A 57,671-nucleotide genomic window follows, 5' to 3' on the forward strand; every position below is an offset into this window, starting at 1 on the left:
AATCATTCCCAGTGTTGTCCCTATAAATGTTAATATAGGCTCATTTCCTTTTGCAGATATAGTTATTGTCATAAGTTGAGTTTTATCTCCCATTTCTGCTAAAAAGAAAGCTATAATAACTGTGACAATCGGTCCAAATCTGCTCCTATTACTACTTTCTCCATCAATCTTATCTCCCCTTAAAGTCCAGAGGCCAAAAATCAAAAAAGATATTGCAGCTGCTATATTTACTATCTTCATAGATATGAGAGAACTCAAATAACTTCCTACTGCTACTGCTAGTCCATGGTTAAAAATAGTAGCTATAAGTACTCCTGATAACACCTCCTTTATTTTGTACTTACTTGCCATGGCCATAGCGAGTAATTGAGTTTTATCTCCCATTTCTGCAATAACCACAAGCAGCAGTGCTTGTATAAATGTATCCATTAAATCTACCTCCTAAAATATAAAAGAGACTTTTAGCACAATGAAATTTATTACATTTAAAATTTTTCAACATAAATCATTTATACTAAAAAATTTTAAATATATAAATAACACTGTGTTAAAAGTCTCACTTGACTGATATCAGCCATGATAAAGCCAGACCAAAAATAAGGTCAGTATGTTGACTCTATCTCCACTATAGGGCAGTTACTCCCTTTTAACATCTGAATTTATAATCTTTTCTTTAATGATTCTATCATAGTTTTTAAACGTAGTAAACTATATTTTAGACATTAATTTTTAAGGAATTTTTACTATGTTTTTTCACCAGATAAAATAACCACTGTCGTTATAATACATATTGCTCCTATCCATTCCATTATTCCAAAGCTTATATGGAGCCACAAAACAGATAAAAACACCGAGGATAAAGGTTCAACACAGGCCAACACATTTGTCTCTGAAGGTTTTATATGTTTTGTGCTTTCCATGTAGCACCAAAAAGGAATTAACGTTCCAAATATCACCACAAAAATAACTCCAGATATGGAAGCTCCAGACCATTGTCCTGTAAAATCCCAGGGGTGATAAAACAAACTGAATGTTAGTCCTCCAATAAGCATACCCCATCCAACTACAACAATAGAATCCCACTTACTCAAGAGAGAACAAGGCTGTAATGTATAAAAAGCCAATGCAAAAGCAGAACTAAGACCCCAAAATAACCCCAGCTTAGAAATAGACAAGGCATGAACATTTCCATGGGTAATTATAAAAAAAGTGCCTACTATAGCTAAAATAATAGCCACTGCTTGTCTCAAACCCGGAATCTTTTTTAAAAATACAGCTAGATAACAAGTAATTATAACCATTGATAAGTACTGAAGTATAGTTGCTGTGGCAGCATTTGAATATTTAATAGCAGCAAAATATGTATATTGTACTCCCAGCATACCTATGATACTAAATAAGATAAGGTTAAATCTGTGATGTCTATATTTCCATATGTCCCATATATCTTTCTTTAATTTGAAAAAAGCATAGCATAATAAAATTATTCCTGATAGTAATAACCTAATTACCACAAGCCATTCTGGAGTAAATCTTTTTTGGAATAGATACTGGGCAACGGTACCCGATACTCCCCACAGCACAGCTGCAAATATTACAAGTACTATTCCTTTTGTTCGTGATTGAACCTTTGCTGCACCCTCAACAAGCATATATCCTTACCTACCTTCTTTATAACAATTAACAAAAATTATAAATATACACGCTCCCATTAACTATTTCTCTTAAAAGAATTCCATGATTTCATCATAGGAGTAAAAATTTCAAGTAAATCAATTTTACTTGTACTATTAATTATTTTATCAATAAATTTATCTAATAATTTATTATCCAAATTTTTAATTATGAAATCCAGGTTATGATTATTCAGATTCTCTAAAAATCTTCTTAAGGCTAGTGAATTATTGTAATTTCGAAATAAAGGTTTTACAAGCTCTTCATACTTACCTAAATTACACAAATCATAAGCTGAATAGATTCCTGTCAATATGGAAGTAAATTGCCCGAATCCAAGTCCCGGAGACATTGCTCCAAAACAATTCCCTACAAAATATGTATTCTCAATTTTAGGTTTACAGCATATACCCATCATATATCTCGCGATTTGAAATCCATCAGTTATTTTAAAGTCTTGCTTTAAATCTTTACAGGCCATACTATAAAATTCATTCCATATGTCATTTATATCCAATTTTATATTATTAGGGAATTCTGGATAAGCAATAACTAAATTGGCCTCCTTTTCAGAAAAAGGCAGCAGCCATGCATATCCCATTGGTATTATATCATAATTAAACCACACATGGGGGATATTTGTACAAAACTCTCCCTCAACTGTGACCCCCTTTATACTACAAGTAAGATCACATCTATAATTTCCAAGCTTTACAGCATAATCTCCATCTCCAGGTGCTAAAATTACATATTCAAATTCTTTACATAATTGCTCATATTCATAAGTAGAATTAAAATTTATTTTGGAATTTACCTGTTTTGCCAATTGACACTCATAGGAATTATCATGTCTTCCTCTAATATTCAAATAACCTAAAGCTCCCTCAATATTTCCTTTTTCATTTTTAGAATGAAAAATCAACTTTTCAACTCTGTCTGTAGGTTTTAAATATATATGATGACTATCTTTCAAGTATCTTAGTTCATCTTTAATGGGCCTGTTCAATATGCTAAAAGTAGCTTCTCCATTGACAAATCTATCTCCCACCCTGTTCCGTTTTTCAAAAATAATTGGCTTCATTCCATTTTTTTCTAACGTTATAGCACAGGATAATCCCGACATTCCAGCACCCATAATTGCAATTTCCAAATTGAACACCTCTTAAATTTATATATTTATATTTGTTATACCCATTTAATATATATCATATTCTTATATGAATTTTTGCCACAAAATTTATTTTAAGTTCATATTTTTATTTATGCTATCTATTTGATTTAAAAAAATTAAATAAATGCTAAGGTTAGTTTTTCCACATATATAATTTATATTTTATACATAAGTGCAATTGCAAACAGAAAAAATAATCATATATATTTAGAATTTGGAGGGATTTATATTGGAAAATACACATGATTTTCATTCACCCGCAACAAATCTCATTGGCATTGGAGCCATTAAAGATTTAACATTAGAATTGATGCCTTATAAATTGAGCAAGGCTTTAATTGTTACAGACAAGAATATAATAAAACTGGGTTATGTTGAAACAATAGAAAAAATATTAAAAAGTTTATTTATCTCTTACGATATATTTGATGGTATTTTGCATCCAAATTGTACTATTTCATTTGTGGAAGATGCCCTTGCCTATTTTAAAAAGGGATTAAATATATTAAAACGAAACTACCACATCATAATATCTATAGGAGGTGGAACTAATCATGATTGTGCAAAAGCTGTAGCTATTATGGCAACAAATGGCGGCTCTATAGAGGATTATGAAGGATATGAAAAAATGAAAAATCCTGCTCTGCCAGTAATATCAATAAACACTACCTCTGGTTCAGGATCTGAAATATCCAATTTTGCAATTATAGAGGATGAAAGTAGAAAGGTAAAAATGACTATAGGAGATTCTAAAATGATGCCTATTATATCTGTAAATGATCCTATGTTTATGCAAACTATGCCTCCAGATGTGACCGCAAGCTCAGGTATTGACGTTCTAACTCATTCAATAGAAGGATTTGTATCTACTGAGGCTTCACCTATTACAGATAGCCTGGCATTGAAATCTATGAAATTAGTTTTTAAGTATTTAAAAAGAGCCTATGAAAATGGAAATGACCTAGAAGCTAGAGAACAAATGATGTTTGCTAGTGTCATGGCGGGAATGGTTTTTAATAATGCAGGACTTGGATATGTTCATTCCATGTCCCACCAATTAGGAGCACTTTATAATGAAATTCACGGAACTTGTAACGGAATTTTGCTGCCTCATGTATTTGAATTTAATTCTCCATCAATACCTGATGAAAGAATCTTTAATATCAACGAGATGATAGGATTAGAAGCAGAAACAAAAAAAGATGCAGTTAACAATATTAAGCATAGTATTCAAAATCTCTGTGAAGATATTAAACTTCCAGAGCACCTGAGCTCTGTTGGATTCAATGAAAACGACTTAGAATTCATATCCAAAAATGCTCTAAAAGATATATGTTCCCTTACAAATCCAAGAAAAGGAACTCTTACAGATATAATGAATATTTTTAAAGCTGCTATTTAAAATTAATTAAAAGCTTAAACATAGATACCCTATAAGAAAAAGGGCGTTTTCAGCCCTAATTCTTTTACTTTAATTCAAATTATTCCCTTAAAATTTCAAAAAGTTCCTCTTTTTTTAGGTATACATAATATCATAGTAAAAATACTAAATATAAACTTTTCCATAGGATTACTACTTCTTAATTGGGATGTATAGGCCAATTCGTCTATGGAAATCATAATTCATCTTCTTCCACTTTCTTAGACTTGCCTTTTGAGTATCCCAGATAATAACATACTACTCCTGAACCAATGGCCGCCTGCAATGCAAATAAAAGACTTTCTATTTCACCACTTGGGGGCTCCCATACTGAGGAAAACCAGGGCTTATAACTTTTATCAATTTGAGTGATTGCCTTTTCTGCTTTATCATCTGAGCCTGTAAATTCAGCATTTTTCATGAATACTAATGGAATAACTGCTATTAATATCACAAGAAAAGCCAATAGTAAATTTTTCTTAAATATATTATTAGTTTTATTTTCTACACTCATTTTATTATGCCTCCTCTGATATAACATTCAGCTGTACAAGTTCTTCTTTATTATGATTATTTAAAAGGTTAAAAACTATAACAGTTAATATTCCTTCACTTATTGCAAGGGGAATTTGAGTTACAGCAAATATACCAATAAACTTAGTCATAGAAACCAATACTCCTCCCGTTGCATCAGGAAATGCTAACGCAAGCTGAATTGAGGTTGTAACATAAGTCATTAAATCTCCCAGCATGGCAGCTACAAACACGGCTATTGAGGATGATACATTCATTTTTTTCAGTAACTTGTACAAAAAATATGATACCAATGGTCCAACCACAGCCATGGAAAAAGTATTAGCTCCAAGGGTAGTCAATCCTCCATGTGCAAGAAGCAGTGCTTGAAATATAAGAACTATAACACCCAAAACACTCATAACTGCAGGCCCAAAAAGTACAGCTCCAAGTCCTACCCCGGTTGGATGAGAACAACTTCCTGTAACTGATGGAATTTTCAGTGCAGATAAAACAAATGCAAACGCACCTGCCATAGCTATTAACATTTTTATTTTAGGATTTACTCTTATCTTCTGTTTTATAGAAAATAATCCTACTACAACAAAAGGTATGCATATAACACCCCATGCTACACACCACTTTGCAGGAAGAAAACCTTCCATAATATGCATGGCATATACACCTTCAGGTATAAATAGTAATGCAAGAAAAATTCCCAATGAAATTTGATATTTTTTTGACATAGATGAAGTCCTCCTAATTCTAAAATTTAATATTATTGCACAAAAATAAATAATCCTTCTAACAAAAGCATTAAAAGGACAAGACAAAAATTATACTCATTCATAAGGAACTTAATAAGTACATTTCATTTTTTGACACCCCCTATCACTCGTAGAGACCATGGTCAAAAATATAGGCAGGTCTTCTGACTCAAGAATCATCACTTAAATACCCCCTTCCCTGTTTCCAAGTGGTTTCTAATGTATTTAAATTCATCTAATACAGCTACGGGATAGCCCAGGAATTTCACCTGATTCCCTTTTAATTAATCAATTAATTGATTAAACCTATATTTTATTATTAAATTTTACCATTATTGTATATACACTACACTATAAGCATATCATTATTAATCCATAAAATCAACGAATATGGTTATACTACAAAATACTCCATAAAAAATTTTTAGTGGATATTTAGACAAAATAATACAAATTAATAATACAAAACAAATATTTTGTTCTATTTTATTATAATACATTTTGTAAAAACATGCAAACATTGCATAAAATATTTATAATATTAGGTCTATTTGTAGATTTTTCATATTAATATAATATAGTTATTGCATAAATATCATCATAAATTTAATTATATTCAAGATATATTGCCGTAATAATACAAAATATTTGTTTTGTTCTAATAAAATATGATAATAGTTAAAACATAAATTTTATTATGGAGGTTTTATGAATATATTTATAGCTAGACAACCTATCTTGGATAAATACAATAAAATTTATGGATATGAGCTTTTATTTAGAAATGACATAAAAAAAAATAAATATAGTGAAAATGATGGAGATAAGGCCACTATGGAAATTATAATAAATAGTTTCTTTTATATGGATATAAATAAAATGACCCAAAATAAGATGGCTTTCATCAATTTTACTGAGAATATTTTAACTTCACAAATATTTCAAATAATTTCACCTAAAACTATTGTAATTGAAATTTTAGAAAATATAAGACCATCTAATAAAATAATAAATGCATGCAAAATTTTAAAACAATATGGTTTTACATTGGCTTTAGACGACTTTAGCTTTAGTTATGAATATGAACAGCTTATTAAATTAGTAGACATAATAAAAGTAGATTTTAATATAACTAAAGGTTATGAACGAAAAAATATAGTCAAGTTAATTAATACTATAAAGCCCAAAAATATAAAATTTCTTGCAGAAAAGATTGAAACACTTTATGACTTTAATGAAGCTATAAAATATGGTTATACATATTTTCAAGGATATTATTTTAGCAAACCTACAATTATATCAGGTAAAAAAATACCTGAAAATGAACTTATATATGTAAAGATATTAAATGAAGTAAATTCAGAGGAAATCTCTATAACTAAGATTGAAAACTTAATTAAAAATGATGTTTCACTTTCCTATAACTTATTAAAGATAATAAACTCTGCTGAATTCTGCTTAAAAACTAGAATAGAATCAGTTAAACAGGCTCTTATTTATTTTGGTGAAGACAGAATAAAAAAATGGATAAATTTAACCTGCTTAAAATTGATTTCTCATGATAAACCTGAAATATTCATGATAAATACACTAGTTAGAGCCCATTTTGCTGAATTGATATTTATTAAATTGGGACTAGCAAGAGACTCCTTCAATGCATTTTTAACAGGAATGCTATCCTTAATAGACATAATACTTGAAAGACCTTTAAAGGAAATATTAGAAGAATTGAACATATCAGATGAAGTTAAAAGTGGCTTACTGGGAGAAAAAAATAATTATTATAAAATATTGAAACTAATTATTGCATATGAAAATGAACAATGGGATAAAGTAAAATTGCTGAACTTAGATTTTGGCCTAGATGATACAGATTTAATAAATACTTATTTTGAATCCATATATCAGGTAAATTTATATTTATAATTTATCTTATCCCTTTATTCTTTTTAGTTAACTACAAAAATCATACAAGAACTTATCCAAGGGCATAGGACAGTACTATTCCCCACTTTTGAAAAACCGGGAGTACCAGCTAATTGCAATCTGCAGATAAAAAATTGCACCATTAGTCTACTCCTAATTATATTTAAATTCATTGGAGGTATTATAAAAACATGGCTAAAAATACTATTAGCAATCATATTCATGATGATATAAGTTCACTTAAAATAGAGAATGTAATAGATATTAACCTACTTCAAAAATTTCAGGATAACTTTGCGGAAAGCCTGAATATTGCCAGTGTAACTGTAGATATGGACGGAAACCCTGTAACGAATCCAAGTTCTTACACAAATTTTTGTTTGAGCCTTACTCAGTCTACTGATATGGGTACAAGACGGTGTGCTGAGTCCCATAAAAAAGGAGGTATAGAAGCGGCAAGAACAGGAAAACCTTATGTTTATACCTGTCATGCAGGATTAATAGATTTTGCTGTTCCTATATTAATAGAAGATATACAGATAGGTTCTATTTTAGGAGGTCAGATCTTAACTTCTCCTCCCAAAGAATCAATATATAAAAATACTGCAAAAGAAATAGGAGTTGATGAAACCAGATATTTACAAGCTGTGAATGAAGTAAATATTATTACTGAAAAAAATATACAGGCAGCTGCAGAGGTACTATATGTTATTTCAAATGCACTATCTAAAATTGGTTATCAGGAATTAAGACTTAAAAATACCTCTGAAATACTTTTTGATAATTTAAATCAGGTTTCCGCAATTATGGAAGAGTTATCTGCATCTTCAATCAATGTTACAGATAACCAACACGCATTAAATAAAGAGATTATTAATATTAAAGATATATCCTCGGAAATAAACTCTATATTGGATGGAATAAAATCCATAGCTGATCAGACTAAAATGCTTGGACTAAATGCTGCAATAGAAGCAGCAAGAGCAGGTGATTCTGGAAGAGGTTTTGGAGTAGTTGCCACAGAAATAAGAAAATTGTCTCAGAACTCAAAGGATACAGCTATGAAAATATCAGAACTTACTAAAAAGATTCAAGACTCTGTAGAAAAAACCGTAGAATCATCAAATTCTACCCTACATACTACACAGCAGCAGACTTCTGCCATCCAGGAAACCAATGCAAATCTACAGGAGATTACATCCATTGCAGATCACTTGAATAAATTAACATCTTAATCCATGAAAACCTTTGAGTACTCAAATTAGAGAAACTCCCTTTGAACTATATAAAATGGCATCAAAATCTTTTTATTATTATAAAAATAGCTTTAAAAAAGGAGCTCTGCTCTGAGCTCCTATAATTTAATCTTCTATGTCAACTTCAAGTATTTCACCATTATTAGCATTTATCTTAACTTCATGTATTAAGCCACTATCAGATTTAATCCCTATTTCATAAGTTAAAAACTGCATTTTATTATATTCATAAACGGATGTTGATGTATTTAATATTCATATACCCCATACAAGATAACTTACAAATATTTAATTTACACCAACGTGACTACATTTAAAATACTTTTGCATTATAATTTTCACCTCTAAAATTTAGTTTTCAACATATTCTTCTAGACTTTTATTTTATTTAACTTCTGATAATTTCTTATTTACATCTTCCCAATTAATTAAATTCCACCAATTGTTAACGAAATCTGCTCTTTTATTTTGATACTTCAAATAATATGCATGCTCCCATACATCAACTACAAGTATAGGTGTACTGCCCCATTGAGTTAAATTTTGATGTTTTTCAATTTGCAATATTTCCAGCTTATTAAATATATTATTCCATACAAGAGCACACCATCCTGAGCCTTCTACTGCAATAGCTGCTTTTGTAAATTGATCTTTAAATGCTTCAAAACTTCCAAAAAATTCATTAATTTTTCCAGATACTTCACCTGAAGGAGCGCCTCCACCATTTGGCTTCATATTTTCCCAAAAAATCTTATGTAGTATATGACCGCTGCCGTGGAAAGCCAATTCTTTTTCCCAATGCTTAACAAGTGAGTAATCTCCACTTTCTCTTGCTTCTTTAAGCTTAGTCTCAGCTGTATTCAGACCATCTACATATCCTTTATGATGTATGTCATGATGTAACTTCACAGTTTGCTCATCATAATATGGTTCCAATGCATTATAATCATAAGGTAGTTCTGGTAAAACGTGACTCATTTCAATTTCCCCTTTCTATGTTAAAGTATTATTTTATAATAATATTTTATACCAACTAAAGATTATTGTCAACGCTATATACATAATTAGCCAAAACAAATATATAAAATTTATATATTCCTGATTTAAAATACTTTTAAAATTTAATAAATATACATCAAAACTCCAGCTTAAAATCTAAGCTGGAGTTTCTATTATCAATAATAGTTTTTATGATCTTCCAAATAAAATATGAATCTTAAAGATTTCATATTATTTTAAGCCCTGTTCATAAGCTTCAACCATTTTCTTAACCATATTTCCACCTATAGAACCTGCTTCCCTTGAAGTAAGATCTCCATTGTAACCATTTTTTAAATTTACTCCTACTTCCTTGGCCGATTCCATTTTAAACTGATTTAAAGCTTCTCTTGCTTCTGGTACTACTAATTTATTACTGTTATATGCCACAACAAACACTCCTTTTTATAGTAATATTTACTGCTTACATTTAAAGTTTGTACATTTCTACAAAAAATACTCTAGGTAATTGGATGAATATTTGGAACAGCCAGGATTATGTACCATATTGCAAGATTAATGGGCATGCATATTGTTTAACAAACCTTTATTTATCTTCTAATTGTCCCCTACATTTTTTACACTTCCCATAGAATTTGAAGCACCGATTTTTACATAAAAATCATGTTTACTGTAAATTTCATTTACATGTTGAACTTCATCTTTCATAAAAGCAACTCTCCGAAAAAAGTATAATCGATACTGCATGTCATTATCACTTATACTTTAAGGCTTTATATAAATCAATATTCTATACTTTAAATGCTCCTTATGGAAATAATTTTATATATTATATCAGACTTTAAATTTATTTACTTTTAACAAGGTATTTTCTAGAACTTCAGTTAACAGTTCAGCACTAGTGGCTACACCATTAGAAGAGGTGCTCATTTCATCACTGGAAATTGCTATTTGTTCTGCAAAAATTCTATTTTCTTCAGATATATCAAAAGCATTTTTTACCTTCTTTGTTATATTTCCTTTTTCTTTATCTATACCCGTTATTAACTTATTTATGTTGTCTATAAGAGGTATAATTTTGTCTACAGTTCCAATTATGCCTTTAAAAGAACTCATAGAATTTTCAACTATGTTTTCCTGATCCTTAAAAGCTTCACTAACCTTAGATGTACTATTTGTTACTTTTTTTGTTTCGCTTGATATAATGCTTAATATATCTGTTATATCACTAGAAGAATTTTTACTTTGCTCTGCAAGTTTTCCTATTTCCTCTGCTACTACAGCAAAACCTTTGCCCGCTTCACCTACTCTTGATGCTTCTATAGCTGCATTTAATGAAAGTAAGTTTGTCTGATCTGCTATGTCATTTATAATATTGATAATTTTATTTACATTATTTATACTATTTTCTAATTCGCTCGTAGAAGAAACCACACTTTCAAAATCCTTCTGAATTTCACTCAATGAATTTAGAAGTCTACTAAGTTCTAAGTTACTATCACTTGACATAACATTTACACTATTTGATTCATCCGCAACTTCCTTTACTGCAGAGACTATAGTATCTATTGAATTACCAAATTCGCCTACATAATTTTTAATTTCCATTAATTCATAAGCTTGTTTTTGAGATCCTTTTGAAACTTGTTGTATATCTTCTCTTACTTGGGAAGCTAAGGAAGACATTTCTTCTGATGCTGATGCCAGGGATACTGTTTCTTTATTAATCTGAAGAGTATTGTTTTTTACGTCTCTTATCATATAGATTATAGATTCTAATGTAATGGCTAGTTCTCTTTTCATCTCTCCAAATTCATTATTAGAACTTTTATCTATATGAATAGTAAAATCTCCATCTTCCAATCTCTTTAATATACTAAAAAAATTAATTATGGATCTTTTAATAAATATTTTTGTAAATATTGAAATAAAAATAATTGCTGCCATACTCACTATAGTTACAACTATGAGAATTAGAATAGAACTATTAAAATGTTTATTTGAAGAAATATATGTATTTTTTACCGTTTTTAAGATTTCATCATTTAACTGGGTCAATGTACTTGACATACTAGCTCCAATTTTTCCATATTCATCTGTAAATTTAGTATCTAAAATTTCTCCCCTGCTTCTCCTATCTATTATTTGCCGACCACCTTCTATATACTCATTATAATTTTCTCTGGCTTTATTAAGTAAATTTTTCTCCTTTTCAGAAAGTTTTATACTAGATAAATCATTTATAGTATTTTGTATTTCTTTGTCTTTACTATTAAATAAATCTACATTATTTTGATCGTAGGGCCTGTCTATAATTTTAGTTAAGGCATTTCTAAGTTGTCCCAATTCTCCATTTATGTAACCTGCCTCTTTTACCTTATATAACTGATTATTATATAGATTTTCTATATCACTATTTAGGTTATGCATGTTAAAATAAGCTATAAAACCTATAAACAGATTTGTTAATAATGCTATTATACTTAACAAAGTAAACATATGAATTATTTTTAAGTTGTTTTCATTGAATTTTAGAAATTTCATATTTATATACTCTCCTTATAATAAATTAAAACCTTCTAGGAATACTTTCCCTATTAACCTTTATCCACTAAAATAGAAAGAATTCGACAAAAACTTACTTTATACTATATAATAGCACTATAGATTGTGCCTATGCAAGGCTTCTATACACAGTTAACTTATAAATAACTTAAATAAATTTTCTCTACTCTCAAAGATATTATTATGCATTTTTTATACTTTGAAAATACTTATTTATATTTTACTTAATTAAAATTAATTCTTACTTTTTTTTATCAATAATCCTGGCTTAATTATAGAATCACCATATTTTTTACGTATGTTATCAATAGCATCCTCTATTTTGTCTATCTTGCGTACACTGCTTCTTTCATTATCCATTTCCAGCATATTAAACATAGATATCTGTTCATCTTCATTATATTTAGAAAATCCACTAAGACTTATACCCAGTAACCGTACCGGTAGTTGTTCATTCCAGTTTTTCTCCAGCATTTCAATTCCTGCAGAATAAATTTCTTTTACCAGATAAGTTTCCGTTATAGTTCTTTGCCTGGTAATGGATTGAAAATTGGAATATTTAATATTAATTTGTACTGTATGCCCTTTTTTATTATATTTACGAGCAGTCATTCCAACTTTATCTGAAAGTTCCATAAGAATAACTTTTGCACTTTCTATATCTGAAATATCATGAGCCAATGTGATTGATTTGCCAATAGACTTTACATCCTTATGTGAATGAGGTGTTACTGGTGAAACATCAATTCCATTGGCAAGTTGATGAATCTCAGCCCCTACTTTGCCAAATTTTTTTATGAGATATCTTCTGTCAAAGAGGGCAAGTTCTCCAATAGTTTTAATTTTCATTTCTCGGAGCTTTCGTGCAGTTTGCTCCCCTATACCATGCATAAATTCAACTGGCAGCGGCCATAATTTAAGTTCAATATCCTTTTTCCAAAGTTCTGTAATCCCCAGGGGTTTTTTCATTTCAGAAGCCATCTTTGCCAGAAATTTGTTTTCAGATATGCCTATAGAACAATCCAATCCCAGCTCACTATTAATATGTTTCATAATACATTCTGCTGTTTGATGGGGTTTTCCAAAGATTCTTTCACAGCCTGTCATATCAAGCCATGCTTCGTCAATACTATTTTTTTCAATAACAGGAGTGTATTTAGAAAGTATTCCCATAACTTCTTTGGACTTCTGCTTATAAAAACAATGATCAGGAGGAATAATTATTATATTAGGACAAAGTTTTAATACTCTATGTAAAACCATAGTTGTTTTAACTCCAAACTTTCGTGCTTCATAATTTGCAGTTAGAATAATACCTGACCGATTCTTGGGATCCCCTGCTACAGCAGCAGGTTTGCCAATAATTTCAGGATGTCTTGTTGATTCACAACTTATAAAAAAGGCATTCATATCTACAAGAAAAATTACTCTATGCATAATTACACCTACTTATTTTAAAATTAATTTTTACATGGTTATTCTAAATCATTGTAATTATCCTAATTTGTCACCCTTTTCAACAGTCCGCTTATGTAACAATATCCTAATTACAATTCTAATGGTTTAGCACACATTTTTCAATATAGTTACTTCCTTACTTACAAGATATAAATTTACGGTTCATTCAAATGATTTTAACTTTTGAGAAATATTTGTAAGTAATTTAAAGAATATTCACAAAATAACAATAATTTCATATTATATTATATGAAGAACTTAGTAGACTACTTTAAGTTCTTACTAAAAATACGAACACCACTGTAAACGTATGCTTAAATATTGAAATTGCTAAAGGGAGATTTTTATCTAGGTATAAAATCATCATAAAGGGGGCTATATATTTATGATAAACTTAGATTCTCTGGAAGAAAAATCAACAGAAAATAATCATAGCATAATACAACCAACTGAAGAGTTAGATAAAATTACTGACCCTGTACCAGAAGATGACATATCACCTATAGTATTAGTTTTATGTACAGCTATTCCTATGATTATATTAATTATATTATTTCTATAGAACCTTAGCAGGTTCTTTTTTCATGGATTCCAGACTGTCATTTGTTTTCGCTGCAAACAGCAGAATTTTAAAATATATTTTCTTGTATTCTATCTAATTTCATAGTGACCACACCTCTTTGCATTTGCTATCCCTATTTAAAATAAATATATACTTATTTTACAATATAAAATTTTGTGGTATAACTATTGAAATATGCAATGATAACGTTACAAATCCGTATTATTATAATATAATGGGTAAGGAAATTAAGCATTAATTATTTTTAGACAGGAGTAGATTAAGATGAAAGACAGTAAAAAAATAAGCGTAAGACTATATGCATTAATAGGATTTATTATGGCATTTACACTGATTATCAGCAGTTTGTCATGGATTACCTTTAAAAATTTTAATGAAAGACATAAAAACAGGTTACAAGTAACTGCTGAATATATCAATATGGTTGATACAGCAAGACAGGCCCAAGTTGATTTTAAAAAACAGGTACAAGAATGGAAAGATATCTTACTAAGAGGTTATGACCCTGAATCCTTCAAAAAGTATTACTCTCAGTTTTCACAGGAAAATGATAATGTTCAGTCACAGCTATTAAAACTTAAAGAGGATATGACAAAACAAGGTATGGATACCTCTTCAGTTAGTACATTATTAAACAATCATAAAGAACTCTATGATAAATATAATAAGGCAATTCAAAGCTATGACCAAAATAGTATAGAAAGCTACCGCATAGTAGATGGGTTGGTAAAAGGTATCGATAGAAAATCTACTGACGATATGGATTTATTAGTAAAACAAATACAAGATAAATTAAAGCTGGAAACGGAAAAAATGATGAAACAGTCTGATATTGATACAAGTAATTTTAATGGAAATTTGATTTCTATTTCAATTCTTGGCATCATTCTAATTATTTTCTTTACTATTTTGATTATTTTTACATATAAAGATATTACAAAGTTTATAGAACAATTTAAGATATTAATGGAACAAGCAGAAAATGGAGACCTTACCATTAGAGGTAAAATATATAAAAAAGATGAATTAGGTCAACTCACTGAAAGGTTTAATAGATTTATCGACAGAATTAGAAACTTAATTTATAAAGCTAAAGAGACAAGTATAACTGTAGCATCTTCATTCGACGTAATAACGAAAAGCACCGATGAAGTTAGCAAAACAGCTATAGAAATTTCAGACAATATTACCAATTTAGCTGAAAGTGTCTCAAAACAAACTGACTTAGCTGAACAAAGCAATAAATCTGTCAATGGTGTCGTAGAAGGGTTAAATCGTATAACTGAAAATACAATATATATTATGGAACTTGCAAGTAACGCAATAGAAACTGTAACCAATGGGACTGTAAATTTAAAACATCAAAGTGATAGAATGTCCAATACTAAAAAAGCTTCACAAAATGTAACAGATGTAATCTCTGGCCTATCTGCAAAATCGAGTGAAATTGGAACGGTTGTGGAATTCATTAATAACATTGCAGAGCAGATAAATCTATTATCTTTAAATGCCTCGATAGAGGCGGTCAGGGCTGGTGAGACTGGTAGAGGCTTTACTGTAGTAGCCAATGAAGTAAAAAAATTAGCAGAACTCTCAAAAAAGTCTGCACAAAAAATAAATAATTTAATATCAGAAGTACAAACAGATATTGAAAAAGCTGTTGATGAAGCAATTAATACAAAAGTTTCAATAGAAGAACAGGCAACTTCACTTAAACTGACAGGGGATTCGTTTAACCTTATAGAACACTCTGTTTTTGAAATGACTAATAGAATAAAAGAAATGACCAATGAAACAAAAGAAATTAATGAAAATGCCGCATTCGTGGAAAAGTCTGTAAAGAATATAGTAACATTAATAGTGCAAAACGCCGCTCATACGCAAGAAGTTGCTTCTGCAACTGAAGGACAGACAGCTTCTGTTGAAGAGGTAGCATCCTCTATTAATAATCTTGCAGAGATGTCAAATAGTTTACATAAGTCACTAAATAAATTTAAAGCATGAACAATAATTGTGTAAGCTTGTTTGGGGCACAACATTTAGATAAGTTGAAGCAGGTGTATATGTATAAAAAGAGAGGTATTCGCCTCTCCCTTGTTTATCTCTATTTAGTTTTTTACCTCAATTAAGCTTTTCTTTCAGAATTCCCCTTACCTTCATACCTCTTATTTCCATATTAATTCACAAGTTATCAACAACTTATCCACAGCTTATTCACATTATCCACAATACTCCATTAATTGAACCTTCAAAATGAAAATGAGCACCTAATAATGATAAGTGCTTATTTTCAATATTCTTTTATTTTAAGGGTGCAGTAATTTATATAAACCTATGATGGTTGCATTTAAACTTATAGTGTCCTGCAACCACAGACACTGGTCTAAATATTTTCAATGCTTTGGATATTATATACTTTACTATGTATTATATTTGCTAATTGTTATGATATCATTATGCGTATGTTAAAAGATATAAAAATAAGCACCTAAATGACGGTGCCTATTTTTAATAACATTATTTTAAAGGAGTCTAAACTTATACTATCCTGTGGCAGTTGCATTTGAGTTTTAAGTGCCCTGCAACTACAGACACCAGTTTATATTTACGCTTTAAGGGGGCATACTTTATAAACTACTTATTCAACATTGGTACTTGTCCACTGAATGTACTTATAATTATAAGTAGTATTTGTTACAACTTAATGGCATAATGATTAACTATCTGTGAACAAAAGGAAGCTGCCTAAAATCCCTTATATCCATATAGCCCATCTATCACCTCTATGTTTTCAAATAGCCTAAATACTAAGTAAATCTTATATTGTATCCCCATTGTACTACAATCAACATTTAACTACACTGTTCAAAATTAACATATATCTATTTTAAAACCATTAATTTTTTTCAATCCATAAATTATAAACAAAACTCCTAGAATGGTAAATGGAATACCGTTTAAGTGAACTACTCCAAATAATATAGATGAAATTATTATTGATTTTTTAACGGAATATGTTTTTAATAATCCACCTAAAATACCCCCCCTAAATACAAGCTCTTCCATAGCAGGCCCTATGATACATACATATGCTAAGAAAGGTACCTGAACAACTTCATTTAAAGCCTCCAGCATGGACTTTGTCATTAGTATTTTACTAAAAGGAGTTAATATAAAAACTACTAAATCATTAGAAATCACTCTAGAACCTAATATAACTATAGTCACATAAAGCAAATTCCTTATAGTAAATTTTTTAGAACTTTTCCCCGAAATATTTTTTCCTTTAATTCCATGTAACACATGAAATAAAATTGTAGTTATAATAAACATAACTATTGCTATAAGACTGTTAAACATAAACATTTTTAATAAAGAATTGCCGTTCTTTCTGAACAAAACTCCTGAAAAAACTAATATAATTATATAAATAAATATAGCTAATATGGCATCTTCGACATTTATCCGAAGGCTACCATTGCTAATACTCCTATCTTCTTCAAAGTGGGGGATAAGCACTGCTACACCCCTGGATAAGTTCTTCTAAAGTTCAGCTGGAGAAAGGTATTCCTTACAAGCAAACTCCACCTGAGCCTAAGAATCGCTTGATCTTTTTGAATTCTGTCATTTCATTTTCAATATTTGATATAATTTTAAACGGATTTAATTTATCCAATTTGCTGCCCCCCATAATATAAATAACTTTCATAGAAAAACTGCACTCAAATGTACATACATTTAATACTTCTCTAAAAAAACAAATAAATCCTCCCGAATATGTGCGAAATGTTTATAGTAGTCTTTACTGCTCTATCGTTTTTGATAGCTTTAGTAAATTTAATTATCGTACTTATAGATAAAATAAAAAAGTAGCCCACCCAATTGGCGAGGCTACTGAAAAACTATTATTTTTCAGTGACGTATTTTTAAATATTACTCAAATAGAACCAATAAAATTTATTTGAATTTTATTGGTTCTATTTTTAGAGAATATTAAGTTAATTTGAAGCCTATTTTTGCTCCATTAATTTTATTATCCTCTTCAAATTTACTGTAAATATAACTGTTGCTCCTTGCATTTGCATGCCAAAGAGACCTGAAGATGATGCAACATCATACCCATGCCTATGTTTTAACTCACTATTTTTTGCTTCAATTTTATAACGTTCCTTAGATTTTTCTTTGAAATATTCACTTTCCTGAAAATTCATCTGTTCTTTATGTATATCACTTTTTATTGTTACAGAATAAGTTTTGATTTTTGCACCTTCTTTATAGCAACCTTCCTTAAAAGAACAAGTTTTACATTTTTCTATATCAAAATAATATGTATCAGTTTGGTTTTTACTTACATTCTTCTTTCCTTGACGTGCTTTGCGAACGGCCATATGGCCTGATTTGCATACATAAAGTCCAGCATCTTTATTAAATTGAAATTCGTCTTCTCCTTTTCGGAATCCCTGTGTTACAGAAGGATTTAATTTTGCCACAAGTTTTATATCATTCTCATTGGCTAACTCTATATTACCCTTTTCTGAGTATGCAGAATCACCAATAATGGTGTCAATTTTAAATCCAGCTTCTTTAGTTTTTTTCACTAAAGTCTCTAGTTCTTTTCCATCATTTTTTTCACCAGTTGTGATAGTTGCTGCTGTAATAATTCTTTCTTCAGTCATTGCTATATGTGTCTTATATCCAAAGAATGATGAATCAGCAGTTTTATGTCCAATTTTAGCATCCGAATCTGATGAAATTTTAAGGTGTTCAATATCATCTTCCAAGGTTTCATTTAATAAATTTAATTTTTCTTTAACCTTAGGATATGATGCTATTTTCTCATTCTTTTCTATTACATCAATTAATTTTTGACAATATTGAATTTCATCTTCTAGTTTATCAACTGTATTTTTTGTAGGAAAAATATCTTTCATAGTTTCATCTATTTCATAAACTGATTTTCTTAATTTCTTAGAACGTTCCTGTAATATTTCACGAGGTGATTTTTGATTGTAACGAGACTTTGTATGAGTAGCATCAACAATAATCGAGCTTGATTTTATTATTCCTTTTTCAAGTGCAATTGCTACAGTTTTATTTATTAACATGTCTAAAAGATTTACATCTTTAAGTTTTAGTTTACGAAATTTTGTTAAAGAACTAGAATCTATAACTTCTTCTTCAGGTGCCATATCAAGAAAATATTTGAATGACATATCATATTTAGAGCGCTCAACGATATCTATATCTGATAAATCAAATATAGATTTTAATAAAAGATATTTAAACATACGTGTCGGATTGATTGCATTTCGTCCGTTATCTAAGCAATACTTGTCTAAAAGCTCATCGTAAACAAATGAAAAGTCAATTAATTCATTAATTTTCCTTAAAAGGTTATCCTTTGGAACTACTAAATCATATATACCTGCATAAACACTTAGAATCATAGTTTGTTGCTGCTTAATCATAAAATCACCTACTCAATTTGATATTAAAATTATATCATAAAAGCCATAAAATGTTGTTACCAACATTTCATGGCTAATTTATTAGAATATAAGGACTTTTTCAGTGGCCTCCCAATTGGCATAGCTACTTTTTTAAATATCAGCTTTACTAGTTGGCTAAGAACTGGAATAAGAAGCGTTCAGGGTTTTAACCAATACTTGCCTAAAAGAGGAACACTATCTAAACCAGCTATTCCTTTTTTTATATTATTATTTTAGAATATAGATGTAGAAGTGGTGTTTTATGTATCAAGATTCAATAAATCGTTTTAAAAGTAAAAATTTATTATAATTCTTTATAAATAGCTAATAGTCATATATGGTATTATAGGTAATTATTAAGTAATTTATCATTTATGTTAAATGCAAGTTAATAATTTACATTAATATATACAAATTACAAAAAAGTTGGTACACTTATGATTGTATATACAAACTATTATATAAGATCCTATATAAAATAAAAAGAAGGGGGGAATATAAATGAAAAAATTAATTAAAAAGGTACTCGGAATATCTATTATTACTGGTATATGTCTTGCTGCTACAGTTAGTCCTGCTTTTGCAAGCGTAAACTATTATAACGTTACTTATCATTTTGGTGGTTCATATATAAGTAATACAGCACATACTACTACAAATGATATATCAATGATATATCTTGCCTCAAGTAATCATTTTAGTAACGGACAAAGTTCTTATAATTCAATGAGTAGTAGTCAATTAAATTCATTCTTTAGTACACATCCCGGTGGTACTGCTGACTGCTCAAGTTATCTTAATTCTACTAGTTCTGTTTCTAGTGCTTATTCAGAGCATGAATGGTGCTATTCTGGAGATTATGATTCTTATAGAAAACTTACAATCAATGTTAATTAATCATTAAATTAATACTTTGGCAACAATAAAAGGACAACCTTTATTGTTGCCTTTAAGGAGGTCTAAATGTGGTCAATATTTAAAGATATTAAAAACAATAAAATAATATTTTTTTTATTGTTGATAGGATTTATCTTTTCAATATTTCCGGCTTCAATAGCTATTTCTACTAAAACAGTGTTTCTAGAAGAGGCTTTTCAGGATAGAAACGGAAGTTTTAAATACTACTATACGATTAAATTAAATAGTCCTAATAGTTTAAATATAAACTTTTTACAAGAGCTTTGCAAAACAAATTTTGTTAAATCAAGTGCGATTATTGAAAATATTGATGTTAATAAAGCAGGAATGCCTCCTTTTTCAATTGTAGCATTATTAAATGATACTAATTGGCATCCACCCTTAATTAAAGGGAGATATTTCAAAGAAAATGAAAAAAACTCATTGATCATGGGGAAAGATATTTATAGTGTTAATTCCTCAGATTTTTTTAAACTTTATAATAAAAATTATAAGATTATTGGTGTAAGTGGATTGAAAGACAAAACAGGCTATGATGAAAAGATTTTTATAAAATTAAATGACATGCCTAATGATATGCTTGAGATTTTAAAAAGTCAGCCATCTTTAAATATTTCTGTAAGAAGTAATTATAATGCTAAAACTGAGATAAATAACTTCGTTTCTAATCTAAATAAGGTTAATTTACAGCAAAAGGTTAAAATTGTTGATGAAAATAATAATAATAATATTTCGTATGAATCCTTACAAGAGCTTTTGGGCGCTCCTATAAGGCTAGTATTAATAGCAATGATTAACTTAGTAATAGTAAGCTATTTGTGGATTTATACTAAAAGAAAAGATATTTCTTTGAGAAAAGCTCTTGGTGCAAGTAATATAGATATTATTATGTATATATGGGGACAAATATTCATTTGTTCTTTAGTTTCAGCTTTAATGACTTTTTTAATTCAACATTTATTATATAAAGCAAACATAACAATACAAAATTTTGATGTTCAAATTAGTCCCCAAAATATTCTTATAGGATTGATTTTTTCATTATTATTATCAATAATTACATCTTCATTTCCTATAATTCATATTATAAAACTCCAGTCAGCTGAAATATTAAATGAAAAGGGGTAGTGAAATGATACGATTTAATAGTGCATTAAAAGAATTATGGAACCGAAAAATAATAACTGTTCTTATAGTTCTTCAGTTTACATTGGGCTTATTTCATTTTATAACATCAGTTAACATTTATTACTCCATGAATTATTTAAGTAATAATAACAATTGCTTATTAGATACAAATACTACATATTTTATGCGTACTCATAATATAAAACAATATAGAGATTTTAGCCAGGAAATGAAGGATAGTGTTGACCAAGTATACAAAGCACTTATTAGTAGTAAATCAATAGAAGGGTATGGTACTTATAACACATATATGCCATTGGAATTAAAGAACAGTTCAAAGCCAATTGCAGAAGAGTTGAAGAATAGTCTTATTAATCCTCAAATGCATGTTGATAAACCTACCATTGAAACAATTACAATTGATAAAGGCTACTATGATATGTTAAAAGAATCAATTTCTAAAGGGAAAGGATTTACTGCGGCAGATTTTAAAAAGAAACCTGAAGAGAAGCAAGGAGTAATATTAGGTTCTTTTTTGGAAAAGTATTTTGATATCGGAGATATTATAAATGATAAATTTATTGTTTATGGTTTTCTAAAAAAAGATAAATTTATTCCTATACAAAATGATGGTAATATATATGTAAAGCTTGATAAAAGAATGCTGCTGCCAAATACAAATGATACTATGAAAGATTCCGAAAGTAGATATTACGAATTAGTACAAGGAACCCTGTTAAAGCTGAAAAATAAAGAAGATGTTGATACCGTAAATAAACTGATGTTAAATAGAGGAAAAAATTTGCAATTTTATATAAAGAATTTAGGAGATGCCATAAATGATGAAAATGTAGCTATAAATAAAAACGAAAAACCCATAATAATAATGGAAATAATAATTGGAATTTTTTTTATTTTAGGAATAGTTGTTATTACATTAACTTCAATTCTTATTAGAAAAAGGGAATTTGGTATAAAACTAGCTTTTGGAGAAAGTTTAATAGGTATATTTTACCAGTTATTAATTGAGAATTTTATAACATTTTTCATAGGTTTTGTGTTATCTCTAATATATTTTCGTATAAAATATGCAGATGTTATTAGAAATGCCAACACAATGGGAATAGTCGGTGTTTTTGATGTTAAACTAAGCTTTCCTATTTTGGTTATAGTGTTTTTCATAACTTTTTCTATAGTTATAATTGCAAATATGATTATTCTAGAACTATTCTTAAAAAAACTTGAGCCAAAAGAGTTAATTGGAGGAATAGAGTGATGACTTTTATTAATCTTAAAAACATAAAAAAAATATATAGTAAAAAACAAAATAAAACCTTTGCGCTAAATGGAATTGATTTAACTATTGATGAAGGTGATATGGTGGCAATAATGGGACCATCCGGGTCAGGCAAAAGTACTCTTTTGAATATATTAGGCTTGATTGATGTCCCAAGTAGTGGAAACTACTCATTGGATGGATATGCCGTAGAAAAAATAAAAACTAGAAACATACACAAGTTCCGCAATAAATATATAGGTTTTATATTTCAATATTTCGCATTATTAAAGGATTATACAATGCTTGATAATGTTGTATTACCATTAACTTATAGAAGGATGCCGCACAAACAAAGGCTTAATAAAGCTAAGGAATATATTGAGAAGGTTGGAATTTCTGATTATATAGATAAAACTCCAGGTGAGTTATCAGGAGGTCAACAACAAAGGATAGCAATTGCAAGAGCTTTAGTTGGAGAACCAAGTTTAATATTAGCAGATGAACCTACTGGTAATCTTGATCAAAAAACTGGACAAGATATAATGAAACTTTTATGCCAAATAAATCGACAAAAAAAGACTATAATTATAGTAACTCATGATATCAATGTAGCTAAGAAGTGTCACAGAATTATAACTATAGTCGATGGTAAAATTTTAGAAACATAGAGAGGGATTTTTAATATGTGAGTATAGGCTTTCGTGTATATTTTTTATAAATCCAGTGAGTCTGTGGCTGCTTGGATGATATTTCTTCCAAAGAAAAAGGTTTTCGGATTGGCATAGATGAACTATTATGTATGTACCGACAAGAGTTGTATCTCGAACTGGAGAATTAGATAAACTTCCAGCAGTTGCATTTGAGTTTAACGTGCCCTGCAACCACAGACACAGGCTTAAACATGCATATACACAGGCTTAAACATGCATATGGTGGGAAACTAATTTATAAGCCATTCACAATACTTATTATACACAGTATTTGTTACAATCCAATGTCCTATGTAATAACTATTTGTAAATAATATAAGAAATAAGCACCCTAGATAAAGAGTGCTTATTTTCAATATTCTTTAGAACCCGGAAAAATAAAGGTATATTTTTTTATGTCTAAATCCCCGCAAAATTATATCTTAATAGAATTTTAAACTTTTCTATGCCAGTCATATCAATGGCGCACCCAGCAGACCTCGAACCTGCGGCCTCTGAATTCGATTCCTAATTATCATTAATTTTTATGTTTTTTTAAAATCGCTTAATATCAATGGATTGGGTGTTAATTTATATTATCTAAAGTTAATATTTTTTAGCTCTATTTAAAACTTTGGAGGGAAATTTATATATACATAACTGCTGTAATATCAATGCTTTTACCTGTATTAGAATTAATACAATAGGAAAGATATTCCGTTATTTAATCTATTATTTTAATTTTATAGTATATTCATCTAACTTGTATAATCAATATTTATATGTTTAAAGGTAGTAGAAGCTTGTACTCCATAATAATTACGTAGCTTTTAAGTGGCTCTATGCTGCATATAATCATAAGTAAAATTCCTGCTAATAAAACTCTAAAATAGAGGAAATATTTAATAATAAATAGTTGTAATAAATTACACAGAAAGTATTTCAACATGGTATAATGTAAAAATAAAAAGAACATGTTAACAGTTAAAGGCATAACAACCGATAAAAAATACTGGAGTGAAATTAATGTTTTTCATTGGAATTTTTGGAATTGAGAATAAAAATAAAAATATTTTAACAAATCGAAATAATATTTGTCCATTATGTAATGCTTATGGTAGTTATGATATTCTAAAGTCATATAACTATTTTCATATTTTCTTCATTCCTTTATGGAAATGGAATACACGTTATCTTATCAGGACCCATTGTTGTATGAAATTTTGTACACTTGACGATAATATCGGTCTTCGAATAGAAAATGGTGAAATGGTAGAAATCAAAAGGGAGTATATACATTGTGATAATAACCATAATCTCTGTCCCCACTGTTCTTCACAGATAGAGCCTGGATTTCATTACTGTCCACATTGTGGTAAAAGAATATAAAAAATATAAAACATGTACTTTGTAAAAACATCTGTACTGATACCCTGAAACCTTTGATATAAAATGTTTAAACGGAAAATGGGATATTTTGGGTTTATAGGATTTATGGGGTTTTATGCTTTGAAATATTTAACTACATATAATATTACAGATCTTTGTTGGATTGCTTACTTTGCATTTTTCGGGGCTTTTGGGATTGCTAAAATTAGTATTGATATTCCGGATGAACGATATTATAAAAATGCTACAATGGCAAAAGCTTTTTTAGGCAATATAGCTATATATAAAATGGCCATACTATTCATTAGCGGAGTTCTTTTCCCTGTTATTCGTGCATATATGATAGTATTTATTTCTATCTGCTTTGCCTCATTAGTGATTGCATATGCTATAAAATTTTACATTTTAGAAGAAGGATAAGGAGTATTATAGTGAATTTTATTTGTAATTTAAAAAAATACCGACAGTTAAAAGAACTAACACAGGAAGAATTGGCTAAAATAGTTGGAGTAAGAAGAGAAACAATTATGCGATTAGAAGCAGGGAAATATAACCCATCCTTAAAACTAGCAATAGACATATCAAGAGCTGTTGATGCACCCATCGAAGAAATATTTATTTTCGATTAAGATTCTTCTATACAAAGAATTATCGATAATTGGAATATTTATGATGCCAGCAATAAAATAAGGACCTATTATATTTAATTTTTATAACACGTCATATATTTATTTGGATGAATATAGACATGATTAAACCCTCCAGCTGAATTAGGTGAAGGGTTTTTGTGACCAGTTTTGGTTTGATTATGATTTCTACTGAAAATCAAAGACCTGACGGAAATAAAGGTTTAAAGTGTTAATACAATCCTTGTTAAGGTTCAACAATACAAATTCCTTTAGTAATACAGTACCATATTCATTTAAATACAACCCTTGTTACAGTTCATATTATAATTATAATACCACAGAAGTTTAATGTTTAAAGTTGGTTATAATGGTTAATACTATAAGAATACTTTAAAGTCACTCATTATGTTCTAATTAGTGAAAGCCCTGGGGTTGAAACCTAGGGCTTTTGTGTTTTAAGTTTATATTAACTCATAGTCTTTAATCATTTTCTTGTATTAATCATTCCTATCTCTTAGATCATATTTAATTTCTTTATCATCGCAAGAAATATCTTTTTCCAAATTTATTTGTCTTACTATTTATAAACTTCCCATTATATTTAAAAGTGACTGATAACTATCTACTTCATAGATACTTAATATGACTTGTAGATAATTCATTAAATAGTTTTTTTGCACATGTAATTTTAGCTTCTTCAATTTTTCCTAAATGCATACTTTTCATTCTTAACTTTTATTAATAACGTTCCGTTAAATAAAAATGTCTAAAGCCCTTTAAAACCAAGGCTATAGGCTTGCAACCTTTTGTTTGTTGTATTCTAAAAATCATTGCACTTTTTTGGAGTACTGGGTGCAATGTAACTTTTAATAATGTACTGTTCCAGTTTATATTTTTTAATCTTTCCATATATCTCTGGACCCTCATTAAGCTTTATGATTATATCATTCAACTTATATTGTATCATCCTTTTAGAATATCCTGTTTGTTGTACTATTTTCATTATTGGATATTTAAATATATATCTCATGTAAAATATATCTTTCTCCACGGTCTCCAGAGTATTATTTATTTCCATTGTAAATTCCAAGGTTTTAAAATATCTTTCCTCATATCCTCCGGTATTCTATTTAATGTCATAGTGGTCACTATCCTTTTTACGTTTAATTGTCTCGTAACGGGCATATACCCACTTTACAATATTAAGAACTATGCGAAGCAATATTTTCAAACTTAACACCTATTCGTGAAAAACATTCATAAGATACAATATCACATCCATCCACTTATTCAATATCATATATTATGAGGATATTCTAACAATTAACTTATACTTAAAAAATTCACAGTGCTATTAAATTGTATTATTAAAATTCTCTATAAGGGGGATCAATATATGAATTCAATATCAGATATTAATTTAAATAATGATTATAGACATAATTGTAAAATCAACGAACCAAACCTAGTTATCTTAAAATGTGGAGAAGCTGGTCAGATAATACTACCTGACACTACCCCAGGCGGAACTACTGCTACTATCGCTACTGTCACTATAGATACTTCTAAATTTTGTAATCCATGTACGAAGCTTGAATTTACAAGTAATATAATCGCAACACCTACTTCACCCACAGCACCTGTTGTAGGAACTTTAAATTTTCAAGTATTTAGATTTTGTAATGATCAACAACCCATACCTATTGGCGGACAATTTTCTCTTGCAGTAGCACAAGCAACAGCAGTCCCTGCTTCTACTATATTCACATTTTTTGTATGTGATTGTAACCAATGTTTAAACGGATGCTGCACTTATGCTATAACAGTGACAGCTGCTGGGACTATTATTACAGGCAATATTGGTGTTTTCGCTGCAAGACTAGCAGCAATTACTGTAGATAATCCAGAATAATACTATTGAATAAATAATTTTTAAGAAAATGGTATATTAACCATATAATCTTTTCTTGGTTGATTGGTACCATTTTCATTTCATCACCCCTTTAGACACAATAAGGGAAAATTATGTATTAAAATAAATGATAAACGTTTAAAAATTCGATTTTGACTTATCAAGTTTAAGTTGTTCTTCACCCCATATAGCTAATTCATTCAATGTAGGAAGTAACGCTTTACCTCTTTCTGTTAAAGAATATTCAACTTTAGGAGGAATCGTTTCATATTGGATCCTAACAATAAGTTTATGTTCTTCTAATTCTTTTAAGGATTTTGTAAGCATCATGTTAGTAATACCTTTAACTTTTCGTTTTAATTCATTATATCTAGTAGAGTCTTTAGTGGATAAACACCACATGATAGGCAATTTCCATTTTTGTCCTACAATATCAAGCGCATATATAACAGGACATTGTATATCATATATATTATCATTAGGAAATTCCTTATTACAATTCATAATTACAACTCCTTTAAATCTCAAGGTATATTTTTTATACTTACACAGAAAAAACTGCATACTTGTATATTTATACCCTTATGTTATATTAATTATAACATAAAAATAAAATATTAGAAATAGGAGTGTTACTATGAAAGTTTATGCTATTAATGGAAGTCCAAGAAAAAATAAAAATACAGCCACATTACTTCAAAAAACTTTAGATGGAGTAAAAGAAAATACAAAAGATAAAGAAATTGAGACTGAAATAATTAATTTATATGACTTAAACTATACTGGGTGTATAAGTTGCTTTGCCTGTAAAAGACTTGGAAGTAAAAGTTATGGAAAATGTGCATTAAAAGACGATATTCAAGAAGTTTTAGAAAAATTATCTCAAGCTGATGGGATTATTTTCGGATCTCCAGTATATATTGGTAATATAACAGGTCAATTAAAATCATTTTTAGAAAGACTATTATTTCCTTATTTAGTATATGATAAGAACCTTTCTTCAATTGCACCAAAAAAGATGCCAACAGCATTCATTTATACAATGGGTGCTCCAGAAGAATCTATGGAAAATTATAAAGCAATATTCAATAGCGTGGAATCTTCTATAGAACACATATTTACAAAACCAAAAGTAATGTATTGTAATGATACTTACCAGTTTGATGATTACTCAAAATATGAATCTACTCTTTTTTCTGAAGAAGCAAAAGCAACACATAGAAAAATTCAATTTCCTTTAGATTGTCAAAAAGCATTTGAATTAGGTGCTAGTTTAATAAAGTAGAATAAAATGAATGGCTATAAATGTAAAATATTTACACACTTATAGCCGTTTTCTGTTCCATTACTACACAAACCCCAACAACTAATAAAAAAGGAGTTTATATATGACTTTTCAAAGTAAATTCACATAGTTATAAGTGTTAATAGTTTTGAACTAAAAAATAAGGAAGTATCGCTCTAATTTACATTTGTACAATATATATTAGATTAATACTTCTCCAAAAAACAAATGAATCCTCTCAAGAAGGAGAAAAATTTAATAATTGTTCTCTCATGATAAGCAGCATCAAATACATAATAAATCTTTTCTCTAGTAAAATTTATACTACCCCTTATTAATCCAGTTCTCGCCTATTACGTAAAAGTAAGTTATTTTATGTTATAATTACAATGGATTTTTATTTTAATTATGTAAAATTATTAATAATGGAGGTTATAAAATGATTAAAAGCAAATTAATACTTATGCTGTGTGCTATGAGTATAACTTTTTCCATGGCAACTAAAGTAATGGCCGCAAATGACACTCAGCGTATCGGGGGTAGTGATAAGTATGATATCGCTATTGAAATTTCTAAAAGTGGCTGGGCTAATGGTTCAAAATATGCTGTATTAGCTAATGGTGAAAACTTTCCCGATGCTCTTAGTGCAGCTCCTCTTGCTAAAAAATATAATGCTCCTATTCTACTAAATTCGAGTACAACCCTAAACAATAGAGTTGAAGATGAGTTAAAGAGATTAGGGGTAAAGCAAACATTTATTATTGGTGGTTCATCAGTAATATCTGATAACGTTAAGAATAAACTTCAGGAACTTAATATTAAGACTACAAGACTTTGGGGACAAAATAGATATGAAACATCAGTTAAGATTGCAGAACAATTGGACTTTAATGGACAAGTTTCAGTAGCAAATGGAGAGAATTTTCCTGACGCTTTATCAATAGCACCTATTGCTGCAGAAAAATCTATGCAAGTTATACTTACACCGCCAAATACTTTACCTGAGTCTTTATCTAATTACATAAAGACTAACAAAATAACAAAAACATATATTATAGGAGAAAACGATGTAGTAAGTGACAATATTGCAAATAATTTTCCTAACAGCGAGAGGATATGGGGCAATAGCAAATATGACACTAATATTGCAGTGTTAAATAAATTTAAAAATGACTTGGACCTTAGAAATATTTATTTAGCCAATGGTGAAAATTTTCCTGATGCTTTAGCGGCAAAAAATTCTTCTGGTATTGTATTAATAAATGATGATATGGAACAAACTACAGGTGACTTTATATCTTCGAATATAACTTCAAAATCTAAAACTAATATACTTGGGGTACAGGAGTAATACCACCTGAGCTTATAAATAATATATTGTCTTTTTCCGGCAATACTAATGGTAACATATATTTTAATGGAATTTCAGCTAAACAAGATGAATGGATTTATTATACAGATGGAGGTACATGTTTATATAAGTGTAAGGAAGATGGAAATACAATTACAAAATTATTTGATACATTGCAGGGTGAGTCTAGCATAGAGTATGTGTATAATATAAATGCTGTAGGAGATTGGGTTTATTATTCCACAAGTACCGGAATATATAAGATAAAAACTGATGGTTCTAGTAAAACAAAAATATTTGATCATTCATGCAACACTATGATCGTAATTGGAGATATAATTTATTTTACAGCTACGTTTGTGGATGAGGTAGCTAATCGTTCTTTCTTTAAAATGAATACTGATGGCTCAGGAATAACTCTTATAAATCCAAGTGAATTTATACAAAACTTAAATATACTTGGAGACTGGGCTTATTATGTTAATTGCTCTGATAATAATAGAATATATAAGATTAAACTTGATGGTTCAAGTAAAACGAAAATAAAAGATGAGTGTGTATCACAAATGCTTATAGATAACGGTTATATGTATTATTCATCTCCTGGTGCAATTTATAAGACAAAGCTTAATAGTTCAGAAAGTTTATGTATTCTCAATGATTCTAATGTTGATGGGAACTTTAACGTTGCTAATGGTTGGATTTATTACACATCAAAAGATTGTGGATTGTATAAAATTAAAACAGATAGTAGTAGTAATGTTAAAATAATAGACAGTAACATTCTTAATCCTGGAATTTCCGGAAACCGCAAAATATATGGGCCTAACGTCGTAGACGACTGGGTTTATTATACTTGGTCTGTTTTTACTCCAGGGGAGGATATCGTTGAGTATGTATATAAAACTAAAATAGATGGTTCTGAAAATGACTATGTAGATTCTAGTATAAATAACACCAACTCGAATTAAGTTAAATAAAAAGTTGGAGTTCAATTCTCAGGACTCTTGGGTCTCAAAATTAGATGGTATCAAGGATTTTATCTACACTGTAAGTAACAATTTTAATCTTCTTAGCGATACCACAATCATAGTCAATAGTATGGAAAATATATCATTCCTCTTTTTATATTTATTAGAAACTTTTCTACAGGACACTCCTTTATAACTGTATCCCTTATAAAATCAGTATTTTTAATGTTTAGCAAACAATAATTCTTATAAATATTTTAAAGAAATGTCCTGTTTTGTACCATACAATAGCATTTTAATTGAAACTTTTCACCATGTAATAACGCCATTATATTTCACTATATAACCTAATCACATAAATATTTATAGGCAAAACTTATATTTTCTGTAGCTCCAGAAATACTATATTCCCCACCTTTAATCTTCTCAATATATAATTTCTCTGCTTTCCTAACTCCCCAGGGAGTACGCCTTATTTTATCCATAGCTCTATATTCAATATTCCTTGCCTTATTACCTGTAATAATTAAATACTTGTCCTACTTCCTCACAGCTCATGCATTTATTATTATCCCACCCATACCTTAATTTTAGAATTTCCATTTCTTTTAAGCTATTACAGCTATTCATAACATTTTCATATCTCCTTTTATAAAAATATTCATTATTGAATATAATTTATATATCCATATTAATATTCAACAATGAATATGTAAAGTAAGCAATTAAAACTAATTTGCATTTCTGAATATTTTTTATTATTCTTATATTAAGGAGTGAACTAAAGATGGGGTTAAATGATTTTATTCAGATTGGTAGTAAAATCAAATATATAAGAAAGCAAAAAGGAATTAGTCAAAAAGAAATAGCTAAAATTCTAGAAATACCATATTCAACTTATTCTAATTATGAAAACAATAATCGTGAACCAGATGCAAATACACTGAACAAAATCGCCAAAGTTTTTAAAATATCTATTAATCAATTACTTGGTATAAGTCATTATATAGAAACACTTAATTATTTTAATAATAAAGAATGTTCAATTAAAAATAAATGGTTCGAACTTGAATTAAATTTAGAATTTTGGGAAAACTTACAAAACCAACTTTCATTTGTTTCCGAAAAAGTAGACGCATTTAGAAACAAAATAGAAAATGGTGAGAAAATCAGTAATTCTGATTTAGAGAAAATAACTTTATATTTAAAAAATTTCTCAGAACAAACATAAATGAGATAATGTATGCTGCCACTAACTATTGATAAAAACATAATCTTAACATAATACATTGTAATTGCATTTACTCAAGTCCGGTAACAGGATACGAAACCAGATATATTTATCACAAAAAAATAAATAAGTAAATAATATTTTATTTAGCTGACCACTCTTAACAAAACCAAACAGTTATTATAAATATTTTAGAAGGAGAAACAAAACTTATATTGCCCGAATCTAAAAAACAATACACTTATGATGAGTTTTTAGAAATCACGAAAGATATGGAAAGAGCTGAATTTATAGATGGAGAAATACTATTACAAGTTACTCCCACACTTCAACACCAGAATATAATTGGAAATTTATTGTTTGAATTTAAACAATATCTTAAAGAGGAAAAGTGCAAACCATTTATTTCACCCTTTGATATCATATTGCAAAAAGAGAATGAAGATATAAAAAGAGTTCAAACTGATTTATTTGTTTTATGTGATAATTCAAAGGATGATGTAGTTAAGTCCAGTATATTTAAAGATTTATCTATTAAACTGGAGAGCATATTCCAATAAAATTAAATCTCTTAATTATAAGAATCAATGCCTTTTCTAAATTTCAGGCACCCTACTTGTAATTTCAAGCACTATCAAGAAGAGTTAATCAATACCCTGCGTCAAATTTGGCGTACCGCTATTAGAGTATAATATAAACATCAAGGTATATGTAATATACCCACCCCGTTTACACTGAACCAAGTTAACAGATTTAAAATCCGAAAACTAGCAGGAACTTTCTTGAGTAAGTTTTTCAGAAAAATTCGAAAAACTAGACTCTGCATAAAATTTACATTAAAGTCTCATTTTAAATGAGAGCTTTTGAATTCTGTCATGTGGAACTTATACATTCAATCAATAAAATTTATTTATGTAAGGAGTTGAATATCTATGGATAACACAGCTAAAAATAAAATTTACACTTATGCTGACTATATGAATTACCCTGAAGGTGCAAGAATAGAGCTTATAGGCGGTACAATATACGATATGTCTCCAGCACCCTCAAGAATACATCAAGAACTTATTATGGAATTGTCTGCTAGGTTTTATAATTACATTAAAACCAATAACGGTAATTGCAAAGTATATCCTTCGCCTTTTGATGTATTTCTTACTGATGATGAAAACCTTGATAACTGCAAAAACATTGTCCAGCCTGATATATCTGTAATATGTGATAGGAATAAATTAAATGATAAAGGCTGTATTGGTGCTCCTGATATGGTAATAGAGATAGTATCACCATTCAATCCTAACAATGATTATATAAAAAAATTAAACCTATATGACCAATATAAAGTTAAAGAATATTGGATAGTAAATCCTATGAATAAATCCACATTAGTTTATAGACTTGATAATACAACACACTATGCCGCTCCTGAAACTTATAATTTTACAGATAAAATAAAGGTTGGAATATATAACAATTTAGAAATTGATTTTAATACTTTAGATGTGTAGGTACTTTGTAATATTTCATAGTAACCACTAATTTAAATCTCTAATGTACGAATTCCGTACATTACAATCCAAAGTAAAAAGGAAGGTGATATAGTTGGCAACAAAGACCAATGTAATTAAAAATGGTAAAAAATATTATAGAGTATACCTTGACCTGGGAAGGGATTCAAATGGAAGAAGAATTAGAAAAGAATTCTATGGTAAATCTAAGAAGGAAGCTGAAGACAAATTAGAGAAATATAAAAATGGCTTGAATAGCGGTTTAACCAGCGATTATGATAAGCTTACACTTGGTAAAGTATGTGATATGTGGTTATTTGAAAAAGTTAAGAATACAGTTAAGCCCTCCACATTTGAAAGATATGAGGGCATTTTTAGACTATATGTAAAGCCATCGCCGCTATATCCCATAAAATTAAAAGACCTTAAAGGACTTGATATACAGCGTTATTATAATACTCTTATGGATAGCGGTAAAAGTGCCAATGTAGTTAAAAATCTAAATAAACTACTTAAATCCTTTTTTAATTATTGTGTTGCTGAAGGCTATTTAGTAAGAAATTACTGTATGGGAAAATCAATAACCCTTCCTGAAGATAATTCAGTAAATGATGAAGACGGAATAAATGATATAACTATATTTACTCTAGATGAACAAAATCAATTTGTAAAGGCTGTAGCAAGCCATAGATTACAAGCATTATTTCTGTTAGCACTTGGTACTGGATTAAGGCAAGGGGAGCTGCTCGGTTTAAACTGGAATGATATAAACTATAAAGATTGTACTGTATCAGTTAAAAGAACTATAAAAGATGTTTACTTATTTGATGGCAATAAAAAGAAATATTGCTTAGTTGAACAATCCCCTAAAACTAAAAACAGTATTAGGACTATTCCTATACCTGAAAATCTAATACCAATATTGAAAAAACATGAATTACAGCAGAAAAAGGAAAAACTCAAGGCAGGGGTTGCATATATTAAAAATGATTATATATTCTCTACTCCGCTAGGAACGCCAATAGATCCCAATAATCTTAGAAAAATGTATGTTAAAATACTGAATAAAAACAATATACCTTGTAAGAAGTTCCATAGTTTAAGGCATACATATGCAACACGACTATTTGAAAAGGATGTTCCTATAAAAACCGTTCAAATGTTACTAGGCCATGCTGATATTTCAACTACATCAAATGTTTATGTTCACGTAATGCCTGAACAAAAAATAAAAGCAATTGATAAAATAAATAGTCTTTTTAATGTAGAATAAATGTTCATCGAAAACTTTGGAGGGAAAATGGAGGAAATCTATAAAATTAGGTAAAATAAAAAACACTGTGATCCAGTGTTATCAATACTTTATGGTGCACCCAGCAGGGCTCGAACCTGCGGCCTCTGGATTCGAAGTCCATCACTCTATCCAACTGAGCTATGGGTGCTTATTAATTTTATTCTAAAAATGCAAATGGAGCGGGTGAAGGGAATCGAACCCTCATAACTAGCTTGGAAGGCTAGCACTCTACCATTGAGTTACACCCGCATAACTATTAAATACTTTCTTTATAAAATAATACCACAAAAAAGAAATATTATCAAATACAAATCGCCTTATTTCTATTTAGTCAAATGGTCGGGGTGACAGGGATTGAACCTGCGACCTCATGGTCCCAAACCACGCGCGCTCCCATCTGCGCCACACCCCGTTGTTACAAAACTGGTACACCATCGGGGCTAAGCTCCAGATAACCTGATCAAGAATTAGATGCTCTACCAGCTGAACTATTGACGCATATCTGGTGCGTCTTAAGGGATTCGAACCCCTGGCCCACGGCTTAGAAGGCCGTTGCTCTATCCAACTGAGCTAAAGACGCACGTTTGGAGCGGGTGAAGGGAATCGAACCCTCATAACTAGCTTGGAAGGCTAGCACTCTACCATTGAGTTACACCCGCATAAAATTCTTCTTTATTTGGAGCGGAAGACGGGATTCGAACCCGCGACGTTCACCTTGGCAAGGTGACGCTCTACCACTGAGCCACTCCCGCAATATATATAAACGTATACTTTCCACACTATTTTAATTATTTATAATAAAAACACATTATTAATAAAATTGGTGCAGGTGAAGGGAGTCGAACCCCCACGCCATAGGCGCTAGATCCTAAGTCTAGTGCGTCTGCCAATTCCGCCACACCTGCATTTAAAACAAACATAGGTCAAATACTTTAAGATACCAACTGGTGGCTTACCGGGGAATCGAACCCCGGACACCATGATTAAAAGTCATGTGCTCTACCAACTGAGCTAGTAAACCATTGGCTGGGATGGCAGGATTTGAACCTACGAATGGTGGAGTCAAAGTCCACTGCCTTACCACTTGGCTACATCCCATTAAACTGGGGTGAGCGATGGGACTCGAACCCACGACAACCAGAACCACAATCTGGCGCTCTACCAACTGAACTACGCTCACCGTATTATTTTGGTACGCCATCGGGGACTCGAACCCCGGGCAACCTGATTAAGAGTCAGATGCTCTACCAACTGAGCTAATGGCGCATATCTATGGTGCGTCTTAAGGGATTCGAACCCCTGGCCCACGGCTTAGAAGGCCGTTGCTCTATCCAACTGAGCTAAAGACGCACGCCTGGAGCGGGTGAAGGGAATCGAACCCTCATAACTAGCTTGGAAGGCTAGCACTCTGCCATTGAGTTACACCCGCACAAATCGTTTCATAAGCAAACTAAATCTGGACAGTTTACTTAGAATCAAATGGTCGGGGTGACAGGGATTGAACCTGCGACCTCATGGTCCCAAACCACGCGCGCTCCCATCTGCGCCACACCCCGACGTTAAAAGTACTAAAACCATTAATACCTTAAACTAAAAATTGCCTACAACTCTTGACGACATTAATTATTCTACACGATATATATTAATTCGTCAATACCTATTTTCTAGTTTTTTTATTTTTCTTTAAATTCCTTTAATATCTGGACTTACAATTCCTTTCTGCATATCTATAGTTACAACACTATTGAATCCATCCCTAGGTACAGAGGGGCTTCCTGGATTAATAAACCATATTCCCTCCTCATAAACTATTTGTGATATATGAGTATGTCCAAATAAAACTATATCAGCTTTCCGTTCCAAGGCTCTGCATTTTAGCCTAGATAAACTATATTTAACATCATATCTATGTCCGTGAGTTATAAAGAACCTTTTGCCACTTATAATTTCTAATCTTTCAACAGGAGCATCTACATTAAAATCACAGTTACCACTTACATTAATAATAGAGCCTGTATAAATCTTTTTTATTTCATTAACATCCTGAACATTATCTCCTAAATGAATAATCAGTTCTGTATTATACAGTACATCCACAACTTTATTTATGAACTTTTTATACCTATGAGTATCACTTACTACCCCTATATGCAAACTTATACCTCCTTCATAAGGTACCTCATTTCCTTTTCCAGCTCTTTTAACGCCATAGCTCTATGACTTATACAATTTTTAAGTATAGAATCCATTTCCCCAAAGGTCATATTATATTCCGGTATATAAAATAATGGATCATACCCAAATCTATTAGTTCCTCTTTCTTCTTCACATATTATACCTGAGATTTCTCCCTGGACCTTTAGAACTTTACTGTCATTTATTATTAATGTAATTGCACATACAAATTTAGCCTTTCTATCCTCGTAGCCTTTATATTCCAAAAGTTTTAAAAGTTTTTCATTATTTTTTTTATCATTTCCATGTTCCCCTGCAAATCTTGCAGAATATACCCCCGGCCTTCCATCTAGCCCCCTTACCACAAGACCTGAATCATCTGCCAGTACCATACACTTAACTTTTAGCAAGTCATATATAGTTTTAGCTTTTTTATAAGCATTTTCTTGAAATGTAGTTCCATCCTCTACAATATCAATATCTATATTAGCCTCTTTCATAGATATAACTTCTATTGGATATTTAGAAAGTATTTGTTTTATTTCCTTTATCTTATTAACATTATTGCTTGCTACTATTAATTTTTTCATTACTCCCCACCTGTTCCTATCCATAAAGAATCCATTTTTAAACTATCCTTTTGTGCACTAATCATACTTTTTATTCCTTTTTCCGCTAAAGCCAAAAGTTCTTTTAAATCTTCCCTGGTAAAAGGATTTTGTTCTCCTGTGCCTTGTATTTCAACAAATTCTCCTGAATCTGTCATCACTACATTCATGTCTACTTTAGCCCTAGAATCTTCTAAATAACATAAATCCAACATTCTTGTATCATTTACTATTCCCACACTTACAGCGCTTACAAAATCTCTTATAGGATATATAGTAAAAGGATTTTGTTTGTGAAGTTTATTCACAGCATCAACCAAGGCTACAAAAGCACCGGATATAGATGCAGTTCTGGTACCTCCATCTGCCTGGATCACATCACAATCAACCCATATAGTTTTTTCTCCTATGGCCTTTAAATCCACTATGGACCTAAGAGCCCTGCCTATTATTCTTTGAATCTCCATAGTTCTCCCGTCAATTCTACCTCTATTTATATCTCTAGCCTTTCTTACTTGGGTAGCTCTAGGAATCATATTATACTCACAGGTAATCCAACCTTCTCCTTTCCCTTTTAAAAAAGGTGGTACTTTATCCTCTATAGAAGCAGTACATATTACCTTTGTATCTCCATTTTCCATTAATACAGAGCCCTCTGCATATTTTGTATAATTTCTGGTTATTTTTACAGGTCTAATTTGGTTACATTTTCTACCATCGACTCTCATATTCTACCTCCATAATTAAAACTATATTCTTCAATTATACCCTAATTACTTTAATTTTTCCTCTAATATAAATAATTCATCTCTTCCAGGAGCATCTATTTCTTCTTCCTCGCCATGGCAAATTAGTTTATATCCATATTCAGTAATTTCTCCTACAATACAGGCTTTAATACCTTCATTCTCCAATATGTGAACTAACTCTTCACCTTTTGGAGTTGTAATAAGCATACTTCCCGATGAAATTAACTTTAAGGGATCTATTAAATAATGACTGCATATTTTTTTTGTTATCTTAGTTATTGGTAATTTATCTTTGTAAACTTTAAAACCAACTTTACTGGCCTCGGCAATCTCCCATAGAGCCCCTAGTATTCCTCCTTCTGTTATATCATGCATAGAATTAACTCCAAATTCTCCTGATACTATTCCCTCTTTAACCACACTTATTTGTTCTATATAATTCTTAGCTTCATTTATCTCTTCTTTAGTAAGTAAACCAATTAATTTATCTTCATAGTCATTCACTATAATACTAGTGCCTTCCAAGCATAAACATTTGGTTACCACTATATCATCTTTTTCTCTTGCTCCTGATGTAGATACTGCTTTTCCCTTATCACCTTTTCCTATAGCAGTACAGGATATTACTATTTTATTCACTGCACTGGTTACTTCAGTATGTCCTCCTAGAATTTCTACATTTAACTTCTTAGCTTCATCACTAATTTCTCCCATAAGTCTATTTATATCCTCTAAAGAAGCTCCTTCAGGCAAAAGTATTGTAACCAAAAGTCCTACCGGCTCAATCCCACAAGATGCTATATCATTACAATTTATATGTACTGCAAGTCTTCCACTATTTATATTAGCTCCAGTAATAGGATCTGTGGAAACAACACACTCCTTATCCCCAAAATTTATTACACTACAATCCTCTCCTATTCCACTTCTTACTCTAACATCATTTCTTTCAACAGATCTATTTTTATCTATTATACTTTTTAAATCTTTCCAGTCTAGCTTTCCAGCTTTCATAAAATTTCTTCCTTTCTAAAATAAATAAGAACTATTTTTCATCCTACTTCATATTATTTATATAAGGATTAATTTATGGTAGGTGTAAATATTTTGAAATATATAGGACCTTTTTTGAGAATTAATAAGATAAATCCCCATAATATTAAACATCAATTATTTTATTTCTCAAAAGAATCTTTAAAGGAAATTGTACTACATTCAAAGTGTGGAATTTTTACCCCAATCAAAGAACTAAATACAAAAAATATATCTAACTTTGATATTACCACATTTAAAGATGTTTCTCCACTTCTATGTATATATAGAAAAGCAAATCCTGTCCTTATAAACATGGATAACAAACTTTGTTGGAATGAGGATAAATTTAAAAAAGAAATAAACATAGATAGCAATGCATTTATGACCTTGTGCTTGCTGGAACTTTCAGACTACTATACCTCTTTTTATAACATAGATAAAAATAAATACAATTTAAAACCACTTTACAATTTAATATGTAAAAATCAACTGGAATTTTATGCTTTACATTTTAGAAACGTACAAGGTATTTTTATTGATAAAAAACATGAAAGCAATTCTGCTCCTGAGGATTTAAAATTCATAGAAAAAAACAAAAAATTCAAATTCTCATCTCAAGCTCTTTTGATGGCTGCTTATTACAAATGCAGTCTCCTTCTTGAAAATGAAGAAAAAGAAGAATTTAAAAACTTTTCTTTTGACATTTTAAATATGCTTATTAATTCAAAAGAAGAACTATACGATCTATCTTTTGAAGAACTTACAAAATTATGTTTTGGTTTAAATATATTTTATAATTACTCAAAAGATAATCAGTGTAAAGACTTAATATTAGATATATCGGAACTTTTATTTGAAAAGTATTATAAAGAAAACTCCCAATCCAGTATATTAAAAAACATAGATGTGGAAAATGATGCATTAAACTATATAAACTATACTTTAATATATAGAAACACAAATATTATGAAATCCAAAGATAATGCAAAATTTATATCTGAAAGACTTTTAAAACTCTATGATGCAGAGAAAGGATTGTTTATAAAAAATACATCCAAAAAAAATATAGAATTTACATCTCTTGAAATTATGCTTTATCTTATGGTTTTTATGATAGATACAGCTTTATATAGAGATGAAAATAAAAATAATTTAGTAGTACTAGATATTTTTAAACGTCAACTAATAGATTCAGGTATAATTTTAAGTTGGCCTGAAACCCCTAATTTAAATGATGCAGAAAGATATAGGAGCTTTTCCCTTAAATCAGAAGATTTATTGGAAGAACAAAATTTTAGACCATCTTCGATTCCTTCACCAGAATCCTGTGAAGTAGCCCCTGTTTTTGCTAAATATGTAACTTACAGTAGAAAAAAAGAAAATTTTAAATCTATAAAGACTTCTTTCGATACCTATAAAAATATGTTCATATTTTTTCTTGTAATACATTTTTTTAAACCAGAATCGCCTTTAAATGTATAGATTAAATATATTTTTAGAAATAAATTTTATAATTTTAGGACATAATAATATAACCTAAAGTACAAGCACTTTAAGTATATAAGAATAATCAACAAAAAACCATTTTTTTAATACTTTAAAATCCCTTAAATTCATCCAGCTTCTATAAGGAGGGTGATACCTGATGATGGATATTAATTGTTCTGAAAATTGTGTTCATGAAAAAAACGGAAAATGCACTTTAAACTACGTTACTCCTATTACAAGCCTTTCCTCTTTAGAAACAAACTGCATATATTTTACTCCTAAAAAGAAATCCAATAATGAATCTACCCATCTTTAAAAATGGGGGATGAGTTATTTAAAATTGAGCTACATTTCTAATTTGACATAGGATCTCATCAAGTGATTCTTGGGCTCAGGTGGAGTTTGATATAGAGAAATACTTATCTCCATCTGAACCTTATTAACAGTATTCTCAGTGTCTTTAGCACTTAGAATACTTATCCTTTAGGGGAAGAATTTATCCAGACACGTTAGCCATGCTTATCTCCCTTTGAAGAAGATGAGAATAGTAGCTACTTGCTGCGTTCATATAAATATGAAATGAGATCCTTTTTAAAAAATACTTTACATAATTTAATTCTTCCATAAATAAACCTTATCCAATTTTATATTGCCCATTTTATTAGTATATACATCTTTTACATAACTTCTTGTAACAATAACCGTTTTATTAAAATATATAGGTACTATTGGCATATCTTCGAGCAATAAATTTTCCATATCTTTAAACATTTCTACTTTTTTATTTACATCCTTCTCAAAAACTGTACCAGTGAACTTATTATCAAATTCTATATTACTATATCCATATAAATTATATGTAGAAGAAGATTGCCACATTTGAAAAAAAGGTAAGGGATAATTATAATGCCCTTCATAATATATTTCTGCCATATCGTAATTGCCATTTTTTATTTCATTATTAAACGAGTTTAAATCATATCCTACACATTTCACATTTACTTTTATATACTTTTTCAGATCATTTGCTATTTCATCACATACCTTTTTATTTTCAACTGAATTTACATATATAAGTTTTAAAGATTTTTTTTCGTCATTATAATCTAAATTTTTCATAGCCTCTAAAGCTGCCCCTTCATTGGCACTTTCTGAGAAAAAAGATTTATTTATAAAATTACCCTCCAATCCATTGTTTACACAACTAGGTATATAGGAATTTGCCAGTATTACCGTATCTTTCAATATATTTTTAACTATGTTATTCCTATTGATAGAAAGGGATACTGCCTTTCTAAAATTAACATTACTTACAATACCCTTCCCTTTTAAATTAAAAACTATTCCTGTACCCTTTAATTCAGTGTCAGTTATATATTTGTCTTTTTTCTCAATGTTTTCAATTTCTCCCAAAGGAGGATCTGTAAATATATTTATCCTGTAATTGTCAAATCCCGCCAGTGTACTTTCACTGGTTTTTAAAGAAGTTACTACTATGGTATCACTTTTTACTTCACTGGCATTCCAATATTTAGAATTTTTCTTCAAAGTTATTTCCTGCTCATCAGACAAATTAGATATGGTAAAACTTCCTGAATACAATATAGAATTATAATATTTTTTCCAATTTATGAGCTTGTAATCAATAATTCTAAGTGAATATATAGGTTGGGCAAGTATATTCAAAAAATAATTACAAGGATAATTTAACCTTATAGATAAAGTATCTTTATCTATAGCAGTAACAGCTACATTTTTAAAATCACATTTGCCCTTTCTATAATCTTCCGCACCAAAAATGCAATCCAATTGATCCCCATATATGTTTTTTACATTTACACTTAATATATGAGAGAAGAAATCCACAAAATTATATGCAGTTATATCAGTTCCATTACTCCACTTTGCATTTTTTCTTATTTTAAAAGTGTAGCTGGTTCCTTCATCACTTACACTCCAGCTTTCTGCCAGAGATGGAATTATCCTTCCATTGACATCACTACTTACCAAACCTTCAAATGCATTGGCAAGTATATCCTTTTGCCGCACATTATCTGAATCCAGCATTATTAAATCATCTGGTAATTCTCCTAAATTATATACTAAACTATTTTTATAGCTGTTAGTCTGAATTTCCTTAGTTTTTTTCTCCAGTGCCCCTCCGCTTAAAGTTATAGAAATCACACCAATCACTGATACAATTATTATCACGTAAATAAGTTTTTTCATAATTTTCTCCTCATCTTATCTATGGGATACTAATTAAATTATTGTCACTTAACCATAAAAATAAACAAATTGTATTATAATATTTTTAATATGATTTTTTTATGATATAATGTTCACGTGTATTTAAGCGGCGGTATTGTCCTTAAAATTGATATTATGGAGGAATATAAAATGATACTTGCTATAGAGATATTTGGTATTTTAACTATGTGCACTATAATATTCGTGTTAATTTGGGGGCTTATAATAATTAAACAAACACTATCTCAAATAAAGTATAAAAATTATCTTTTGGAAAAAATGACTCAATATATGCATATGCTTACAAAGAAAGATATTAACATAATAGAGCAAGAAGAAGAAATAAGAGACTCTAAAGAATAAGTCTCTTATTTTTATGAAATTTAATATTTACCTATTTCTTCTTCCACTAATTTATTTACAAGCACAGGATTGGCATTACCCTTGGTCTTTTTCATAACCATACCTACCATAAATTTCACTGCTTTTTTCTTGCCCTTTTTATAATCTTCAATGGACTTTAGGTTTTCTTCCATAACCTCTTTTACAACTTTTAAGATTTTCTCTTTACTGTTATTTTGAACAAATCCCTTTTCCTCCATTATTTGTTTAGGGCGTTTACCTTTATAAAACATTTCCTCAATGACCTTCTTACCTATATTATTGGAAATAACACCGCAATTTATAAATTCAATCAACTCCGCTAAATCTCTTTCTGTAAAATTTAAGTTATTTAAAGGAATTCCTGTTTCCTTTGCAAGCCTTGATATATCCCCTGCAATCCAATTGGAAACGGACTTTGCATCTCCACTCAATCTAGCTGCATTTTCAAAAAAATCTCCTATTTCCATATTTAAAATTAAAATTTCTATTTCCTTTCTAGAAATTTTAAATTCTTCAACAAATCTATCTATCTTTTTATCCGGAAGTTCTGGAATAGTTTTTCTTATGTTATCTATATAATTATCTGAAATATTTATAGCTGTCAAATCTCCTTCCGGGAAATACCTATAGTCATTAGCATATTCTTTGCTTCTCATAACTTCAGTTACATTTTTGGCATCATTCCATCTTCTAGTTTCCTGCTTCACCTTTTCTCCAGATTCCACTAAATCACTTTGCCTTTTATACTCATACTGGATAGCTTTCTCAAGCGCCTTGAAAGAGTTCATATTCTTTATTTCAGTTTTTACTCCCAATTTCAGATTATACTTAGGTCTTATGGATATATTGCAGTCACATCTAAGGGAACCTTGTTCCATCTTACAATCCGATACCCCTATAAATTTAAGTATATTTCTTAAATTTTCAAGATATGAAACTGCCTCCCTTGAAGTCCTGATATCCGGTTTTGACACTATTTCTATAAGGGGTATTCCCGCTCTGTTATAATCGATCAATGTACCTTCATCTGTATGTATAAGTTTTCCTGCGTCCTCTTCCATGTGTATTCTTTCAATACCTATTCTCTTTTTTTTACCTAAATGATTTCTTATCTCAATAAAACCTTCCCTGCAAATAGGTATTTCCTGCTGAGTTATCTGATAATTTTTAGGACAATCAGCATAAAAATAATTTTTTCTATCCATTCTACTTTTATTATTTATAGAACAATTAAAAACAAGTCCTGCTTTTATAGCATATTCTACTACTTTTTTGTTCAGCCTTGGAAGGGAGCCTGGAAGCCCAAGACATACAGGACAAACATGTTTATTGGGATCACTTCCAAATACAGTACTGCATCCACAATATATTTTAGTCTCTGTTAAAAGTTCTACATGAACTTCAAGACCAATAACAGCTTCAAATTCCATAGTCCCCGTCCTCCTTTTGTACATCTGGAGTAATATTATGCCATTTAGTGGATTGTTCAAAACTATAAGCTATATTAAAGAGTATATCCTCCCTAAAATAACCAGACATAATCTGAAGTCCTACTGGAAGACCATCTACCATGCCACAGGGAATAGATATAGCAGGTATACCTGTTATATTAGCCGGTACAGTATAAATATCCGACAAATACATTGCCATCACATCTTCTTTTTTTTCATTTATTTTAAAAGCTGTAGTGGGACACGTAGGAGAGATAATTGCATGAAATTCCTTCATTATATCTTCAAATTGATTTCTTATAAGTTTTCTAACCTTTAGAGCTTTTTTATAATAATCATCATAATATCCTTCAGAAAGTACATAAGTTCCAAGAACTATTCTTCTTTTTACTTCACTGCCCAATCCCTCGCTTCTGGATTTAAAATATATGTCCACTGCATCTTTAAAGTTTTTTGATCTGTGACCATATCTTATTCCATCAAACCTGGCAAGATTAGAAGAAGCCTCAGCACTTGCAATTATATAATAAGCTGCCAGTGCATATTCTGATAATGGAATTGAACATTCTTTAATCTGTGCTCCATTTTCTTTAAGTACCAAAATTGCCTCTTCTACAGATTTCCTAACCTTATCATTCAATCCCTCTCCAAAATATTCTTTAGGTATCCCTATCCTCATTCCCTTAATATCTTTGCTCAAGCTTTTACTGTACTTGGGTACTTCCATATCTGCTGTAGTAAAATCCCTTTTATCCATTCCAGATATACACTCAGTTAAAAGTGCACAATCTTCTACATCTGCTGCTATAGTTCCTATTTGATCTAGGGTGGAACCAAATGCAACCGCCCCATATCTTGAAATTCTACCATAGGTTGGTTTTAAACCCACTACTCCGCAAAAAGATGCAGGCTGTCTTATAGAACCTCCTGTATCAGTGCCAATGGATAGTGCAGCTTCTCCTGCTGCCACTGAGATTGCAGAACCTCCTGAAGACCCTCCTGGCACCCTATTTAGATCCCATGGATTCCTAGAGAACTTTATGGAACTATTTTCTGTAGAAGAACCCATGGCAAATTCATCCATATTAGTTTTACCTATAATTATTCCCTGATGAAACTTTATTTTTTCTACGACATGTGCATCATAAGGTGATATATATCCTGTTAACATTCTAGAAGCACAGGTATTTTGCATATTTTCTACACTTATATTATCTTTCACAGAAATAGGTATACCAAAAAGCCTTCCTGAAATTTCACCTCTGCTTATTCTTTCATCTAATTCCTTTGCCTTTTGCAATAAACCTTCCGATGCTACATATAAATAAGCTCCTAGCTTACTATCTACTTCATCTATTCTATTTAGATAGATCCTTGCAATTTCTTCTACACTTACTTCTCTATTTTTTATCATATCTTTTAATTTATGTACAGTTATTCTCATATAATTCACTCACCCCCCCAGCCCATATAAAGTGATTCTTAGATTCAACATATCTTACTTTGGAATTATTTTACCACCTTAGGCACTACTATATATTCCTGAAAGTTATCAGGAGAATTATCTAGTACCCACTGTATATCTAATGAAGGTTCTAAAATATCTTCCCTAAATTTATTTTCCATGTAATAAGGATTCACAATTATATTCTCTTCTTCTGTATGAAGCTCATCCAGCTTTTCCATATACTCTAATATTTTATTTAAATCTTTTACAAGTTTTACTTTTTCCTCTTCTTCGAATTCCAATCTGGCCAGATTTGATACATATTCCACATCTTTTATTGTAATGGTCATAAAACCCTCCTTTCATATCAAGTGATTCTTAGGTCAGATGAAGTTTGCATATAAGGAATGTTCTTCTCCATCTGAATCTTATTAACAGTATTCTTAGTATCTTCAGCACTTAGAATACGTTATCCTTTAGAGGAAGAACATATCCATAGGCGCAAGCAGTACTTATCATCACTTTCGAGAAGTTAGGATATTAACTAACTCCAGTCTTTGGATAAAAAATGAGACAATCTTTCTTTAGATTGTCTCTTAGTTTTAGTAAACTTTCATATACATAAAGAACATAGTTACACAAGCTATCAATACACATGTCAAGGGATATATTACATTTTTAAAACTTGTTCTAGAAACTATCATGTTTATAGCCCATATTATCATTGTAATAAATATACTCCATTGCAGTGTATAATAGTCGCTAAAATACTTTACATAAGTAAACTGATATGTAGTAAGGAGCGTTAATATTAGTGCAAGAATAGTAAATATAACCCCTATCCATCCTAATAAATTTATTGTATTTTTCATATCTCTCCTCCAAAGTCTTATACCAAAGTTTAACTGTAAATTAAAAATTAAACTATTTTTATAATAATCCTTTTTTATTGTTTTGTAAATATTTATATATAGTTTTAAAAATTTATTATTAATATTAATTACTAATTTTGTATATCTAAAAATTATTTAATCATATCAATAAATTCTTCCTCATATACAGTATCTCCAAAACATTTAAAAATAATTAAATCACTATATTCAATATTTGGAATAAATACACTGGAAAATTGTGTTGACAGGGGGTTCACTTTGTCAACAGCTTTTTCGAATCCCATGTTGAATTTATTTAATCATGTCTTTTAAGTTTTCTTCTGTAATTATAGATATTCCTAATTGTTGAGCCTTTGTCAGCTTACTTCCAGCTTCTTCTCCTGCCAGAACAAAGGATGTCCTTTTTGAAACACTTCCAGATACCTTGCCACCAAATGATTGTATTATTTCAGCGGCTTCGTCCCTTTTCATAGTTGGTAATGTTCCCGTTATTACAAATGTTTTACCTAGAAATCTATTATCTATATTTTTTTGCACTGTCTTAGATATAATATTTACACCTGCTTCTTTCAGCTTTTTAATAAGTTCAATGTAAGCATTACTATTAAAAAATTCAAGTATATCAGGTACTGTTGTTGGTCCAAAATCCTCTAGTTCGATTAATTGTTCATATGTTGCACCAGCAAGCTCATCCATACTTTTGAAATTTCCAGCTAATATTTTTGCCGATTGCTTACCTACATTTCTTATGCCAAGGCCTGTAATTAATCTGTCAATATCATTATCTTTGGACAATTCTATTGCATTCAAAAGATTATTGACTGATTTTTCTTTTCCTATTATACCCTTTTCTATTAATTCATCTTTATAATTCTCAAGGATATATATATCTGAAATTTTCTTTATATAACCATCTTTCATCAAGGCTTCTACTGTATTTTGACCAAATCCAACTATATTCATTGCATCCTTGGATACAAAATATCCTATCTTTCTAAATGATTGCGCTTCACAATCTGGATTACTACATCGTGTATCAACGCCATCTGGTTCCCTTATTGTCTTTGAATTGCATACAGGACACACATCAGGTATTATGTATTTTTTAGCCCAATCCGGTCTTTTTTCAGGAATACTTCTTATTATTTCGGGTATAATATCTCCAGCTTTTTGAATTATTACAGTATCTCCAATCCGAATATCCTTTGAATCTATGAAATCTTGATTATGCAATGTAGCCTTTGATATTGTGGTATTAGCTAATATAACAGGCCTTAATAGTGCAAGTGGATTCAGCCTCCCTGTACGGCTTACTTGAACTATTATATTCTCAATAACAGTTTCCTTTTGTTCTGGAGGATATTTAAATGCCACTGTCCACTTAGGAACCTTGCTTGTCATTCCCAAAGATATTCTGTCATTTAAATTGTCTACCTTTACTACGGCTCCGTCAATAGAGTACCCTAAATCCCATCTACTTTCTTCAATATCTAAAATAGCGTTCCAAACCTCATCTGCAGTTTCACATATTTTAAAGTTTGGACTAACATCAAACCCTTGATTAGATAACCACTCTAAGGTTTCTGAATGTGTTTCAAATTTCTTTCCCTCTGAAATCTCCAGATTAAAAATAAATATATTTAAATTTCTGTCCTTTACAATACTGGTATCTAACTGCCTGATAGTTCCAGCAGCTAAATTTCTGGGATTTTTAAATATCTTCCCCCCTATCTCTTCCTGTTTCTCATTAACTTTTATGAAATTTTCATTGGTCATGTATATCTCGCCGCGAATTTCTAAATAGTTTAACTTGCTTGGAATATGTTTTGGTATAGATTCTACTTGCAGGATATTTTCAAATACAGATTCTCCAATTGAGCCATCGCCCCTTGTTATAGCTTCCTTAAGTTCTCCATTATAATATCTCAATACAACCGTTAATCCATCAATTTTTTTCTCTACAACAAATTTAGGGTATGTAACTTCTGATGTTATCTTTTCAACAAAACTATATACTTCTTCTTTTGAAAATACATCTTGCAAACTTACTACAGGAATATCATGTCTAACTTTTCTTAACTCTCTTTTTACTGTGCCTCCAACCTTCTGAGTTGGTGAACTCAGAATTTTATACTCTGGATGACTATTTTCTAAATTTCTCAATTCAACGTATAATTTATCATATTCATAATCAGTTATCTCCGGGTTATCCTGATTGTAGTATTTGTCGTTATGATATTCTATTATTTTTCTAAGCTCATCTATTCTCTTCTTAATGCTCACTAAATACTACCCCCTACTTTTTGTGTAGGTGAATCTTTACGGGCATATTCTGGATACTCTTTTTCAAGTTTTCTTAGTTTAAGAGATAGCTTGTCATATTCATGGTCTGTAGTTTCTGATTCATCTTTATTGTAATATCCTATCAGTTTGCCCAATTCTCCCATTTTATTTTTAATATCCACAAATGCTCTTCCTTCCCAGCTTAATCATTCTCTAAAAGAACTAAATTTAAAGTTTTATACATTCTGTATATTCTATACCGCCTCCAGCGGAACTACACCATACATTAAATTTTTTATTCCCATATTATCAAAAACTATGGTAAGCTTTATATCCTCATCCTTCTTGGATATACTCACAATGGTACCTACTCCAAATTTCTTATGTTTTACTTTTATTCCTTCTTTTATATTTTCTGGTTTTAAATAATTACCTTGAGGAATATTATCTACAGATATACTTTCTCTTTTAGAAGGTATATTATTTAAGATCCCTTTTTTCCCATATGAAAATATATTTTTACTTAAAGATTTATTTATAAAATTATTAATATCTGATTTTCTGAAATCATCATATTCTTTTAATTCACCGGATATTTCATCTATAAAATCAGACTGTTTATAAGATACCATCTTGCCAAATACTCTTCTTGTATCAGCAAATGTCATATAAATATTTTCTTTTGCCCTCGTTATCCCCACATAACAAAGTCTTCTTGACTCTTCCATCTCCTTAGGATTATCTAAGGACTGTATTCCTGGAAATATTCCATTTTCCATTCCCACCATGAAGACTACAGGAAATTCCAGACCTTTTGCACTATGTACCGTCATAAGTACCACTGAATCTGCATTATTATCAAAATTATCTATATCAGAAACCAGTGTTACCTTTTCTAAAAATGCAGAAAGAGACGTATCTTCCGAGGTAACTTCAAATTCCACAGCTGCAGATACCAATTCTTTGAGATTTTCTATTCTACTTATAGTGTCTGGCTCCTTTGAGTGTTTTAATTCTTCTAAATACCCCGTAGTATTCAATACCTCTTTTATTAGTTCAGATACAGAGATTTTATCCCTGCTTTTTATAAAACTATTTATGAGACTCACAAATTTTTTTATGGAATTAATACTTCTTTGTGTCAAATTCATGCTTTTATCAATATCTAAAAGGGCATTATATATTGATTCATCCATAGAATCTGCAAAGCTCTGTATTTTTTGTACTGTGGCTTCTCCAATATTTCTCTTAGGTACATTTATTATTCTCCTCAAGCTTACATTATCTAAAGGATTATTTATAAACTTCAAATAAGCCAAAATATCTTTTATTTCTTTTCTGTCATAAAATTTCAATCCCCCAATAATTCTATAAGGTATATTAGATTTCATAAAAATATCTTCAAATACACGGGATTGAACATTTTTTCTATAAAGCACTGCAAAATCCCTATAATGTTTATCTTTATCTATATTTAAAATTTCCTTAATCCGGGATGCTATATATCTCCCTTCATCTATATCTGTGGTAGCTCTATATAATTTTATTTTATCTCCACTGTCATTTGTAGTTTTAAGCACTTTCTGTTTTCTATGAAAATTATTACTTATAACATCATTAGCGGCTTTTAGTATATTAGCTTTTGATCTATAGTTTTGTTCCAACTTTATAATCTTGGAATTTATATAATCATTCTCAAAATTTAAAATATTTTCTATGTCCGCACCTCTCCATGCATAAATGCACTGATCGTCATCCCCTACTACACATATATTTTTCTCTACCTGGGCTAATAATCTTACAAACTCATATTGTGACTTATTGGTGTCTTGATATTCATCCACCATTATATATTTAAATTTTCTCTGATAAAATTCAAGTACATCTGGATGTTCTTTAAAAAGCTGTACCGTTTTAAATATAAGATCGTCAAAATCCAAAGCATTGTTTTCTTTAAGCTTCTTCTGATACATTACATATACATCTGCTATTTTATTCATTCTAAAATTGCCTTCATTTTCTTTTTTGAACCTATCTTGTGATATAAGATTATCCTTTTGCCTGCTGATCCTATTTATTATTTCCTTATCAGTTATACTGTCATCCATATTTAATTCCTTCATACACTGCTTTATAAGTACTTTTTGATCATAGCTGTCATATATGGCAAAATTCCTATTGTATCCAAGCTTATCTATTTCTCTCCTCAATATTCTTACACAGCTTGAATGAAATGTGGATACCCACATGCTGTCCACTTCATCCCCTACCAGTTTTCTTATTCTATCTTTCATTTCTCCCGCAGCCTTATTTGTAAAAGTTATGGCCAATATTTTAGAGGGATATATATTTAAATCTTCAATCATATGAGCTATTCTATAAGTTAAAACTCTAGTCTTGCCAGAACCTGCTCCAGCTAAAATCAATAATGGACCTTCTACAGTTGTCACCGCTTCATATTGTTCTTTATTTAAAAGATTCTTTAAATCCATAAAAAACCACTCCTGTTTTATATACACTTTTATTATTAAAATTTTTTCACATTCCGTTTACAGTATGTAAAAATCAATCATATAAGTGAAATTATATTTAATATTATATCATTTTAATGATTATTTAATCATATAATTAAACTTTAGTCATAAAAAATGTGCTGACATTTATCAACACATTTAAAATTAAATACTACTATTTAATCTCTCCAATACAATTCTATATCCGTCACTTCCATAATTTAAGCATCTATTTACTCTACTTATAGTGGCAGTACTTGCACCAGTTGCAGATGCGATATCTAAATATGTTTTTTTGTTTTTCAACATCTTGGCTACCTGAAGTCTTTGTTCTAATGCTTTTATTTCATTTATAGTACATATGTCATCGAAAAATCTATAACACTCTTCCTTTGTCTTTAGAGACAATACTGCCTCACACAGATAATCCATTGCCTTACTTTTTAACTTAGATTCATAATCTCCCATGAACGCCACTCCTTATTCATGTACATTTTTTCTTTAATTCTATCATGTATTAAAACATTAATCTATAAAATCACAAATAATTTTGTGATATATCCTCATATATACACATTTCCTACTTAAAAGAATATATTCTGATTATATATTACATTAAATTTATTCTTTCATTAGTATAAAAATTTAAAAATAAAAAACAGCCCATTTGGGGTATAGGCTGTTTAGTAATAAATAAAAAGGGGGCTATTATTCCTTTATATTTATTTCTATATTTTAATTATAATAAAGCAAAGCAAAAATATCAAGCCTATATACTTATAATTTACTGATTTTACATATAATGCATGATATTTAACTTGCAGCACATATTATAATATGATTTCAATACATTCATATATTCTTTAATAGTTCAATCTCTTCCCCATATAATTCTCTGTATTCCCCTTCCTGAAGATTATCATCCAAACTTAAGGGGCCAAATTTTATTCTCTCTAGATAAATTACATTTTTCCCCAAAGCATTAAACATTCTTTTAATCTGATGAAATTTTCCCTCTTGAACAGTTACCTCTACCCTGGCACCATTTTCATCAGATTCTATAATTTTTAGTTCTGCCGGCATACAAGTATATTCATCTTTTAATACTATACCCCTTTTAAATTTTCTAATGTCAGCCATATCTACTTTCTTATCTATTTCGGCATAGTAAACTTTATCTACATGATTTTTGGGAGATATCAATCTGTGATTTAACTCTCCATCATTGGTAATAAGAAGTAATCCTTTAGTATCCTTATCCAGTCTTCCTACAGGGAAAGGTTTAAATGCCTGATATTTAGGTTCTAAAATATCTATAACAGTTTCCTCATAATTATCAAACGTTGCAGATACTACTCCTTCAGGTTTATTCATCAGTATATATATATTCTTTTTATATTCCACAACAGTTTCCTCTACCTCTATTTTGCACTCATCGGGATTTATCTTCATAGAGTTATCTCTTACTACTAAACCATCTATTTTTACTGCTCCACTTTTAACTATAGCTTTTACTTCTTTTCTAGTCCCATATCCCAAATTCGCTAATACCTTATCTAATCTATCCACAAAATCCCCTCCTTTTCATCTGAACACTAAAAGCAGCTAATACTCCCATCCTCTTCAAAATGGGAGATAAACACTGCCGCGCGCCTGGATAAGTTCTTCCCCTAAAGGATAACGTATTTTACTAAAGACACTAAAAATACTGTTAATAAGGTTCAGATGAATAAAATTGGTATCTTATAGACCTCATATAAATCTAGGAATTACTTGATTTTCCATAGTAATTCATAACTTTTTGCACATAATTTCTAGTCTCATAAGATAAATTTGAAATATCCGAACTATTTTTTATCCCTTTATATTGCAAGGTTCCAGGCCCAGCATTATAGGCAGCCAGTGCCAGTTCTTTAGAATTTCCATACATATTCAACATATTCCTTAAATACTCAGTGCCCGCATCCACATTTTGATCTACATTATAAGCATCTGTCACCCCTAATTCACTGGCCGTTCCCGGCATAAGCTGCATAAGTCCCATAGCTCCCGCAGAAGAAGTAGCTGTTGGATTAAAATCAGATTCTTGTTTTATAACTGCCATTATCAAATCCTTATCCACACCATACTTTTTAGAGGCTTTTTCCACTGCTTCATCTATATCTGAAACACCACTTTTCAAATAATCTTTTACACTATTATAAGCAGTATTCAGCCTCTGTCCTCCTCCATATCCTAGTTTGCTTAAATCTTCTTCTCCTAGTGAAGCAAGTTTAGATATATCTATATTTCCATTACTATCAGATGCTGCCTTTAGCAAACTTTCCATCATAATCTGAAAGGAATCCGAATCTCCAAAGGCCTGCTCAAATATTTGGGTCATCATCTGAAACTGTAATACCTTCTGTAAAGTTTTATCCTGATTATCATTATTTGTAACATTTATACTCATTTTCTCACCTACCCAAAAATACACTATGATTTTTATCGTACATAAATATCTATACTTGAGCAAGTTAATTTTACTGTGCCTTAAATAAAAATATATTATAATCTTCATAAAAGTCTTTATTATACTGACTTTTACACAAAACCAACACTTTATATTCATCTTTATGGAAAGGGATAAAAGTATAATAATTCTTTTTACTATAGCCTTGAACTAAATTCCAATCTCCCTTTTCCATTATATAGAACTCATATACTACATCTTTTCCCCCTTCACTATGAACAGTAAAAATAACTGGTTCATTACAAAAGAAATTTGCATTATCACAGGTGATTCTGGTATTTGTCACAGGTAATGCTTCGTTGATTTCAACAGCCACTTCCCTCTTACAATCAAATTTTTTACTGCTTTTAATATTTCTTGCTAAAATCTCCACCTTGTAAATACCACTATATTTAGGTACAAAAGCATAGGATTTCCCTGTAACAAACTCTGTTTCTTCCACTTTACGGTTATTTATACTCAATATATATTTCATAATGACATTTTTAGTATCTTGAGTTATACAGTTTATAACAACTCTCTCACCCACTAAATGATACTCTCTCACAGGATAAAGTATGTAATCAATAACTGCCGGCATATAGTCAAATACATCTATCTTTACTATGGAATGACAATCGTATTCTCTATCAGAATATTTATCCCTTACCCTAACTTCTAATTCATAATTCCCATTCTCTTCTGGAATAAATCTCATAAAACTGTTTTTATTATATTTCATTGTTTTTATTTCTATCCCATTCCTTTTTATAATAAAAGAATATATCAGTTCCACTCCTCCTGAAGCATTTATTTTTACATTGATATTTTGATTTTTTAGTATACCCTTATTTTTATCTAATATAACACTCTGGATCTTAACAGGTTCCCTACTTTTCTCATCTATAATATAATCTAAATGTTCTATGGCTTCATAATCTCCTGAAAAAGATTTATCTTTAACCATCAAAGTTATGGTATAATTCCCCGCCATTTTACTCTCCCATATATAACTATTACAAATAGTATATCCTGAATCCTCTCTACTATAGCTTCCCTGAATTATATATCTATACAAAAGCTCCCTTCCCCCTATGGTATCCGCCATCAAAGTAACTTTTGTTCCACATAACTGAGGATAGTTAATATCTGTGGTAAAATTTTTTATATAAATTTGGCTATATTTTTTTACACTAAAATTCAATACTGCTCTATCGTCAAATTTATTAATAGAATACATATCTTTGGCCATACATAAAAGCTTATAATCTCCACTTTTAGCTTCAACATAACTAACTATTTTCTGAGTAGAATAGTTCTGTACACATTCTACTTCTCTATTAGAATTAACTTTAAAAAATTTATAAAGAATAGTTCTATCCTTATCATGCTCAGAATTCACTTGAAAAACCAATTCGGAATTTTCTAAAAGTTCTGAAGTTAAACATTTAAAATCTGTTATTTTTACCTCTTTCAACGGTATCACCTGAAACCCTACATTTTTAAAATCATCAAAATCGTTCTTTGAATCAATATTTTTACACTCTACTAATATTTCACCTTTTCCTTCAGTTTTCACTACCCAGGAAAGCATGTTATCTACTGAATAGTCTTTTATCATTTCCCATTCATTATCTATTTTTATCCAATATCTAAACATAAGTGGGAATTTAATAGTATCTACTGTTATAGTTAATTTATCACCTAATACCAATTTATCTTTATCTATATAAATATTACTTATCAATTTTTCTTCCACTTTTCCTATTACATAATCCATTCTAGATACATAATCAAAACTTTTACTGCTATCTGGTTTCTTAGCTTGTACCATTAATACATACTTTCCATCCTGCACTGGAGCCCACTCAATTTCTTCTCTCTCCGTAAAATCTTTTATAGTGTTCCATATCCCATTATATCCTACCATATACTTATATAAAAGTTTTTCTTTTAAATTGTTATTTATATTTATAATAATTTTTGTCTTCTTTTCCTGTGGACTTTTCACATCACAGCTCATAGCTAGTTCATTCATTTACATCATCCCCCATGTAAAAATCTTATAAATACTATATTCCTTAAAATATATTATACTATAATACCATATTTTGTAATAGTATTTTTTGTATATTTATATTATATTTTACTATACTAATAAGTAGGTGAATATATATGAAAATAATAAATGTTTATACTGACTCTTTTAACAAAGTAACTTTAATATCAGATGAAATATTTCAATTTAAATCCTATAAGTTAAATGTAGAAAATGGCAAAGAAAAAATATCTGTAATTAGTTATTCCATAGTTGACAATACTATAATTTTGAATTTAAACAGAGAGATAAATATAAAATACTATTGTTTCATAGAATATGAGAATATACCTTATAAAGTATGGTACTATCCCCTATATTCCACAGAAGAATTCAATAAAAAATTTTTTCACGATACCTCCTTAGGTGCCATATATACCAAAGGAAAGACTAGCTTTAAT

57 protein-coding genes, 14 tRNA genes and 1 riboswitch (2 of these 72 cut by a window edge) are annotated in these 57,671 nt (G+C 29.8%); of the genes, 24 read left to right on the forward strand and 47 right to left on the reverse strand.

Annotation, left to right across the window (positions count from 1 at the left end; all coding sequences use genetic code 11):
• From BS101_RS19410 to BS101_RS19420, 3 genes are all read right to left on the reverse strand, one after another.
• Window positions 1-429, reverse strand: the 5' portion of a protein-coding gene (locus BS101_RS19410; RefSeq protein ID WP_073540292.1) for a TMEM165/GDT1 family protein. It extends 234 nt beyond the left edge of the window; the window shows 429 of its 663 coding nt (coding positions 1-429); it begins with the start codon at window positions 427-429; the stop codon falls past the left edge of the window.
• Between the two features lie 314 nt (window positions 430-743).
• Window positions 744-1,652: a DMT family transporter gene (locus BS101_RS19415; RefSeq protein WP_073540293.1), complete on the reverse strand. Its 909-nt coding sequence runs from the start codon at window positions 1,650-1,652 to the stop codon at window positions 744-746.
• 59 nt (window positions 1,653-1,711) lie between these two features.
• Window positions 1,712-2,824 (reverse strand): NAD(P)/FAD-dependent oxidoreductase, encoded by a 1,113-nt coding sequence (locus BS101_RS19420; RefSeq protein ID WP_073540294.1) that lies wholly within the window; start codon window positions 2,822-2,824, stop codon window positions 1,712-1,714.
• Window positions 2,825-3,074: 250 nt separating this feature from the next.
• On the opposite strand from BS101_RS19420, the gene BS101_RS19425 reads away from it, so the two are divergent.
• Window positions 3,075-4,247: an iron-containing alcohol dehydrogenase gene (locus BS101_RS19425; protein WP_073540295.1), complete on the forward strand. Its 1,173-nt coding sequence runs from the start codon at window positions 3,075-3,077 to the stop codon at window positions 4,245-4,247.
• 214 nt (window positions 4,248-4,461) lie between these two features.
• On the opposite strand, the gene BS101_RS19430 is transcribed toward BS101_RS19425, so the two are convergent.
• Window positions 4,462-4,779: an energy-coupling factor ABC transporter substrate-binding protein gene (locus tag BS101_RS19430; protein WP_073540296.1), complete on the reverse strand. Its 318-nt coding sequence runs from the start codon at window positions 4,777-4,779 to the stop codon at window positions 4,462-4,464.
• A 4-nt stretch (window positions 4,780-4,783) separates the two neighbouring features.
• Window positions 4,784-5,524, reverse strand: coding sequence for an energy-coupling factor ABC transporter permease (locus BS101_RS19435; protein WP_073540297.1), 741 nt, complete (start codon window positions 5,522-5,524; stop codon window positions 4,784-4,786).
• Between the two features lie 158 nt (window positions 5,525-5,682).
• Window positions 5,683-5,870: riboswitch (cobalamin riboswitch) on the reverse strand.
• Between the two features lie 383 nt (window positions 5,871-6,253).
• Here BS101_RS19435 and BS101_RS19440 point away from each other — a divergent pair.
• Both BS101_RS19440 and BS101_RS19445 read left to right on the forward strand, forming a co-directional pair.
• Window positions 6,254-7,471 (forward strand): EAL and HDOD domain-containing protein, encoded by a 1,218-nt coding sequence (locus tag BS101_RS19440; protein WP_073540298.1) that lies wholly within the window; start codon window positions 6,254-6,256, stop codon window positions 7,469-7,471.
• Between the two features lie 191 nt (window positions 7,472-7,662).
• Window positions 7,663-8,706 carry a PocR ligand-binding domain-containing protein gene (locus tag BS101_RS19445; protein ID WP_073540299.1) on the forward strand — a complete coding sequence of 348 codons (1,044 nt, stop codon included), beginning with the start codon at window positions 7,663-7,665 and terminating at the stop codon, window positions 8,704-8,706.
• A gap of 126 nt (window positions 8,707-8,832) precedes the next feature.
• Here BS101_RS19445 and BS101_RS23525 read toward each other — a convergent pair whose 3' ends face one another.
• The 5 genes from BS101_RS23525 to BS101_RS19465 all read right to left on the reverse strand — a co-directional run bounded on the left by BS101_RS23525 (window position 8,833) and on the right by BS101_RS19465 (window position 13,728).
• Window positions 8,833-8,943, reverse strand: coding sequence for a PepSY domain-containing protein (locus tag BS101_RS23525; RefSeq protein ID WP_198039519.1), 111 nt, complete (start codon window positions 8,941-8,943; stop codon window positions 8,833-8,835).
• 168 nt (window positions 8,944-9,111) lie between these two features.
• Window positions 9,112-9,705: a superoxide dismutase gene (locus BS101_RS19450; protein ID WP_073540300.1), complete on the reverse strand. Its 594-nt coding sequence runs from the start codon at window positions 9,703-9,705 to the stop codon at window positions 9,112-9,114.
• A gap of 252 nt (window positions 9,706-9,957) precedes the next feature.
• Window positions 9,958-10,155, reverse strand: a complete 198-nt coding sequence (locus tag BS101_RS19455) for an alpha/beta-type small acid-soluble spore protein (protein WP_012103764.1) — start codon at window positions 10,153-10,155, stop codon at window positions 9,958-9,960.
• A gap of 405 nt (window positions 10,156-10,560) precedes the next feature.
• On the reverse strand, window positions 10,561-12,270 hold the full coding sequence (locus tag BS101_RS19460) for a methyl-accepting chemotaxis protein (protein WP_073540301.1): 1,710 nt from the start codon (window positions 12,268-12,270) through the stop codon (window positions 10,561-10,563).
• A 255-nt stretch (window positions 12,271-12,525) separates the two neighbouring features.
• Window positions 12,526-13,728: a DNA polymerase IV gene (locus BS101_RS19465; RefSeq protein ID WP_073540302.1), complete on the reverse strand. Its 1,203-nt coding sequence runs from the start codon at window positions 13,726-13,728 to the stop codon at window positions 12,526-12,528.
• A gap of 406 nt (window positions 13,729-14,134) precedes the next feature.
• Between BS101_RS19465 and BS101_RS23055 the strand changes: the two genes are divergently transcribed.
• A complete protein-coding gene (locus BS101_RS23055; protein WP_156876103.1) occupies window positions 14,135-14,311 on the forward strand; it encodes a hypothetical protein in 177 nt (58 codons plus the stop codon).
• 285 nt (window positions 14,312-14,596) lie between these two features.
• Complete coding sequence (locus tag BS101_RS22470; protein ID WP_083585776.1) at window positions 14,597-16,336, forward strand: methyl-accepting chemotaxis protein; 1,740 nt, start codon at window positions 14,597-14,599, stop codon at window positions 16,334-16,336.
• An 867-nt stretch (window positions 16,337-17,203) separates the two neighbouring features.
• On the opposite strand, the gene BS101_RS19480 is transcribed toward BS101_RS22470, so the two are convergent.
• The 3 genes from BS101_RS19480 to BS101_RS19485 all read right to left on the reverse strand — a co-directional run bounded on the left by BS101_RS19480 (window position 17,204) and on the right by BS101_RS19485 (window position 19,800).
• A complete protein-coding gene (locus BS101_RS19480; protein ID WP_073540303.1) occupies window positions 17,204-17,851 on the reverse strand; it encodes a CPBP family intramembrane glutamic endopeptidase in 648 nt (215 codons plus the stop codon).
• A 52-nt stretch (window positions 17,852-17,903) separates the two neighbouring features.
• Window positions 17,904-18,041 (reverse strand): hypothetical protein, encoded by a 138-nt coding sequence (locus BS101_RS23530; RefSeq protein WP_198039520.1) that lies wholly within the window; start codon window positions 18,039-18,041, stop codon window positions 17,904-17,906.
• Window positions 18,042-18,342: 301 nt separating this feature from the next.
• Window positions 18,343-19,800 (reverse strand): IS1182 family transposase, encoded by a 1,458-nt coding sequence (locus BS101_RS19485; RefSeq protein WP_073540304.1) that lies wholly within the window; start codon window positions 19,798-19,800, stop codon window positions 18,343-18,345.
• A 522-nt stretch (window positions 19,801-20,322) separates the two neighbouring features.
• On the opposite strand from BS101_RS19485, the gene BS101_RS19490 reads away from it, so the two are divergent.
• The 7 genes from BS101_RS19490 to BS101_RS19520 all read left to right on the forward strand — a co-directional run bounded on the left by BS101_RS19490 (window position 20,323) and on the right by BS101_RS19520 (window position 25,853).
• The gene (locus BS101_RS19490; protein WP_073540305.1) at window positions 20,323-20,718 is read left to right on the forward strand and encodes a hypothetical protein; all 396 of its coding nucleotides are present in this window, start codon (window positions 20,323-20,325) and stop codon (window positions 20,716-20,718) included.
• A 117-nt stretch (window positions 20,719-20,835) separates the two neighbouring features.
• On the forward strand, window positions 20,836-21,867 hold the full coding sequence (locus tag BS101_RS19495; protein ID WP_207649438.1) for an ABC transporter permease: 1,032 nt from the start codon (window positions 20,836-20,838) through the stop codon (window positions 21,865-21,867).
• 4 nt (window positions 21,868-21,871) lie between these two features.
• Window positions 21,872-23,143 (forward strand): ABC transporter permease, encoded by a 1,272-nt coding sequence (locus BS101_RS19500; RefSeq protein ID WP_073540307.1) that lies wholly within the window; start codon window positions 21,872-21,874, stop codon window positions 23,141-23,143.
• Window positions 23,143-23,814, forward strand: a complete 672-nt coding sequence (locus tag BS101_RS19505) for an ABC transporter ATP-binding protein (protein WP_073540308.1) — start codon at window positions 23,143-23,145, stop codon at window positions 23,812-23,814. Before BS101_RS19500 ends, BS101_RS19505 begins: the two co-directional genes overlap by 1 nt.
• A gap of 1,047 nt (window positions 23,815-24,861) precedes the next feature.
• Window positions 24,862-25,224 (forward strand): zinc ribbon domain-containing protein, encoded by a 363-nt coding sequence (locus BS101_RS24665; RefSeq protein WP_073540309.1) that lies wholly within the window; start codon window positions 24,862-24,864, stop codon window positions 25,222-25,224.
• 63 nt (window positions 25,225-25,287) lie between these two features.
• Window positions 25,288-25,644 carry a DUF3796 domain-containing protein gene (locus BS101_RS19515; RefSeq protein WP_073540310.1) on the forward strand — a complete coding sequence of 119 codons (357 nt, stop codon included), beginning with the start codon at window positions 25,288-25,290 and terminating at the stop codon, window positions 25,642-25,644.
• Between the two features lie 8 nt (window positions 25,645-25,652).
• The gene (locus BS101_RS19520) at window positions 25,653-25,853 is read left to right on the forward strand and encodes a helix-turn-helix transcriptional regulator (RefSeq protein WP_073540311.1); all 201 of its coding nucleotides are present in this window, start codon (window positions 25,653-25,655) and stop codon (window positions 25,851-25,853) included.
• Window positions 25,854-26,673: 820 nt separating this feature from the next.
• Here the strand turns inward: BS101_RS19520 and BS101_RS19525 are convergent.
• On the reverse strand, window positions 26,674-26,931 hold the full coding sequence (locus tag BS101_RS19525) for a hypothetical protein (RefSeq protein WP_156876105.1): 258 nt from the start codon (window positions 26,929-26,931) through the stop codon (window positions 26,674-26,676).
• Between the two features lie 318 nt (window positions 26,932-27,249).
• On the opposite strand from BS101_RS19525, the gene BS101_RS19530 reads away from it, so the two are divergent.
• Window positions 27,250-27,765, forward strand: coding sequence for a DUF4489 domain-containing protein (locus tag BS101_RS19530; RefSeq protein ID WP_083585777.1), 516 nt, complete (start codon window positions 27,250-27,252; stop codon window positions 27,763-27,765).
• A gap of 138 nt (window positions 27,766-27,903) precedes the next feature.
• Here the strand turns inward: BS101_RS19530 and BS101_RS19535 are convergent, their stop codons facing one another.
• Entirely contained in the window at window positions 27,904-28,269 is a 366-nt protein-coding gene (locus tag BS101_RS19535) for a winged helix-turn-helix transcriptional regulator (protein WP_073540313.1), read from the reverse strand.
• 133 nt (window positions 28,270-28,402) lie between these two features.
• Here BS101_RS19535 and BS101_RS19540 point away from each other — a divergent pair, with 133 nt between their 5' ends.
• The 3 genes from BS101_RS19540 to BS101_RS19550 all read left to right on the forward strand — a co-directional run bounded on the left by BS101_RS19540 (window position 28,403) and on the right by BS101_RS19550 (window position 31,372).
• On the forward strand, window positions 28,403-29,050 hold the full coding sequence (locus BS101_RS19540) for a flavodoxin family protein (protein ID WP_073540314.1): 648 nt from the start codon (window positions 28,403-28,405) through the stop codon (window positions 29,048-29,050).
• Between the two features lie 439 nt (window positions 29,051-29,489).
• The gene (locus BS101_RS19545; protein ID WP_073540315.1) at window positions 29,490-30,401 is read left to right on the forward strand and encodes a cell wall-binding repeat-containing protein; all 912 of its coding nucleotides are present in this window, start codon (window positions 29,490-29,492) and stop codon (window positions 30,399-30,401) included.
• Between the two features lie 26 nt (window positions 30,402-30,427).
• Window positions 30,428-31,372 carry a DUF5050 domain-containing protein gene (locus BS101_RS19550; protein ID WP_073540316.1) on the forward strand — a complete coding sequence of 315 codons (945 nt, stop codon included), beginning with the start codon at window positions 30,428-30,430 and terminating at the stop codon, window positions 31,370-31,372.
• Window positions 31,373-31,719: 347 nt separating this feature from the next.
• On the opposite strand, the gene BS101_RS23535 is transcribed toward BS101_RS19550, so the two are convergent.
• Complete coding sequence (locus BS101_RS23535) at window positions 31,720-31,857, reverse strand: hypothetical protein (protein ID WP_198039523.1); 138 nt, start codon at window positions 31,855-31,857, stop codon at window positions 31,720-31,722.
• 302 nt (window positions 31,858-32,159) lie between these two features.
• Between BS101_RS23535 and BS101_RS19555 the strand changes: the two genes are divergently transcribed.
• From BS101_RS19555 to BS101_RS19570, 4 genes are all read left to right on the forward strand, one after another.
• Window positions 32,160-32,603: a helix-turn-helix domain-containing protein gene (locus BS101_RS19555; RefSeq protein ID WP_073540317.1), complete on the forward strand. Its 444-nt coding sequence runs from the start codon at window positions 32,160-32,162 to the stop codon at window positions 32,601-32,603.
• 215 nt (window positions 32,604-32,818) lie between these two features.
• Window positions 32,819-33,163 carry a Uma2 family endonuclease gene (locus tag BS101_RS19560; RefSeq protein ID WP_073540318.1) on the forward strand — a complete coding sequence of 115 codons (345 nt, stop codon included), beginning with the start codon at window positions 32,819-32,821 and terminating at the stop codon, window positions 33,161-33,163.
• A gap of 372 nt (window positions 33,164-33,535) precedes the next feature.
• A complete protein-coding gene (locus BS101_RS19565; protein WP_073540319.1) occupies window positions 33,536-34,111 on the forward strand; it encodes a Uma2 family endonuclease in 576 nt (191 codons plus the stop codon).
• A 94-nt stretch (window positions 34,112-34,205) separates the two neighbouring features.
• A complete protein-coding gene (locus BS101_RS19570) occupies window positions 34,206-35,384 on the forward strand; it encodes a tyrosine-type recombinase/integrase (RefSeq protein WP_073540320.1) in 1,179 nt (392 codons plus the stop codon).
• Between the two features lie 92 nt (window positions 35,385-35,476).
• Here the strand turns inward: BS101_RS19570 and BS101_RS19575 are convergent.
• The 18 genes from BS101_RS19575 to BS101_RS19660 all read right to left on the reverse strand — a co-directional run bounded on the left by BS101_RS19575 (window position 35,477) and on the right by BS101_RS19660 (window position 39,951).
• Window positions 35,477-35,553: transfer RNA gene (locus tag BS101_RS19575), tRNA-Arg, on the reverse strand.
• Window positions 35,554-35,580: 27 nt separating this feature from the next.
• Window positions 35,581-35,654 (reverse strand) — tRNA-Gly (locus BS101_RS19580).
• Window positions 35,655-35,741: 87 nt separating this feature from the next.
• A tRNA-Pro gene (locus tag BS101_RS19585) sits at window positions 35,742-35,817 on the reverse strand.
• A gap of 91 nt (window positions 35,818-35,908) precedes the next feature.
• A tRNA-Arg gene (locus BS101_RS19590) sits at window positions 35,909-35,985 on the reverse strand.
• Window positions 35,986-35,990: 5 nt separating this feature from the next.
• Window positions 35,991-36,064, reverse strand: a tRNA-Gly gene (locus tag BS101_RS19595).
• 18 nt (window positions 36,065-36,082) lie between these two features.
• Window positions 36,083-36,157: transfer RNA gene (locus BS101_RS19600), tRNA-Gly, on the reverse strand.
• 69 nt (window positions 36,158-36,226) lie between these two features.
• Window positions 36,227-36,310: transfer RNA gene (locus BS101_RS19605), tRNA-Leu, on the reverse strand.
• A 40-nt stretch (window positions 36,311-36,350) separates the two neighbouring features.
• Window positions 36,351-36,426: transfer RNA gene (locus BS101_RS19610), tRNA-Lys, on the reverse strand.
• Window positions 36,427-36,428: 2 nt separating this feature from the next.
• Window positions 36,429-36,503: transfer RNA gene (locus BS101_RS19615), tRNA-Gln, on the reverse strand.
• Between the two features lie 6 nt (window positions 36,504-36,509).
• A tRNA-His gene (locus tag BS101_RS19620) sits at window positions 36,510-36,585 on the reverse strand.
• Between the two features lie 10 nt (window positions 36,586-36,595).
• Window positions 36,596-36,671: transfer RNA gene (locus BS101_RS19625), tRNA-Lys, on the reverse strand.
• A 7-nt stretch (window positions 36,672-36,678) separates the two neighbouring features.
• Window positions 36,679-36,755: transfer RNA gene (locus tag BS101_RS19630), tRNA-Arg, on the reverse strand.
• 5 nt (window positions 36,756-36,760) lie between these two features.
• Window positions 36,761-36,834, reverse strand: a tRNA-Gly gene (locus BS101_RS19635).
• A 51-nt stretch (window positions 36,835-36,885) separates the two neighbouring features.
• Window positions 36,886-36,961, reverse strand: a tRNA-Pro gene (locus BS101_RS19640).
• A 127-nt stretch (window positions 36,962-37,088) separates the two neighbouring features.
• Window positions 37,089-37,559, reverse strand: a complete 471-nt coding sequence (locus tag BS101_RS19645; protein ID WP_012103783.1) for a metallophosphoesterase — start codon at window positions 37,557-37,559, stop codon at window positions 37,089-37,091.
• 2 nt (window positions 37,560-37,561) lie between these two features.
• Window positions 37,562-38,170 (reverse strand): XTP/dITP diphosphatase, encoded by a 609-nt coding sequence (locus BS101_RS19650; protein WP_073540321.1) that lies wholly within the window; start codon window positions 38,168-38,170, stop codon window positions 37,562-37,564.
• The gene (gene rph, locus BS101_RS19655) at window positions 38,170-38,916 is read right to left on the reverse strand and encodes a ribonuclease PH (protein ID WP_073540322.1); all 747 of its coding nucleotides are present in this window, start codon (window positions 38,914-38,916) and stop codon (window positions 38,170-38,172) included. Before rph ends, BS101_RS19650 begins: the two co-directional genes overlap by 1 nt.
• 45 nt (window positions 38,917-38,961) lie before the next feature.
• Window positions 38,962-39,951: an AIR synthase family protein gene (locus BS101_RS19660; RefSeq protein WP_073540323.1), complete on the reverse strand. Its 990-nt coding sequence runs from the start codon at window positions 39,949-39,951 to the stop codon at window positions 38,962-38,964.
• Between the two features lie 93 nt (window positions 39,952-40,044).
• Here BS101_RS19660 and BS101_RS19665 point away from each other — a divergent pair, with 93 nt between their 5' ends.
• Window positions 40,045-41,454 (forward strand): hypothetical protein, encoded by a 1,410-nt coding sequence (locus BS101_RS19665; RefSeq protein WP_073541436.1) that lies wholly within the window; start codon window positions 40,045-40,047, stop codon window positions 41,452-41,454.
• Between the two features lie 163 nt (window positions 41,455-41,617).
• Window positions 41,618-41,776: a hypothetical protein gene (locus BS101_RS19670; protein ID WP_012103789.1), complete on the forward strand. Its 159-nt coding sequence runs from the start codon at window positions 41,618-41,620 to the stop codon at window positions 41,774-41,776.
• 296 nt (window positions 41,777-42,072) lie between these two features.
• On the opposite strand, the gene BS101_RS19675 is transcribed toward BS101_RS19670, so the two are convergent.
• Complete coding sequence (locus tag BS101_RS19675; RefSeq protein WP_073540324.1) at window positions 42,073-43,689, reverse strand: peptide ABC transporter substrate-binding protein; 1,617 nt, start codon at window positions 43,687-43,689, stop codon at window positions 42,073-42,075.
• A gap of 156 nt (window positions 43,690-43,845) precedes the next feature.
• Between BS101_RS19675 and BS101_RS19680 the strand changes: the two genes are divergently transcribed.
• Window positions 43,846-44,073: a hypothetical protein gene (locus BS101_RS19680; protein WP_083585779.1), complete on the forward strand. Its 228-nt coding sequence runs from the start codon at window positions 43,846-43,848 to the stop codon at window positions 44,071-44,073.
• Window positions 44,074-44,093: 20 nt separating this feature from the next.
• Here the strand turns inward: BS101_RS19680 and gatB are convergent, their stop codons facing one another.
• From gatB to BS101_RS19735, 12 genes are all read right to left on the reverse strand, one after another.
• Window positions 44,094-45,524, reverse strand: coding sequence for an Asp-tRNA(Asn)/Glu-tRNA(Gln) amidotransferase subunit GatB (gatB, locus tag BS101_RS19685; RefSeq protein ID WP_073540326.1), 1,431 nt, complete (start codon window positions 45,522-45,524; stop codon window positions 44,094-44,096).
• Complete coding sequence (gene gatA, locus BS101_RS19690; RefSeq protein ID WP_156876107.1) at window positions 45,514-46,998, reverse strand: Asp-tRNA(Asn)/Glu-tRNA(Gln) amidotransferase subunit GatA; 1,485 nt, start codon at window positions 46,996-46,998, stop codon at window positions 45,514-45,516. Before gatA ends, gatB begins: the two co-directional genes overlap by 11 nt.
• A 56-nt stretch (window positions 46,999-47,054) precedes the next feature.
• Window positions 47,055-47,342, reverse strand: a complete 288-nt coding sequence (gene gatC, locus BS101_RS19695) for an Asp-tRNA(Asn)/Glu-tRNA(Gln) amidotransferase subunit GatC (RefSeq protein ID WP_073540328.1) — start codon at window positions 47,340-47,342, stop codon at window positions 47,055-47,057.
• Window positions 47,343-47,594: 252 nt separating this feature from the next.
• Window positions 47,595-47,864, reverse strand: a complete 270-nt coding sequence (locus BS101_RS19700) for a hypothetical protein (RefSeq protein ID WP_073540329.1) — start codon at window positions 47,862-47,864, stop codon at window positions 47,595-47,597.
• A 152-nt stretch (window positions 47,865-48,016) separates the two neighbouring features.
• Window positions 48,017-48,169, reverse strand: coding sequence for a hypothetical protein (locus BS101_RS23540; protein WP_198039524.1), 153 nt, complete (start codon window positions 48,167-48,169; stop codon window positions 48,017-48,019).
• Window positions 48,170-48,176: 7 nt separating this feature from the next.
• Window positions 48,177-50,168, reverse strand: coding sequence for an NAD-dependent DNA ligase LigA (ligA, locus tag BS101_RS19705; protein WP_073540330.1), 1,992 nt, complete (start codon window positions 50,166-50,168; stop codon window positions 48,177-48,179).
• The gene (locus BS101_RS19710; protein ID WP_073540331.1) at window positions 50,168-50,350 is read right to left on the reverse strand and encodes a DNA ligase LigA-related protein; all 183 of its coding nucleotides are present in this window, start codon (window positions 50,348-50,350) and stop codon (window positions 50,168-50,170) included. Before BS101_RS19710 ends, ligA begins: the two co-directional genes overlap by 1 nt.
• Window positions 50,351-50,422: 72 nt before the next feature.
• Window positions 50,423-52,660, reverse strand: a complete 2,238-nt coding sequence (gene pcrA / locus BS101_RS19715; protein ID WP_073540332.1) for a DNA helicase PcrA — start codon at window positions 52,658-52,660, stop codon at window positions 50,423-50,425.
• Window positions 52,661-52,846: 186 nt separating this feature from the next.
• Window positions 52,847-53,149 carry a YerC/YecD family TrpR-related protein gene (locus BS101_RS19720; RefSeq protein ID WP_073540333.1) on the reverse strand — a complete coding sequence of 101 codons (303 nt, stop codon included), beginning with the start codon at window positions 53,147-53,149 and terminating at the stop codon, window positions 52,847-52,849.
• Window positions 53,150-53,533: 384 nt separating this feature from the next.
• The gene (locus BS101_RS19725; RefSeq protein ID WP_073540334.1) at window positions 53,534-54,250 is read right to left on the reverse strand and encodes a pseudouridine synthase; all 717 of its coding nucleotides are present in this window, start codon (window positions 54,248-54,250) and stop codon (window positions 53,534-53,536) included.
• A gap of 193 nt (window positions 54,251-54,443) precedes the next feature.
• Entirely contained in the window at window positions 54,444-55,133 is a 690-nt protein-coding gene (locus BS101_RS19730) for a lytic transglycosylase domain-containing protein (RefSeq protein WP_073540335.1), read from the reverse strand.
• 70 nt (window positions 55,134-55,203) lie between these two features.
• Complete coding sequence (locus BS101_RS19735; protein WP_073540336.1) at window positions 55,204-57,210, reverse strand: triple tyrosine motif-containing protein; 2,007 nt, start codon at window positions 57,208-57,210, stop codon at window positions 55,204-55,206.
• A gap of 137 nt (window positions 57,211-57,347) precedes the next feature.
• On the opposite strand from BS101_RS19735, the gene pulA reads away from it, so the two are divergent.
• A protein-coding gene (pulA, locus tag BS101_RS19740; RefSeq protein ID WP_073540337.1) for a type I pullulanase crosses the window boundary here: on the forward strand, window positions 57,348-57,671 show its beginning. 1,791 nt of this gene lie beyond the right edge of the window; only the first 324 of its 2,115 coding nucleotides appear in the window; the start codon lies at window positions 57,348-57,350; its stop codon lies beyond the right edge, outside the window.

It is taken from the genome of Clostridium kluyveri (assembly GCF_001902295.1).
GTDB classification, from domain to species: Bacteria; Bacillota; Clostridia; order Clostridiales; family Clostridiaceae; genus Clostridium_B; species Clostridium_B kluyveri_B.

What these genes read in the sequence shown, in the direction of transcription:
- BS101_RS19490 (WP_073540305.1), top strand. Translation starts at nt 20,323, where the DNA reads ATGAAAAAATTAATTAAAAAGGTACTCGGAATATCTATTATTACTGGT.
- BS101_RS23540 (WP_198039524.1), bottom strand. Translation starts at nt 48,169, where the DNA reads ATGGGATTCGAAAAAGCTGTTGACAAAGTGAACCCCCTGTCAACACAA.
- gatC (WP_073540328.1), bottom strand. Translation starts at nt 47,342, where the DNA reads ATGACCATTACAATAAAAGATGTGGAATATGTATCAAATCTGGCCAGA.
- BS101_RS19500 (WP_073540307.1), top strand. Translation starts at nt 21,872, where the DNA reads ATGATACGATTTAATAGTGCATTAAAAGAATTATGGAACCGAAAAATA.
- BS101_RS19435 (WP_073540297.1), bottom strand. Translation starts at nt 5,524, where the DNA reads ATGTCAAAAAAATATCAAATTTCATTGGGAATTTTTCTTGCATTACTA.
- BS101_RS19440 (WP_073540298.1), top strand. Translation starts at nt 6,254, where the DNA reads ATGAATATATTTATAGCTAGACAACCTATCTTGGATAAATACAATAAA.
- BS101_RS23525 (WP_198039519.1), bottom strand. Translation starts at nt 8,943, where the DNA reads ATGCAGTTTTTAACTTATGAAATAGGGATTAAATCTGATAGTGGCTTA.
- rph (WP_073540322.1), bottom strand. Translation starts at nt 38,916, where the DNA reads ATGAGAGTCGATGGTAGAAAATGTAACCAAATTAGACCTGTAAAAATA.
- BS101_RS19530 (WP_083585777.1), top strand. Translation starts at nt 27,250, where the DNA reads ATGAATTCAATATCAGATATTAATTTAAATAATGATTATAGACATAAT.
- BS101_RS19660 (WP_073540323.1), bottom strand. Translation starts at nt 39,951, where the DNA reads ATGAAAGCTGGAAAGCTAGACTGGAAAGATTTAAAAAGTATAATAGAT.
- BS101_RS19535 (WP_073540313.1), bottom strand. Translation starts at nt 28,269, where the DNA reads ATGAATTGTAATAAGGAATTTCCTAATGATAATATATATGATATACAA.
- gatB (WP_073540326.1), bottom strand. Translation starts at nt 45,524, where the DNA reads ATGGAATTTGAAGCTGTTATTGGTCTTGAAGTTCATGTAGAACTTTTA.
- BS101_RS19515 (WP_073540310.1), top strand. Translation starts at nt 25,288, where the DNA reads ATGTTTAAACGGAAAATGGGATATTTTGGGTTTATAGGATTTATGGGG.
- BS101_RS19670 (WP_012103789.1), top strand. Translation starts at nt 41,618, where the DNA reads ATGATGGATATTAATTGTTCTGAAAATTGTGTTCATGAAAAAAACGGA.
- BS101_RS19460 (WP_073540301.1), bottom strand. Translation starts at nt 12,270, where the DNA reads ATGAAATTTCTAAAATTCAATGAAAACAACTTAAAAATAATTCATATG.
- BS101_RS23055 (WP_156876103.1), top strand. Translation starts at nt 14,135, where the DNA reads ATGATAAACTTAGATTCTCTGGAAGAAAAATCAACAGAAAATAATCAT.
- BS101_RS24665 (WP_073540309.1), top strand. Translation starts at nt 24,862, where the DNA reads ATGTTTTTCATTGGAATTTTTGGAATTGAGAATAAAAATAAAAATATT.
- BS101_RS23530 (WP_198039520.1), bottom strand. Translation starts at nt 18,041, where the DNA reads ATGAAAGTTATTTATATTATGGGGGGCAGCAAATTGGATAAATTAAAT.
- BS101_RS19540 (WP_073540314.1), top strand. Translation starts at nt 28,403, where the DNA reads ATGAAAGTTTATGCTATTAATGGAAGTCCAAGAAAAAATAAAAATACA.
- BS101_RS19445 (WP_073540299.1), top strand. Translation starts at nt 7,663, where the DNA reads ATGGCTAAAAATACTATTAGCAATCATATTCATGATGATATAAGTTCA.
- BS101_RS19735 (WP_073540336.1), bottom strand. Translation starts at nt 57,210, where the DNA reads ATGAATGAACTAGCTATGAGCTGTGATGTGAAAAGTCCACAGGAAAAG.
- BS101_RS19450 (WP_073540300.1), bottom strand. Translation starts at nt 9,705, where the DNA reads ATGAGTCACGTTTTACCAGAACTACCTTATGATTATAATGCATTGGAA.
- BS101_RS19675 (WP_073540324.1), bottom strand. Translation starts at nt 43,689, where the DNA reads ATGAAAAAACTTATTTACGTGATAATAATTGTATCAGTGATTGGTGTG.
- BS101_RS19415 (WP_073540293.1), bottom strand. Translation starts at nt 1,652, where the DNA reads ATGCTTGTTGAGGGTGCAGCAAAGGTTCAATCACGAACAAAAGGAATA.
- BS101_RS19680 (WP_083585779.1), top strand. Translation starts at nt 43,846, where the DNA reads ATGGAGGAATATAAAATGATACTTGCTATAGAGATATTTGGTATTTTA.
- BS101_RS19505 (WP_073540308.1), top strand. Translation starts at nt 23,143, where the DNA reads ATGACTTTTATTAATCTTAAAAACATAAAAAAAATATATAGTAAAAAA.
- BS101_RS19555 (WP_073540317.1), top strand. Translation starts at nt 32,160, where the DNA reads ATGGGGTTAAATGATTTTATTCAGATTGGTAGTAAAATCAAATATATA.
- BS101_RS19565 (WP_073540319.1), top strand. Translation starts at nt 33,536, where the DNA reads ATGGATAACACAGCTAAAAATAAAATTTACACTTATGCTGACTATATG.
- BS101_RS19720 (WP_073540333.1), bottom strand. Translation starts at nt 53,149, where the DNA reads ATGGGAGATTATGAATCTAAGTTAAAAAGTAAGGCAATGGATTATCTG.
- BS101_RS19430 (WP_073540296.1), bottom strand. Translation starts at nt 4,779, where the DNA reads ATGAGTGTAGAAAATAAAACTAATAATATATTTAAGAAAAATTTACTA.
- pcrA (WP_073540332.1), bottom strand. Translation starts at nt 52,660, where the DNA reads ATGGATTTAAAGAATCTTTTAAATAAAGAACAATATGAAGCGGTGACA.
- BS101_RS23535 (WP_198039523.1), bottom strand. Translation starts at nt 31,857, where the DNA reads ATGGATAAAATAAGGCGTACTCCCTGGGGAGTTAGGAAAGCAGAGAAA.
- BS101_RS19525 (WP_156876105.1), bottom strand. Translation starts at nt 26,931, where the DNA reads ATGGAAATAAATAATACTCTGGAGACCGTGGAGAAAGATATATTTTAC.
- BS101_RS19650 (WP_073540321.1), bottom strand. Translation starts at nt 38,170, where the DNA reads ATGAAAAAATTAATAGTAGCAAGCAATAATGTTAATAAGATAAAGGAA.
- BS101_RS19465 (WP_073540302.1), bottom strand. Translation starts at nt 13,728, where the DNA reads ATGCATAGAGTAATTTTTCTTGTAGATATGAATGCCTTTTTTATAAGT.
- BS101_RS19545 (WP_073540315.1), top strand. Translation starts at nt 29,490, where the DNA reads ATGATTAAAAGCAAATTAATACTTATGCTGTGTGCTATGAGTATAACT.
- BS101_RS19730 (WP_073540335.1), bottom strand. Translation starts at nt 55,133, where the DNA reads ATGAGTATAAATGTTACAAATAATGATAATCAGGATAAAACTTTACAG.
- BS101_RS22470 (WP_083585776.1), top strand. Translation starts at nt 14,597, where the DNA reads ATGAAAGACAGTAAAAAAATAAGCGTAAGACTATATGCATTAATAGGA.
- BS101_RS19485 (WP_073540304.1), bottom strand. Translation starts at nt 19,800, where the DNA reads ATGATTAAGCAGCAACAAACTATGATTCTAAGTGTTTATGCAGGTATA.
- BS101_RS19700 (WP_073540329.1), bottom strand. Translation starts at nt 47,864, where the DNA reads ATGAAAAATACAATAAATTTATTAGGATGGATAGGGGTTATATTTACT.